This window comes from Frondihabitans sp. GW821-FHT04F02 (assembly GCF_059420045.1).
This window is the reverse complement of sequence record NZ_JBWKSZ010000005.1, coordinates 1-57,671: the sequence shown is the minus strand read 5'-3', so window position 1 is coordinate 57,671 and position 57,671 is coordinate 1. Positions and strand designations below refer to the sequence as shown.

Annotated in this window: 47 protein-coding genes and 1 pseudogene (1 of these 48 running past the window's edge); 26 read left to right on the top strand and 22 right to left on the bottom strand. The window is 71.0% G+C overall.

The annotated features are described in order from the left end of the window. The 6 genes from AC07TY_RS14525 to purE all read left to right on the top strand — a co-directional run. A protein-coding gene (locus AC07TY_RS14525) for a hypothetical protein (RefSeq protein ID WP_494785769.1) crosses the window boundary here: on the top strand, positions 1-504 show its 3' portion. Its footprint begins 1,305 nt before the window's first position; the window shows 504 of its 1,809 coding nt (coding positions 1,306-1,809); its start codon lies beyond the left edge, outside the window; its stop codon occupies positions 502-504. Then, a complete protein-coding gene (locus tag AC07TY_RS14520; protein WP_488624374.1) occupies positions 501-1,295 on the top strand; it encodes a biotin--[acetyl-CoA-carboxylase] ligase in 795 nt (264 codons plus the stop codon). Before AC07TY_RS14525 ends, AC07TY_RS14520 begins: the two co-directional genes overlap by 4 nt. A 3-nt stretch (positions 1,296-1,298) precedes the next feature. Further along, complete coding sequence (locus tag AC07TY_RS14515) at positions 1,299-1,895, top strand: PH domain-containing protein (protein ID WP_494785768.1); 597 nt, start codon at positions 1,299-1,301, stop codon at positions 1,893-1,895. 85 nt (positions 1,896-1,980) lie between these two features. Then, complete coding sequence (locus tag AC07TY_RS14510; protein ID WP_123507284.1) at positions 1,981-3,291, top strand: UDP-glucose dehydrogenase family protein; 1,311 nt, start codon at positions 1,981-1,983, stop codon at positions 3,289-3,291. A gap of 2 nt (positions 3,292-3,293) precedes the next feature. Then, positions 3,294-4,436: a 5-(carboxyamino)imidazole ribonucleotide synthase gene (locus AC07TY_RS14505; protein ID WP_494785767.1), complete on the top strand. Its 1,143-nt coding sequence runs from the start codon at positions 3,294-3,296 to the stop codon at positions 4,434-4,436. Positions 4,437-4,523: 87 nt separating this feature from the next. Further along, positions 4,524-5,024 (top strand): 5-(carboxyamino)imidazole ribonucleotide mutase, encoded by a 501-nt coding sequence (gene purE / locus AC07TY_RS14500; protein WP_123507283.1) that lies wholly within the window; start codon positions 4,524-4,526, stop codon positions 5,022-5,024. 22 nt (positions 5,025-5,046) lie between these two features. Here purE and AC07TY_RS14495 read toward each other — a convergent pair whose 3' ends face one another. The 4 genes from AC07TY_RS14495 to rfbB all read right to left on the bottom strand — a co-directional run bounded on the left by AC07TY_RS14495 (position 5,047) and on the right by rfbB (position 10,232). Then, positions 5,047-6,186 (bottom strand): glycosyltransferase family 4 protein, encoded by a 1,140-nt coding sequence (locus AC07TY_RS14495; protein ID WP_494785766.1) that lies wholly within the window; start codon positions 6,184-6,186, stop codon positions 5,047-5,049. 88 nt (positions 6,187-6,274) lie between these two features. After that, on the bottom strand, positions 6,275-8,365 hold the full coding sequence (locus AC07TY_RS14490) for an acyltransferase family protein (protein WP_494785765.1): 2,091 nt from the start codon (positions 8,363-8,365) through the stop codon (positions 6,275-6,277). A gap of 5 nt (positions 8,366-8,370) precedes the next feature. Then, positions 8,371-9,219, bottom strand: a complete 849-nt coding sequence (rfbD, locus tag AC07TY_RS14485) for a dTDP-4-dehydrorhamnose reductase (RefSeq protein WP_123507280.1) — start codon at positions 9,217-9,219, stop codon at positions 8,371-8,373. 26 nt (positions 9,220-9,245) lie between these two features. Beyond that, a complete protein-coding gene (rfbB, locus tag AC07TY_RS14480) occupies positions 9,246-10,232 on the bottom strand; it encodes a dTDP-glucose 4,6-dehydratase (protein WP_123507279.1) in 987 nt (328 codons plus the stop codon). A gap of 92 nt (positions 10,233-10,324) precedes the next feature. Between rfbB and AC07TY_RS14475 the strand changes: the two genes are divergently transcribed. The 6 genes from AC07TY_RS14475 to AC07TY_RS14450 all read left to right on the top strand — a co-directional run bounded on the left by AC07TY_RS14475 (position 10,325) and on the right by AC07TY_RS14450 (position 16,161). Continuing rightward, a complete protein-coding gene (locus tag AC07TY_RS14475) occupies positions 10,325-11,254 on the top strand; it encodes an aldo/keto reductase (RefSeq protein ID WP_488624368.1) in 930 nt (309 codons plus the stop codon). 62 nt (positions 11,255-11,316) lie between these two features. Further along, the gene (locus AC07TY_RS14470; RefSeq protein ID WP_494785764.1) at positions 11,317-11,949 is read left to right on the top strand and encodes a dTDP-4-dehydrorhamnose 3,5-epimerase family protein; all 633 of its coding nucleotides are present in this window, start codon (positions 11,317-11,319) and stop codon (positions 11,947-11,949) included. After that, positions 11,946-12,809, top strand: coding sequence for a glucose-1-phosphate thymidylyltransferase RfbA (rfbA, locus tag AC07TY_RS14465; protein WP_494785763.1), 864 nt, complete (start codon positions 11,946-11,948; stop codon positions 12,807-12,809). The genes AC07TY_RS14470 and rfbA overlap by 4 nt, the downstream gene beginning before the upstream one ends. 15 nt (positions 12,810-12,824) lie before the next feature. Beyond that, positions 12,825-13,913, top strand: a complete 1,089-nt coding sequence (locus AC07TY_RS14460; RefSeq protein ID WP_123507275.1) for a nitroreductase family protein — start codon at positions 12,825-12,827, stop codon at positions 13,911-13,913. Then, positions 13,910-14,926 (top strand): lysylphosphatidylglycerol synthase domain-containing protein, encoded by a 1,017-nt coding sequence (locus AC07TY_RS14455; protein WP_123507274.1) that lies wholly within the window; start codon positions 13,910-13,912, stop codon positions 14,924-14,926. The genes AC07TY_RS14460 and AC07TY_RS14455 overlap by 4 nt, the downstream gene beginning before the upstream one ends. Then, a complete protein-coding gene (locus tag AC07TY_RS14450; protein ID WP_488624366.1) occupies positions 14,923-16,161 on the top strand; it encodes a polysaccharide pyruvyl transferase family protein in 1,239 nt (412 codons plus the stop codon). Before AC07TY_RS14455 ends, AC07TY_RS14450 begins: the two co-directional genes overlap by 4 nt. A gap of 85 nt (positions 16,162-16,246) precedes the next feature. On the opposite strand, the gene AC07TY_RS14445 is transcribed toward AC07TY_RS14450, so the two are convergent. The 12 genes from AC07TY_RS14445 to AC07TY_RS14390 form a co-directional block, all read right to left on the bottom strand. Then, positions 16,247-16,429, bottom strand: a complete 183-nt coding sequence (locus tag AC07TY_RS14445; protein WP_494785762.1) for a hypothetical protein — start codon at positions 16,427-16,429, stop codon at positions 16,247-16,249. Between the two features lie 83 nt (positions 16,430-16,512). Then, the gene (locus AC07TY_RS14440; protein ID WP_494785761.1) at positions 16,513-18,051 is read right to left on the bottom strand and encodes a hypothetical protein; all 1,539 of its coding nucleotides are present in this window, start codon (positions 18,049-18,051) and stop codon (positions 16,513-16,515) included. A gap of 10 nt (positions 18,052-18,061) precedes the next feature. Beyond that, a complete protein-coding gene (locus tag AC07TY_RS14435; RefSeq protein ID WP_123507271.1) occupies positions 18,062-19,612 on the bottom strand; it encodes a hypothetical protein in 1,551 nt (516 codons plus the stop codon). After that, positions 19,605-21,173 carry a glycosyltransferase family 39 protein gene (locus AC07TY_RS14430; RefSeq protein WP_494785760.1) on the bottom strand — a complete coding sequence of 523 codons (1,569 nt, stop codon included), beginning with the start codon at positions 21,171-21,173 and terminating at the stop codon, positions 19,605-19,607. The genes AC07TY_RS14435 and AC07TY_RS14430 overlap by 8 nt, the downstream gene beginning before the upstream one ends. Continuing rightward, positions 21,170-22,702, bottom strand: coding sequence for a DUF2142 domain-containing protein (locus AC07TY_RS14425; protein WP_494785759.1), 1,533 nt, complete (start codon positions 22,700-22,702; stop codon positions 21,170-21,172). Before AC07TY_RS14425 ends, AC07TY_RS14430 begins: the two co-directional genes overlap by 4 nt. After that, the gene (locus tag AC07TY_RS14420; RefSeq protein WP_123507268.1) at positions 22,692-23,633 is read right to left on the bottom strand and encodes a glycosyltransferase family 2 protein; all 942 of its coding nucleotides are present in this window, start codon (positions 23,631-23,633) and stop codon (positions 22,692-22,694) included. Before AC07TY_RS14420 ends, AC07TY_RS14425 begins: the two co-directional genes overlap by 11 nt. Positions 23,634-23,738: 105 nt before the next feature. Beyond that, positions 23,739-24,866 carry a glycosyltransferase family 2 protein gene (locus AC07TY_RS14415; protein WP_494785758.1) on the bottom strand — a complete coding sequence of 376 codons (1,128 nt, stop codon included), beginning with the start codon at positions 24,864-24,866 and terminating at the stop codon, positions 23,739-23,741. Positions 24,867-24,986: 120 nt separating this feature from the next. Continuing rightward, the gene (locus AC07TY_RS14410) at positions 24,987-25,841 is read right to left on the bottom strand and encodes a glycosyltransferase family 2 protein (RefSeq protein WP_494785757.1); all 855 of its coding nucleotides are present in this window, start codon (positions 25,839-25,841) and stop codon (positions 24,987-24,989) included. Next, positions 25,838-27,022 carry a glycosyltransferase family 4 protein gene (locus AC07TY_RS14405; protein ID WP_494785756.1) on the bottom strand — a complete coding sequence of 395 codons (1,185 nt, stop codon included), beginning with the start codon at positions 27,020-27,022 and terminating at the stop codon, positions 25,838-25,840. Before AC07TY_RS14405 ends, AC07TY_RS14410 begins: the two co-directional genes overlap by 4 nt. A 4-nt stretch (positions 27,023-27,026) precedes the next feature. Next, entirely contained in the window at positions 27,027-28,277 is a 1,251-nt protein-coding gene (locus tag AC07TY_RS14400; RefSeq protein WP_123507265.1) for an ABC transporter ATP-binding protein, read from the bottom strand. 7 nt (positions 28,278-28,284) lie between these two features. Further along, entirely contained in the window at positions 28,285-29,247 is a 963-nt protein-coding gene (locus AC07TY_RS14395; RefSeq protein ID WP_233580070.1) for an ABC transporter permease, read from the bottom strand. Positions 29,248-29,332: 85 nt separating this feature from the next. Then, positions 29,333-31,906 (bottom strand): glycosyltransferase, encoded by a 2,574-nt coding sequence (locus AC07TY_RS14390; RefSeq protein WP_123507264.1) that lies wholly within the window; start codon positions 31,904-31,906, stop codon positions 29,333-29,335. 118 nt (positions 31,907-32,024) lie between these two features. On the opposite strand from AC07TY_RS14390, the gene AC07TY_RS14385 reads away from it, so the two are divergent. The 3 genes from AC07TY_RS14385 to AC07TY_RS14375 all read left to right on the top strand — a co-directional run bounded on the left by AC07TY_RS14385 (position 32,025) and on the right by AC07TY_RS14375 (position 37,487). Beyond that, positions 32,025-33,068: a glycosyltransferase family 2 protein gene (locus AC07TY_RS14385; protein WP_494785755.1), complete on the top strand. Its 1,044-nt coding sequence runs from the start codon at positions 32,025-32,027 to the stop codon at positions 33,066-33,068. A 268-nt stretch (positions 33,069-33,336) separates the two neighbouring features. Beyond that, the gene (locus AC07TY_RS14380; RefSeq protein WP_494785754.1) at positions 33,337-35,400 is read left to right on the top strand and encodes a GH25 family lysozyme; all 2,064 of its coding nucleotides are present in this window, start codon (positions 33,337-33,339) and stop codon (positions 35,398-35,400) included. After that, on the top strand, positions 35,400-37,487 hold the full coding sequence (locus AC07TY_RS14375) for a LasA N-terminal domain-containing protein (protein ID WP_494785753.1): 2,088 nt from the start codon (positions 35,400-35,402) through the stop codon (positions 37,485-37,487). The genes AC07TY_RS14380 and AC07TY_RS14375 overlap by 1 nt, the downstream gene beginning before the upstream one ends. 87 nt (positions 37,488-37,574) lie before the next feature. Here the strand turns inward: AC07TY_RS14375 and AC07TY_RS14370 are convergent, their stop codons facing one another. The 3 genes from AC07TY_RS14370 to AC07TY_RS14360 are packed head-to-tail and all read right to left on the bottom strand — an operon-like array spanning position 37,575 to position 41,462. Then, positions 37,575-38,897, bottom strand: coding sequence for an O-antigen ligase family protein (locus AC07TY_RS14370; protein ID WP_494785752.1), 1,323 nt, complete (start codon positions 38,895-38,897; stop codon positions 37,575-37,577). Beyond that, positions 38,867-40,210, bottom strand: a complete 1,344-nt coding sequence (locus tag AC07TY_RS14365) for an O-antigen ligase family protein (protein ID WP_123507259.1) — start codon at positions 40,208-40,210, stop codon at positions 38,867-38,869. The genes AC07TY_RS14370 and AC07TY_RS14365 overlap by 31 nt, the downstream gene beginning before the upstream one ends. Before the next feature lie 55 nt (positions 40,211-40,265). Further along, positions 40,266-41,462 (bottom strand): acyl-CoA dehydrogenase family protein, encoded by a 1,197-nt coding sequence (locus tag AC07TY_RS14360; RefSeq protein WP_123507258.1) that lies wholly within the window; start codon positions 41,460-41,462, stop codon positions 40,266-40,268. A gap of 187 nt (positions 41,463-41,649) precedes the next feature. Between AC07TY_RS14360 and manA the strand changes: the two genes are divergently transcribed. Further along, positions 41,650-42,834: a mannose-6-phosphate isomerase, class I gene (manA, locus tag AC07TY_RS14355; protein ID WP_494785751.1), complete on the top strand. Its 1,185-nt coding sequence runs from the start codon at positions 41,650-41,652 to the stop codon at positions 42,832-42,834. Between the two features lie 42 nt (positions 42,835-42,876). On the opposite strand, the gene AC07TY_RS14350 is transcribed toward manA, so the two are convergent. Next, positions 42,877-43,830, bottom strand: a complete 954-nt coding sequence (locus AC07TY_RS14350) for a helix-turn-helix domain-containing protein (protein WP_494785750.1) — start codon at positions 43,828-43,830, stop codon at positions 42,877-42,879. A gap of 89 nt (positions 43,831-43,919) precedes the next feature. On the opposite strand from AC07TY_RS14350, the gene galE reads away from it, so the two are divergent. The 4 genes and pseudogenes from galE (at position 43,920) to AC07TY_RS14330 (ending at position 49,934) form a co-directional block, all read left to right on the top strand. After that, entirely contained in the window at positions 43,920-44,882 is a 963-nt protein-coding gene (gene galE, locus AC07TY_RS14345) for a UDP-glucose 4-epimerase GalE (RefSeq protein WP_494785749.1), read from the top strand. A 397-nt stretch (positions 44,883-45,279) separates the two neighbouring features. Further along, positions 45,280-45,585: pseudogene (locus tag AC07TY_RS14340) on the top strand (WhiB family transcriptional regulator); the annotation flags it as partial. Positions 45,586-45,691: 106 nt separating this feature from the next. Next, positions 45,692-48,523: a glycosyltransferase gene (locus tag AC07TY_RS14335; protein WP_494785748.1), complete on the top strand. Its 2,832-nt coding sequence runs from the start codon at positions 45,692-45,694 to the stop codon at positions 48,521-48,523. Beyond that, positions 48,516-49,934, top strand: coding sequence for a DUF5719 family protein (locus tag AC07TY_RS14330; protein ID WP_494785747.1), 1,419 nt, complete (start codon positions 48,516-48,518; stop codon positions 49,932-49,934). Before AC07TY_RS14335 ends, AC07TY_RS14330 begins: the two co-directional genes overlap by 8 nt. Before the next feature lie 58 nt (positions 49,935-49,992). Here AC07TY_RS14330 and AC07TY_RS14325 read toward each other — a convergent pair whose 3' ends face one another. Next, positions 49,993-50,439: a metallopeptidase family protein gene (locus AC07TY_RS14325; protein ID WP_123507251.1), complete on the bottom strand. Its 447-nt coding sequence runs from the start codon at positions 50,437-50,439 to the stop codon at positions 49,993-49,995. A gap of 77 nt (positions 50,440-50,516) precedes the next feature. On the opposite strand from AC07TY_RS14325, the gene AC07TY_RS14320 reads away from it, so the two are divergent. The 5 genes from AC07TY_RS14320 (at position 50,517) to AC07TY_RS14300 (ending at position 55,402) form a co-directional block, all read left to right on the top strand. Beyond that, a complete protein-coding gene (locus tag AC07TY_RS14320) occupies positions 50,517-50,729 on the top strand; it encodes a DUF3499 family protein (RefSeq protein ID WP_123507250.1) in 213 nt (70 codons plus the stop codon). Next, positions 50,719-52,152 (top strand): phosphomannomutase/phosphoglucomutase, encoded by a 1,434-nt coding sequence (locus AC07TY_RS14315; RefSeq protein WP_494785746.1) that lies wholly within the window; start codon positions 50,719-50,721, stop codon positions 52,150-52,152. Before AC07TY_RS14320 ends, AC07TY_RS14315 begins: the two co-directional genes overlap by 11 nt. A gap of 243 nt (positions 52,153-52,395) precedes the next feature. Further along, positions 52,396-52,722 (top strand): metal-sensitive transcriptional regulator, encoded by a 327-nt coding sequence (locus AC07TY_RS14310; RefSeq protein WP_488624345.1) that lies wholly within the window; start codon positions 52,396-52,398, stop codon positions 52,720-52,722. A gap of 32 nt (positions 52,723-52,754) precedes the next feature. Further along, a complete protein-coding gene (locus tag AC07TY_RS14305) occupies positions 52,755-52,979 on the top strand; it encodes a heavy-metal-associated domain-containing protein (protein ID WP_123507540.1) in 225 nt (74 codons plus the stop codon). Next, on the top strand, positions 52,976-55,402 hold the full coding sequence (locus tag AC07TY_RS14300; protein WP_494785745.1) for a heavy metal translocating P-type ATPase: 2,427 nt from the start codon (positions 52,976-52,978) through the stop codon (positions 55,400-55,402). Before AC07TY_RS14305 ends, AC07TY_RS14300 begins: the two co-directional genes overlap by 4 nt. Before the next feature lie 124 nt (positions 55,403-55,526). On the opposite strand, the gene AC07TY_RS14295 is transcribed toward AC07TY_RS14300, so the two are convergent. Continuing rightward, the gene (locus AC07TY_RS14295; RefSeq protein WP_488624342.1) at positions 55,527-56,396 is read right to left on the bottom strand and encodes an RDD family protein; all 870 of its coding nucleotides are present in this window, start codon (positions 56,394-56,396) and stop codon (positions 55,527-55,529) included. 18 nt (positions 56,397-56,414) lie between these two features. On the opposite strand from AC07TY_RS14295, the gene AC07TY_RS14290 reads away from it, so the two are divergent. Continuing rightward, complete coding sequence (locus AC07TY_RS14290) at positions 56,415-57,410, top strand: stage II sporulation protein M (protein ID WP_494785744.1); 996 nt, start codon at positions 56,415-56,417, stop codon at positions 57,408-57,410. Positions 57,411-57,671 lie beyond the last annotated feature (261 nt).

The following is a 57,671-nucleotide window of genomic DNA, read 5'->3' as shown; positions in this document are numbered from 1 at the left end:
GGGGCCGGGGTGCTGGCGGCGGCCCTCGTCGCGACGGGAGCGGGCGCAGGAACTGCCGTGGCCCGCGCCGCCGCCGACCCGGCCGTGCCGGGGGCCTCGTGCCTCACGCAGTGGGCGACGGCCTCGGGGGCCGCGCGCGACGGAATCTCCGGTGCCGGCCAGTTCTGGACGGTCCGCGGGCTGCAGGCCTACGCCGGCGACGGGGTCGAGCTGGTGCAGGTCAACTCCGACCTGTCGGTGTACCCATGGCTGGCCAACCTGGCTCCCGCCGAGAGCGCCCGGGTAGGTTACGTGGTCGTGGCCGAGCAACCCGACGACAACGGCCACCTGGACTACTGGGGAGACACCGTGACCGATCTCGGCACGCCGAAGGAGATCGTCCGCTGCGGGCGGTTCGCGATCTACGACTACCGCGGCACCGCCGCCGAGCAGCGGCTGACCGAGGCGGTCACGCGGAGCGCGCGGGTGCAGGCCGCCCTGCGCGGGCTCGGGGTGACGTCGTGAGCGGGATCCTGCCGATCACCCGAGGCGTCGCCTCCGTCGTCGACCTGCGCGCGACGACGGGCTCGACCAACGCCGACCTCGTCGAGGCCGCGCCCGGGCTCCCCGACTTCGCCGTCATCGCATCGTTCGCCCAGACGTCGGGCCGAGGCCGCCTCGACCGCTCGTGGCAGGCGCCCGCCGGCCAGAGCCTCGCCGCCAGCGTCCTGCTGCGGCCGCGGACGCCATCGGGCGACGTGCTCCCCGTCGACGCGTGGGGCTGGTTCTCGCTGCTCGCCGGCGCCGCGCTCCGGACGGCCGTGGCCGACCTCCTGCCGGAGCGGTCGGTGACGCTGAAGTGGCCGAACGACGTGCAGGTGTCGGGGCGGAAGGTGTCGGGCCTGCTGGCGGACCTCGTCTGGGAGTCCGGAGTTCCTGCGGCAGTCGTCATGGGGTCGGGCATCAATCTGACGATCCCTCCCGACGCCCTGCCCACGCCGACCTCGACGTCGCTCGCGATCGAGGGCGCCGCCGGGAGCGCCGAGGAGATCGCCGACGCCGTCTTCGCCGCCTACCTGATCGAGCTGCGCCGGCTCGTCGACCTGCTCGCCGGAGGCGGCGACGTGCGCTCCGTCGTCGAGGCCCAGTGCGACACCGTCGGGCGGCGGGTGCGGGTCGAGCTGCCCGGCGGCGAGATGATGCACGGCACCGCGACCGGTCTCGACGAGACGGGGCGGATCGTCGTCCGCAAGGATGATTCCGGCGCCGAGGTGGCCGTGGCCGCCGGGGACGTCACGCACCTGAGGTATGAATGACCCATGTCGTCCGCTGAGCCGAACCCGTTCGCGGCGTTCGGCGCGCCCGCGGAGTCAGGCGAGCAGCCGCAGGGCGCCGGCGAGCCGGCCCGCGAGGAGGTCATCGCACGCCTGCGGCCGCACTCGCGCGTGCTGTTCTGGCCATCCGTCCTGCTGATCGCGATCTGCGCCGCGACGGGCTTCTTCGGGGGCACCCTGCCCGAGCCGTGGATGAACAGCGCCCTGCCGATCGCCGCGCTGGTGCTGATCGCGCTGGTCTGGCTGCTGCCGCTGCTCGCGTGGCTCGGCCGGCACTACACGATCACGACGCGGCGGATCGTGATCCGGCGCGGCCTGTTCGTGCGCACCCGGCAGGAGCTCATGCACACGCGCGGCTACGACCTCACCGTCCGCAAGAACGCGGTGCAGAGCCTGTTCGGCTCGGGCGACGTGCTCATCAACACCGGTCTCGACCGGCCCGTCGTGCTGTGGGACGTCCCCACCGCCGACCTCGTGCAGTCGACCCTGCACGACCTGATGGAGCAGAACCTCAGCGCCGTCGCGCGCATGCGCCAGCAGGAGCAGTCCGCGCAGCAGGGCGGTCCGCCTGTCTGGCAGTAGCGGAGGTCGGGCCGAGCGGGCGTCGGCCTAGCGCGTCGCAGGTGCCCTGACGCGATTGTCAGAGGACGTCCAGTACTGTCGTAGCGTGCGTATTTCAGTCATCGGATGTGGTTATCTCGGAGCCGTCCACGCTGCCTGCATGGCAGAGCTGGGCCACGACGTCGTCGGCATCGACGTCGACGAAGCCAAGATCGCCGAGCTCCAGGCCGGCCGGGCCCCGTTCTTCGAGCCGGGTCTGCCCGAGGTGCTCGAGCGCGCCATCGCCACGGGGCGCCTGCGCTTCACCACCGACATGGCGGCCGCCGACGACGCGACGGTGCACTTCGTCGCCGTCGGCACACCTCAGACGAAGGGCAGCTTCAACGCCGACCTGACGTACGTGAACGCGGCCGTCGACGGCCTCCTGCCGCACCTGGGCGAGGGCGACCTCGTCGTCGGCAAGTCCACCGTGCCGGTCGGCACGGCGGCGCGGCTCGCGGCAGTGGTCGAGGGGTCGGGGGCGGGGGCGTCGCTCGCCTGGAACCCCGAGTTCCTGCGCGAGGGCTTCGCGGTGCAAGACACCGTGGCGCCCGACCGCTTCGTCTACGGCGTGCCCTCGGGCGACGCCGGCGAGAAGGCGACCGAGGTGCTCGACGAGGTCTACGCGACGGCGCTCGCGACCGGCACCCCGCGCATCGTCACCGACTACGCCACCGCCGAGCTCGTCAAGGTGTCGGCCAACGCGTTCCTGGCGACCAAGATCTCGTTCATCAACGCCATGGCCGAGGTCGCCGAGGCCACCGGCGCCGACGTCACCCAGCTCGCCGACGCGATCGGCCACGACGCGCGCATCGGCCGCAAGTTCCTCAACGCCGGCCTCGGCTTCGGCGGCGGCTGCCTGCCCAAAGACATCCGCGCCTTCCGCGCCCGCGGCGACGAGCTCGGCCTGACCGACACGCTGTCGTTCCTCGGCCAGGTCGACGCCATCAACCTCCGCCGCCGGGAGCGCGTCGTCACTCTGACGCGCGAACTCGTCGGCGACCTTCAGGGCGTCAAGATCGGCGTGCTGGGCCTGGCCTTCAAGCCGAACTCCGACGACGTGCGCGACTCTCCGGCTCTCGACGTCGTCGAGAAGCTCGTCGCAGCGGGCGCCGACGTGCGCTCGTACGACCCCGAGGCCAAGCACACCGCCCTCCGCAGCCACCCCGACCTCACCGTCGTCGACTCGGTCGACGAGGCCATCGAGGGCGCCGAGGCCGTGCTGGTGCTCACCGAGTGGCAGCAGTTCCGCGACCTCGACCCCGCTGCCGTGGCGTCGGTCGTCGCGGGCAAGCGCGTCGTCGACGGCAGGAACTGCCTGGACGCCGTCGCCTGGCGCGCCGCCGGCTTCGAGGTCCGCGGGCTGGGACGCCCGTAGCCGTGGCTGCCTCCTTGCGCGTCGGCGTCATCGGCGGCGGCCAGCTCGCCCGGATGATGGTGCCCCCGGCCGTCCACCTGGGCCTCGACATCCGCGTCCTCGCCGAGACGGAGGGCTCGTCGGCCCGCCTGGCGGCGACCGCCGTCGGCGACTACCACGACGCCGAGACGGTGCTTGCGTTCGCGCGCGACGTCGACGTCATCACCTTCGACCACGAGCACGTGCCGCAGGACGTGCTCGCGGCCCTCGTCGAGGCCGGCGTCGCCGTCCACCCGAAGCCCGAGGCCCTGTTCGTCGCGCAAGACAAGCTGGTCATGCGCGAGCGCCTGGCCGGCCTCGGCCTGCCGGTGCCCGACTGGGCGCGGCTCGAGACGCCCGGCGATCTCAGCGCCTTCCTCGCCGACCACGGCGGCCGCGCCGTCGTGAAGACCGCGCGCGGCGGCTACGACGGCAAGGGCGTCCGCGTCGTGTCGTCGCCCGACGAGGTCGCCGACTGGTTCGCCAGCCTCGCCGACCCGTCGACCGGCGGCGCGCTGCTCGCCGAAGAGCTCGTCGAGTTCCGGCGCGAGCTCGCTCAGTCGGTGGCACGGCGCCCCAGCGGCCAGATCGTCGCGTGGCCCGTCGTCGAGTCGATCCAGCGCGACGGCGTCTGCGCCGAGGTCATCGCCCCGGCCCCGCGCTCGACCGGTCGCGTCGCCGAGACGGCCGCCGAGATCGCGACGACCGTCGCCGCCCAGCTCGACGTCACCGGCGTCCTCGCCGTCGAGCTCTTCGAGACCACCGACGACCGCCTGCTCATCAACGAGCTCGCGATGCGCCCGCACAACACCGGCCACTGGTCGATCGACGGCTCGATCACCAGCCAGTTCGAGCAGCACCTGCGCGCCGTGCTCGACCTGCCGCTCGGCGACACGACGCCGCACGCCGCGTGGTCGGTCATGGTCAACGTCCTCGGCGGCCCTGCCACGGGCAGCATGGCCGACCGCCTGCCGGCGCTCATGGCCGACGAGCCCGGCGCCAAAGTGCACGACTACGGCAAGGAGCCGCGGCCGGGCCGCAAGGTGGGTCACGTGACGGCGACCGGTGCGGAGCTCGACGACGTGGTGGTCGCGGCGCGGGCCGCCGCGGCGCACTTCGAGGGGTAGACGGGGCCGGGAGTTCCTGCGCCCGCGCTCTGTCTCGTCGAGCGAGTTCGAGGAGGGCCGGCTCGCTAGGCTGGAGGAGTGCCTGAGATGAACGCAGAAGCCCCCGTCGTCGCCCTCGTCATGGGGAGCGACTCCGACTGGGCGACCATGAAGTCCGCCGCCGACATCCTCACGGAGTTCGGCATCGCGTTCGAGGTCGAGGTCGTGTCGGCGCACCGCACCCCCGACAAGATGGTGTCGTTCGGGCGCGAGGCGGCCGGCCGCGGTATCCGTGTCATCATCGCCGGCGCCGGCGGTGCCGCCCACCTGCCGGGCATGCTGGCGTCGCTCACGACCCTTCCGGTGATCGGGGTGCCGGTCGCGCTGGCGAAGCTCGACGGGCTCGACTCGCTGCTCTCGATCGTGCAGATGCCGGCCGGGATCCCCGTCGCGACGGTGTCGATCGGCGGGGCGGCCAACGCGGGCATCCTGGCGGCGCGGATCCTCGGGGCGTTCGACCCCGCGATCTCGGCGCGGCTCGCCGACTACGCGACCGGGCTCGCGGAGCTCGTCGAGGAGAAGAACGCGCGGTTGAAGGCGTCGCTCTAGGCTGCGAAGCCCCGCGCCGCCCCTAGAGGTCGGCGTGCAGCTGCCACACCTTCTCGGCCGAGTCGCGCCAGCTGAAGGCGCGCGCCCGGTCGAGCCCTGCGACCCCGAGACGGGCGGCGAGGTCGGTGTCGATGACGACCTGGAAGAGCGCCTGCGCGAGCCGCTCGGGGTACCCTGCCGCGTCGTCGCGAGGCACGATGACGCCGGCGCCCGCGGCGACCTCGACGAGCGCGGGCGCGTCGGAGTGGACGACCGGCGTGCCGAAGCTGAACGCCTCGACGAGCGGGAGGCCGAAGCCCTCGGCGAGCGAGGGGAACACGAAGACGGAGGCGCGCTCCAGCAGCACGGCGAGCGACGCGTCGGGCACGCGGCCGAGAACGCGCACGCGGTCGGGTGCGAGGCCGAGTCGGGCGACGACGGAGTCGACGCTGACGTCGCCCCAGCCGGGAGGGCCGACGATGAGCAGCGGCACGTCGGGGGCGTCCGGGTGGGCGAGCGCCTCGAGGAGCGGCTCGATGCCCTTGCGCGGCTCGAGGGTTCCGACGCTCAGGATGTATCGCTCAGGCAGGTCGAGCTCGTCGGCGATCGCATCGGCGTCGGGCGGGGTGGCCAGGTCGGTCGACACGGCGCCGCCGATGACGCGCAGCCGGTCGCCGAAGGGGAAGAGCTCGGACAGCTCGCCGGCGACCGCGTGGGTCGGCACGACGACCGCGTCGGCGAACCGGTACGCGCGCTTCGCCATGGCCTTGTGCCAGCGGACGCCCTGCGCGGTGAGGGTGTCGGGGTTGGTCCACGGCACGGTGTCGTGGATCGTCACGGCCGTCTGGGTGGCCGGCGCCAGCTCGCGATCGTGCTTGTAGAGCGGCGTCATCAGGCTCGTGCCGTGCACCATGCCACGGCCGGGGAGGCCGATCACGCCGGTCTGCCAGGCGATCGACAGCTCGCGGCGGCCGAGCACGGAGCGGTACATGCCGGCGAGCCCGGGGAGCTTGTCGTCGAGCCGGTCGTAGGCCTCCTGCGGGTGCGCAGCGACGATCCCCTCGACGTCGCAGCCGCGCGGGGCGGTCGCGATGAGCTCGCGGGTCAGCTCTTCGGTGTAGCGGCCGATGCCGCCGGGCACCGGTGCCAGGATCTGGTCGACCACGACGCGGAGGGTCAGCATGGCGAACTCCTCAGGACGCTCGACGGGATGGGCGAGTCGACAGTATCAGCCCGCCGACCGCCAACCTGGGGGTTGCTGTGGCGCGGCGCTACCCGGTCGCGAGCCGGTCGAACGCACGGCCGAGGGCCGGCCCGAGAGTGCGCGCGTAGGTGGCCGTCAGGTGGTGCGTATCGCGGTAGACGACCACGCCGCCGATCGCCGTGAGACACGTGTCGCCGGGGCAGACCCGGTCGGTCAGATCGATGGCCTCTGCCCCGTCGGTCGACTCGACGGAGGCCAGCATGGCGTCCGGCGCGAGATACGCGTCCGCCTTCTTCAGAGAGCAGGAAGCCGGGTCGGTCGCGTGCGTCTCGAGGCACGCCTGCGCGTCGGCCGGAGCCCGTGAGGTGTCGGCGATCGCGATCACCCGGGTTCCTCGGCTCAGCAGGGGCTGCCACGCCTCCGAGTAACCGCGGACCTCGGCCGCCGCCGCGGCAGCGGAATCGGGCACGTGCTGCGAGTGCGAGACGAACACGATGTCGAAGGGCTCGTCGTCGGCGAGCGTCGCCGCGAGCGTCGTGTTCCAGGTGGTGCACGCCGCGACGTAGGTCGGGTTCGGGTTCGACTCGGTGATGGTCGTGAACGGGCAGCCCGAGTGCAGGTAGGTGGTCAGCGACCAGCCGCGCGTCGCGCCGGCCGCGCGGATCGTCGGCTCCCAGCTCGCGGCGTGCGAGTCGCCGACGAGGGCGACCCGGACGGACCCGGAGCCCGAGGTGCACGCCACGACGGCGGTCGACGACTCGGGCGGCAGGCAGCGGCGTCCCTGCTCGTAGGCCGGCGGGAGGTCGTCGGCGGCCAGCGCCGGGTCGGGGCTGAGCGTCGCCGGGGGCGCACCGCACGATGCGCCGGGGTCGAGGGCCGCCGCTCCGAAGCAGGGCCTCCCGGCGCCCGCCTGCGCCTGCGCGGCTGCGACGGCATCCGTCGCCTGCCGCTGCAGCACGGCGCCGCCGACGGCCACGGGGACGGCCACGACGGCGACGGCGACCGCGAGGGCGGCGAAGGTGCGCCGGGGTCGCGCAGTGGTCAGGAACCGCGCGCGGCGCGCCGGGTTCTCGACGAACCGGGCGCTCAGCCAGGCGAGGCCCAGCACTCCGACGAGGCAGATGAGCTTGAGCGGCCAGGTGAGGCCGTCGCCCAGCCGGAACCCCAGCACGACGAGGGCCGGCCAGTGCCAGAGGTACACCGAGTACGAGAGGTCGCCGAGCACGAGGACGGGTCGGCGAGCGAGGAGCGCGGACGGCGACCAGGGGGCGGAGCCGGCGGCGATGACGAGGAGCGTGCCGGCCACGGGCAGGGCGGCGGCGACGCCGGGGAACGGCGTCGCTCCGTCGATCAGCACGAGGGACGCCGCGAGGAGGGCCGCGCCCGCCCAGGCGGCGACGGTGCGGAGGGGGACGGCGGGGGCCGGAGTTCCTGAGACCGGTGGTTCGGCAGCTCGTGCTGCCGCCACGGCGAGGAGGCCTCCGGCGGCGAACTCCCACGCCCGGGTCGTCGTGGCGAAGTAGGCGAGGCCGGGGGAGCTGCGGGTCAGGACGACCGAGCAGGCGAAGGACGCGACCGCGACGGCTCCGAGCACGACGCCGGCGCGCCACACGACGCGGTGCTCGCGACCCGCCGCCCGCCGGCCCCGCCCCGCCCACACGGCGACGATCAGGAGGAGCACTGGCCAGACGAGGTAGAACTGCTCTTCGACCGAGAGCGACCAGAAGTGCTGCACGGGGGAGGCCGCGTTCGAGCTGGCGAGGTAGTCGATCGAGTCGCCGGCGAGTACCCAGTTCTGCACGTAGAGCGCCGACCCGACGATCTCGCGGAACGTCTGCTGCCAGTAGGCGCGCGGCACGAGGGCGAGCGTCGCCAGGGCCGTGACCGCGAGCACGAGCAGGGACGCCGGCAGCAGGCGCCTCGCCCGCCGCGCCCAGAACGACGCGAGCCGGACGTGACCGGTCGATGCGAGCTCACGAAGCAGATGCGACGTGATCAGGAAGCCCGAGATCACGAAGAACACGTCGACGCCGACGAAGCCGCCGGGAAGGCGCGCAGGCCAGAAGTGGTACACGACCACCGCCGCCACGGCGAACGCGCGGAGCACCTGGATCTCGGGCCGGAAGGCCGCCCGAGGGTGCTGCCGCGCGTCGACCACGGTCGTCAGGAGGCGAAGACGCCTTCGGCCGACGCCTGCGCCAGGGCCTCCTGCCAGGGCCGCATCGGCGTGAGGCCGGCGGCGGCCCAGGCGTCGTGGCCGAGCACGCTGAAGGCGGGGCGAGCGGCGGGGCGCACGAAGGCGGCGCTGTCGGTGGGCAGCACGCGCTCCGGATCGAGTCCGGCCTCGGAGAAGACGGCGCGGGCGAAGTCGAACCACGACGCGCGGCCCGAGTTGGTGCCGTGGTAGACCCCGGCCGGAGCATCGGCGTCGACCAGCGCGACCAGCTGAGCGGCCAGATCGGCCGTCCAGGTGGGCTGGCCGACCTGGTCGTCGACCACGGAGACCGTGTCGCGGCCGGCGGCGAGCTTCAGCATCGTGGCGGCGAAGTTCGGGCCGTGCTGGCCGTAGAGCCAGGCGGTCCGCACGATGTAGGTGCCCTCGGGGTTCGCGGCCAGGGCCGCGGTCTCGCCGACGGCCTTGGTGCGGCCGTAGGCGTTCAGCGGGTCGAGCGGGGTGTACTCGTCGTACGGCTCGGTGGCCGTGCCGTCGAACACGTAGTCGGTCGAGATGGTCACCAGCTTCGCGCCGTGCTCGGCGGTGGCCTCGGCGAGCAGCCGCACGCCGACGCCGTTGACCGCGAGAGCCTCGTACTCGTGCTCCTCCGCGTCGTCGACCTTGGTGTAGGCGGCGGCGTTGAAGACGACGTCATGGCCCTCGACAGCCGCGAAGACGGCGTCGCGGTCGGTCACGTCGAGGTCGGAGCGGCCGAGCACGGTCACGTCGCGGCCGAAGAGGGCCTCGACGAGATCGGTGCCGAGCATGCCTCGGGCGCCCGTGACCAGGTACTTCATCGGTCGAGCACTGAGGGGCCGGGTGCTCACGCGAGCGCCGCGCGCTCTTTGAGGGGCTCCCACCACGAGCGGTTGTCGCGGTACCACTGCACGACGTCTTTCAGGCCCTGCTCGAACGGCACCTGCGGCTCGTAGCCGAGCTCGCGCTGGATCTTCGAGATGTCGACCGAGTAGCGGAGGTCGTGGCCCAGTCTGTCTTGCACGCGGTCGACGTACGACCAGTCCTTGCCGGTGGCGTCGAGCAGCAGCTGCGTGAGCTCCTTGTTCGTCAGCTCGGTGCCGCCGCCGATGTTGTAGATCTCGCCGGCCTCGCCCGACACGAGCACCATCGCGATGCCGCGCGTGTGGTCGTCGACGTGCAGCCAGTCGCGGATGTTGTTGCCCTCGCCGTAGAGCGGCACGTGCTTGTCGTCGATCAGGTTCGTGACGAAGAGCGGGATGACCTTCTCGGGGAAGTGGTACGGCCCGTAGTTGTTCGAGCAGCGCGTGATCGACACGTTGAGGCCGTGCGTGCGGTGGTAGCTGCGCGCGAGCAGGTCGCTGCCGGCCTTCGATGCCGAGTAGGGCGAGTTCGGCTCGAGCGGGCGGTCTTCCGCCCACGAGCCCTCGGCGATCGAGCCGTAGACCTCGTCGGTCGACACGTGCACGAAGCGCTTGAGGTCGTTGCGGAGGGCCGCGTCGAGCAGCTGCTGGGTGCCGAGCACGTTGGTCTCGACGAAGATCGAGGCGTCGCGCACCGACCGGTCGACGTGCGACTCGGCCGCGAAGTGGACGACGGCGTCCACGGTCGGGAAGAGCGTGTCGAGCAGGGCGCCGTCGCGGATGTCGCCCTCGACGAAGGTGTAGCGGGGCGAGTCGGCCACGGGGGCGAGGTTCTCGAGGTTGCCCGAGTAGGTCAGTGCGTCGAGGACGACGACCTCGGCGCCCTCCAGGCCGGGGTAGGCGTCTTGCAGAGTGCGCCGGACGAAGTTGGAGCCGATGAAGCCGGCTCCGCCGGTGACGAGGATGCGCATGGTGAATACTTTCGGTTCGCGAGCGTCGATCCGTCCAATAATAGGGGGCAGGAACTGCGCCTTCCCCGAGCGGGGTGGGCCATGATGGCGACATGAAGACGACGACGTTTCCCGACCTGACCGCCCCCGCATCGAACATCATCCTCGGCCTGATGCGCATCACCGAGATGAGCGACGACGACATCCGCGCCCTCGTGGGCGCCGCGCGCGACTCCGGGATCACCTTCTTCGACCACGCCGACGTGTACGGCGGCGCCCCGCACGTCTGCGAGCAGCGTTTCGGCGACGCGATCACCCTGTCGCCGTCCGAGCGCGAGAGCGTCATCATCCAGTCGAAGGTGGGCATCCGCGACGGCTTCTGGGACTTCTCGCGCGAGCACATCGTCGAGTCGGCCGAGCAGTCGCTGACGGCGCTCGGCATCGAGACCCTCGACATCCTCCTGCTGCACCGCCCCGATGCCCTGGTCGAGCCCGACGAGGTCGCAGCCGCGTTCGACGAGCTCAAGGCCGCAGGGAAGGTGTCCGCGTTCGGCGTCTCGAACCACACGCCGATGCAGGTCGAGCTCTTGAAGAAGTCGGTGACGCAGCCCCTCCTCGTGAACCAGGTGCAGCTGAGCATCACGCATGCCAACCTGATCGCGGCCGGCGTCAGCGCCAACATGAACGGCCTCGACCAGTCGATCGACCGCGACAACGGCATCCTCGACTACTCACGGGTCAACGACATCACCCTGCAGGCGTGGTCGCCCTTCCAGAAGGGCTTCTTCGACGGCGTCTTCCTCGGCGACCGCGAGCACTACGCCGAGCTCAACGACGTCATCGACGAGCTCGCCGCGGCCTACTCGGTCGCGCCCGAGGCGATCGCCGTCGCCTGGATCACGCGTCATCCTGCGAACATGCAGGTCGTGCTCGGCACCACGAACCCGCAGCGCGTCCGCGACTCGGCCGCCGGGAGCGACCTGCCCCTGACGCGTCAGGAGTGGTACCGCCTGTTCACCGCCGCGGGGCACCTCCTGCCTTAGCGGTGCGGTGCGGCGGCTGTGGATAACCGCGTTCAGGAGGCGCGTCGGGGTAGGCTTCCGGGGTGCAGATCCGCGAATTGACGATCCCAGACAGCTACGAGATCACCCCCAAGCAGTTCGGCGACGACCGCGGCGTGTTCCTCGAGTGGTACCGCTTCGACAAGCTCGCCGAGGTGGTCGGTCACCCCATCGACCTCCGGCAGGCCAACACGTCCGTATCGAAGCGGGGCGTCGTGCGCGGCATCCACTTCGCCGACGTCCCGCTGGGCCAGGCCAAGTACGTGACCGCCACGCACGGTGCCGTGCTCGACTACGTCATCGACATCCGCGTCGGCTCGCCGACATTCGGCAAGTGGGACACCGTGCTCCTCGACGACAAGGACCGCAAGGCGATCTACATCTCCGAGGGCCTAGGCCACTGCTTCGTGGCGCTCACCGACGACGCCACGGTCAGCTACCTCGTGACCGACGTCTTCAACGCGCCCCGCGAGCACGGCATCAACCCGCTCGACGCCGACATCGCCCTGGTCTTCCCCGAGGAGGCCGGTGAGGCCCTGCTCTCGCCGAAAGACACCGACGCGCCGTCGCTTGCCGAGGCGGCGGCTTCCGGGCTCCTGCCGACGTGGGCTGACATGCGCGAGTACTACGCGTCGTTGAACACCGCCTTCACCACCCCGAAGGAGCAGACCCGATGAAGGGCATCATCCTCGCCGGGGGCACCGGCAGCCGGCTCTGGCCGATCACCAAGGGCGTCTCGAAGCAGCTGATGCCCATCTACGACAAGCCCATGGTCTACTACCCCCTCTCGACGCTGATGATGGCTGGCATCCGCGAGGTGCTGGTCATCACGACGCCCGAGTACGACGAGCAGTTCCGGTCGCTTTTCGGCGACGGCTCCAGCCTCGGCATGAGCATCGAGTACGCCGTGCAGCCCTCGCCCGACGGCCTCGCGCAGGCCTTCATCATCGGCGAGGACTTCATCGGCGACGACAGCGTCGCGCTGGTGCTCGGCGACAACATCTTCCACGGTGTCGGCCTCGGCACGAGCCTCACGAAGAACACCGACGTCTCGGGCGCCACGATCTTCGCGTACCACGTCTCCGACCCCACGGCGTACGGCGTGGTCGAGTTCGACGACGACTTCAAGGCCGTCTCGATCGAAGAGAAGCCGACCGCGCCGAAGAGCAACTACGCGGTGCCGGGCCTCTACTTCTACGACAACAAGATCGTGGAGATCGCGAAGACCATCGAGCCGAGCGCGCGTGGCGAGCTCGAGATCTCGACCGTCAACGAGCGCTACCTCGAGGCCGGCGAGCTGCAGGTGCAGGTTCTCGACCGCGGCACCGCCTGGCTCGACACCGGCACGTTCGAGTCGATGATGCAGGCGTCCGAGTACGTCCGCGTCATCGAGGACCGCCAGGGCCACAAGATCGGCTGCATCGAGGAGATCGCCTGGCGCAACGGCTGGATCGACGACGCGGCCCTCACCGCCCTCGCGACTCCGCTCGCCAAGAGCGGCTACGGCGTCTACCTGCAGAATCTCCTGCAGGCCTAGGTTTCAAGGAGACGAATGCTGAACAGACTGAAGAAGATCGCCAAGGATCTTCTGGCGATCCGCTCGATCCGCCGCATCTACGAGAACACCAACCGCGCGTTCCTCGAGACCTTCGGGTCGAGCCGCATCCTGACGCACTTCTTCTTCCTGGTGTCGTTCATCACCTTCAACCGCGAGCAGGCCGCGACCCTCCAGGGGCGTCGCGACTACTACCGCAACAAGAAGCGCGACCGCCTCACCCGCGTCGAGCTGCGCCGCAACGTCCACCGCATCGAGAAGGGCCTCATCATGCGGCCCCGCCGAGACGTGTTCGCTCGCGACTACATCGGCGAGACCATCGAGTTCTACGAGGCTGCGGCCAACCAGTGCAAGCTGTCGCCCGGCACCATGGAGATCGCCGAGATGGACTGGGCGCACAACGTGCTCGAAGAGTACTTCCGCGTCTCCGCCACCGGAAAAGACAAGGCCGTCGACGACGCCCGCGCCTCCTTCGAGGGCACCGACTACGTGCCCTCCACGACCGGCAACGTGCCGCGCCCGAAGCAGCTCTCGTCGAACGTCTCGTACGACGAGCTCGTCGACCTCGCGAACCAGCGCCGCTCGGTCCGGTTCTTCGACGACAAGCCGGTGCCCCGCGACCTCGTCGACAAGGCGCTCCTCGTCGCCCGCCAGGCGCCGACGGCGTGCAACCGCCTGCCCTACGAGTTCCGTGTCTTCGACGACCCGGCCATGGTCAAGAGGGTCTCGAACATCCCGTTCGGCACCGCGGGCTACGCCGACAACATCCAGACGGTCGTGGTCGTCGTCGGAAAGCTCGAGAGCTACTTCAGCCCGCGCGACCGCCACGCGATCTACGTCGACGCGTCGCTCGCGTCCATGTCGTTCATGTTCGGCCTCGAGACGCTCGGCCTCTCGTCGAGCGTCATCAACTGGCCCGACTTCGAGCCGCTCGAGCGCAAGATGCAGAAGACCCTCGGCCTGTCGGGCTCCGACCGCGTGATCATGCTGATCGCCGTGGGCTACGCGCACCCCGAGGGACTCGTCCCGTTCTCGCAGAAGAAAGAACTCGACACGTTCCGCAGCTACAACAACCTCGCGCGGTGACGGCCGACTCCACCGGCGCCGTCGTTCCCGAGATCGATCCGGCCAAGGCGGCCAAGAAGAAGCGGCGCAAGCTCCTCTCGCGGCTTCTGACGGTCGTGGTGGTCGCTGTGGTGGCCGTGCTGTTCGCGCGGTCGCTGTCGAAGAACTGGTCAGCTGTCCAAGCGGCCCACCTGCACCTGAGCTGGCTGCACGTCGCCGCGATCGTGCTCTTCGCCCTGGCGGTCCCGGTGTCGGGCGTGCTCTGGGGGTCCATCCTCAACCGGCTCTCCGACAAGGGCGCCCATGTCGGCCCCCTGCAGTCGATGGCCGTCCACGACCTGTCCTGGCTGCTTAAGTACGTGCCCGGGCAGATCGGCTCGGTGCTGAGCAAGGTCACGTGGGGGCAGCGCAACGGCTTCCCGCGCACGCTGATCCTGATCACGTTCATCTACGAGAACGTCTTCCTCCAGATCGCGTCGATCGTGCCGAGCGCGATCATCCTGATCCTGGCCATCGGGCCGACCCTCGTCGAGAACAACGCGCTCACGGTGGTCGGGGTCGTCGTGGTCCTGGTCCCGCTGATCGCGATCCTGGTGCCGCAGATCTTCCACCGCATCATGTCGATCGCGTCGAAGCGCTTCCTCAAGTCGCCGCTTCCCGAGCAGTATTTCCTGCGCCCCCTCCAGAGCCTCGGGTTCTCGGCGGCCTACATCGCACCGCGGGTCATCAACGGCATCGGGTTCATCCTGTGCGCCGCCAGCGTCACCGCCATCACGCCGGGACAGTGGCTTCCGCTCGCGGCGGCCTACGCCCTCGCCGGCGCCATCGGCATCCTGATCATCTTCGTGCCGTCGGGAATCGGCGTGCGCGAGGCCGTCCTCTACGTCTGCCTCGTCGGCCTGGGCATCGATGGCGGCCAGGCCGTCATCATCTCGGTGCTCAGCCGCCTCCTGTCGACGGTCGCCGACGCCGTCATCGCCCTCCAGTACGGCGCCCTGCGCCTCACGCTCCCGAAAGGCCCATCTGTCTCATGACCTCCACGACCCCTCACGTCACCGTCATCGGCTCCGCGCTCTCGGGCAACAAGGGCGCGGCCGCCATGCTCGAGTCGTCCATCGCGACCCTCGAGCAGCGCCTGCCCGGCGTGCAGTTCACCCTGCTGAGCATGTACCCGCGCGAAGACCGCGAGCAGAACACGTACCCGAACCTCGAGATCGTCGATGCGCGCCCGCGCACGCTCGGCGTCAACATCAACTCGGCCGCACTCGCCTACCGCCTCCTGCCGCCGCTGCGCGGTCTCATCACGTCCCGCTCGAAGGCCGTCAAGGCCCTCGCCGAGTCGCAGGTGCTCCTCGACCAGGGCGGCATCACGTTCACCGACGGGCGCGAGAAGTTCTTGATCTACAACGTGGCGTCGATCCTGCCCGCCCTGAATGTCGGCACGCCGGTGTTCAAGTGCGCGCAGGCCGTCGGCCCCTTCCGCAACCGCATCAACCGGCTGGTCGCCCGGACGTTCCTGCCCAAGGCGGCGACCGTCGTGACCCGCGGCCGTATCACGCAGAGCTACGCCGACAAGCTGCGCCTGACCAACACCTTCGCCGGCGCCGACTACGCGTTCTCGCTCGAGCTCGACGGCTCGGAAGAGGCGGCCGCCGTCTCCGCGGGCATCGACCTGTCGATCTTCGACGAGGCCGTCGTGGGCCTCAGCCCCAGCGTAGTGCTGCAGAAGAAGGTCGACGCGCGCGAGGGCGACTACGTCGGCCAGATGGTGACGTTCATCGACCAGGTCACCGCGTCGGGCAAGAAGCTGCTGCTCGTGCCGCACTCGGTCCGCACCGGCACCGACGCGACCCACAACAACGACCTCCCGCTCTGCCGCGAGATCTACTCGAAGGTCGCCGACAAGGCGAACGTGGTCTTCATCGACCGCGAGCTGCCCTCGCAGGTGCTGCGCTACCTCATCGGCCGCTGCTCGTTCTTCGTCGCCAGCCGCTTCCACGCCATGGTGTCGTCGCTCGCCATGGCGGTGCCGACGCTCGTCATCGGCTGGGGCCACAAGTACGAGGAGGTGCTCGAGATGTTCGAGCTGCAGGAGTGGGCGTTCGGCCACGACAAGCTGACGCCGACGCACCTCTGGGAGCGCTACGAGGCGCTGCTCGTCTCGCGGGACGACGTCGCCGCGAAGCTGTCCACGCACCTGCCCGAGGTGAAGGCGCGCTCGCTCAAGCAGGCCGACCTCATCGCCGACGTGGTGCGGGCGGGCCTCTAGCCTCGGCGCGCGTCCGGCGGCTGGGAACCCCGTCGCGCAATCCCGGACCCACGATCGCGACACGGCACCACGATTCGAAGTGGTGTCATGTCGCGATCGTGGGCCGGACTGTCGCGATCGTGGGCCACTGGCGCGCCGACTTCTCCGCGCGCCGCGGGATGAGCGCGGACGGCAGGAAGACGACGCCGACGACCGCGACGCCGACCCGCACCGCGGCAAGCGGAGCCGCTACGTCATGCCGCCGCCCATGATCGGGACTGGGCGCCACGATGTTCCTTGGCGCGGAGTCCCGATCGTGGTGCGGCGTCACGGCAGACTGGCGCGGAGCCCGATCGTGGTGCCGCGAGGGCGCTACGGGACGACTGAGGCGCGAACCGGCACGGTGGCCGGGTGCGGCGCGACGACGGACCGCCACAGCACGGCACCGACGCCCGAGATCGAGGCGGCGGCCAGGACGAGCAGCAGCCTCGGAAGCCAGCCGGGCAGGCCGTTCGCGAAGGCGGCTGCTCCGGCGTCGTGCAGGAAGCCGCGGCCGGTCGGAGCGACCTTATGGCCGCGCTCCTGCGCGTAGAGCACGAACGAGATGCAGCTCCCGGCCCACATCACCGCGACGAGCACGGGGACGACCACGGCCACGACGCGCCGCCCGAAGAGCGACGCCCCGGTGCCGAGCAGCAGCGCGACCGAGAGCGACGACGGCAGGAAGTAGCGCCAGTTGTAGGCGCCATAGCCCACCGAGTGGCTCAGCTGGAGCAGGTACGACCCGAGCAGGTGTCCCGCGAACATGATGATGAGCAGGAACTGGGCCGCCCCGAGTTCCGGCACCCTCTTTCTGCGCGCCACGACCGCCGCCACGGTCAGCCCCGCCCCCACGGCGAACACCGCCAGGGAGGCCGCGTCGGCGATGTCGCCGAAGGCCGCGGTGCCGTGTCCGATGAGCCCGCGCGGGATGATCAGGTAGTAGTCGGGGTCGGTCAGCACGTCGACGAGGCCCCGGCGGGTGCGGCCGCTCACCTGGCTCACCTCGGTGGAGCGGTACCAGGCGCCGCTGAGCCCCGCGTTGCGGACGTAGAACCAGCCGAATGCGGCTGCGGGGACGCCGCCCAGCACCAGGAGCCGCAGGACGACCGCGCGGGCCGTGAGGAGTGGGCTGCGCCGGTCGGCGTGCACGATGCAGGCGGCGACGAGGGCGACGGCGACAACACCGACGGTCAGGACGGCAGTCGCCTTCGTGCCCAGCGCCAGCGCGGCGGCGACCGCGAGCAGCACGGTGAATCGCCAGGACGGCCCCGCGACGACCAGCCGCACGGCGATCGCCAGAGCCGCCATCGACAGGGCCGCGACGAGGGTGTCGTTGTACACGTCGCTCGAGTAGCGGAGGTAGGCGAAGGGGGCCCCGGCCAGGGCTGGGAGCGCGATCGCGAGGTGCACCCGATGGCGGCGGCCGACCATCCAGCCGACCCAGGCGGCCGCGAGGAGGCCGCCGAGGCCGAAGAGCGTGTTGGCGCCGCGGATGATGGCCACGGCGACGTGCCAGTGGCTCGACTCGAGCAACGGGCCGGCGAGCACGGCCATGACCGCGTAGTAGACGGGCGGGTGCGCTGAGGCGAGCTGGCGGCCGTCGTTGCCCTCGCTCGCGTAGGCGCCCGGTGTCCACTCGTGGCCGAGCGGGCCGGGGAGGTGGCCGTGGAGGACCTGCCAGACGTAGTCGAGGTGCTCGTAGCTGTCCACGGTGCCGGTCCAGGCCAGGGTGGCGCTGGCGAAGCCGGTGATCGCGAGGTAGCCGATCGAGACCAGTGCCACGCCGACGAGGACCGCGCGGTGCTCACGCCGTCGGTCGCGCGCGGCGCGCGGACGCATCGCGGCGGCGGTCGGAGCGGCTGTGGTCACCGGGCTGCGGTCAGTCGGCCCGGGCGGCGGCCGGAGCGTCGGCGACGGCCTCGTCGGTCGGCAGGGGAGCCTCGCGGTAGCGCCAGAGGACGACTCCGACGCCGAGGATTCCGATCGCGGCGACGGCGAGGAGGGCCGCAGGGGTCCAACCCGGGAATCCGTTCGCGAAGGCGAGCGCACCGGCGTCCTTCACCAGGCCCTGACCGGTCTTGGGCACGTCGCCGCGCACGAGCGAGTAGGTGACGAACGAGATGCAGTTCGTCACCCAGAGCGCGATGACGAGGGCGGGTGCGGCGATCGCGCCGCTGCGGCGGCCGATCGCGATGACGCCGATGCCGAGCACGAGGCCGATCGAGATCGTCGACGGCAGGAAGTAGCGCCAGTTGTAGGCGCCGTAGCCGATCGAGTGGCTGAGCTGCAGGAGGTACGAGCCGGCGAGGTGGCCGAGCAGCATGATCACGATCAGCACGCGCACGGTGCTCCAGCGGAACGAGCGGCGCACCAGGGCGACGACCGTCACGATCAGGGTCACGGCGAAGGCGGCGAAGAAGATGACCATCGACCACGCCTGCGCCGTCTCGACGAACGCGGCCGGCCCACGGCCGACGAGGCCCTGCGGCACGATCAGGTAGAAGCTCGGGTCGGTGAGGTTGTCCATCAGCGTGCGGTTGGAGCGCTCGCCGATCGCGGTCTGCACGCTCGAGCGGTACCAGTCGCCGGAGCGCAGGTAGTTGGCGACGAAGTACCAGCCGAACGCGGCGATCGGAGCGGCGCCGATCACGGCGAGGTGGCCGATCATGCGGCCGATCGACCGACCGATGCTGCGGCCGGCGGGGTGGACGAGCGCCGCGGCGACGATGGCCACGGCGACGACGCCGAGCGTGAGGACATAGGTCGCCTTCGTGCCGATGGCCAGCGCGCCGACCACGGCCAGGAAGGGAGTGACCCGCCACGACGGCCCGCGCATCAGAGTGCGCGTGGCGAGCGTGAGCGCGATGAGCGAGAGCGCCGTGACGAGCAGGTCGTTGTAGACGTCGGACGAGAAACGCAGGTACGAGAAGGTCGCAGTGGCGACGGCGGGCAGGCCGATCGCCAGGCGGACGCGGAGACGGCCGCCGATCATCCAGCCGAAGAAGGCGGTCGTGACCAGGCCGACGAGGCCGAAGAAGGCGTTCGCGAGGCGGATCATCTCGACCGCGACGTGCCAGTGGCCGTCGACCAGCTGCTGGCCGGCAAGGAGCGACATCAGGAAGTAGTAGAAGGGCGGGTGCGCCGAGGCGTACTGGCGGCCGATCGCACCCTCGCCCGGGTAATTGCCGGGCGTCCACTGGTGGCCGTTGGGCTGGGGGAGGTGGCCGAGCGTCACCTGGTAGACGTAGTCGAGGTGGTCGTAGCTGTCGCCGGTGCCGATCCACGGGATGGTGATCGTCGCGAAGCCGGTGATCGCGAGGTAGCCGAGGGCGACGAAGGCGACGCCCAGAATAGCGACCCGGCGGTCGTGGCGGAGCAGTCGCAGGGCCAGGCGGCTGGTGGTGGGTCGGGTGTCGGTCAGGTCAGACAACAGCGGGCCGGGCCTCTCTCGGGAGATCGGGGCGCGGTCGTTCGAGTGCGGCGCGCGTCGTGCGGATGATGGTCAGGACGAGGGCGACGGCGACGAGGGCGAGCACGAGGACGATGCCCTCGGGGCCGACGGGGGTCGAGTAGGCCCACGTGTAGAGGCCGTCGTAGTCGACGGCGAGGTACGACTTCTCGAAAGCGCCGCGGTACTCGACCGACAGGCCGTAGAGGGTGAGGGCCGGGGCGCCGATGGTCACGACCCGCGCGGCGAGGCGCCGCATGCGCTCGCTCGTCACGGCCGCCGACCAGGCGATCACGCTCAGGGCGAGCAGCGCGACGATCGCGACGTAGAAGTAGCGGCCCTGGGTGCCGTAGATGCGCGCCGTGCGGTCGAAGATCCGCCAGATGTTGAACAGCAGGAGCGCGAGCGTGACGGTCGGCATGACGGCCAGGGCCAGCGCCGTCCGCCGGTTCACTCCCCGTCGGAACGCGAACGCTATGACGATGCCGACCGCCAGGACGGTGAGCGTATCGGTGACCACGTTCAGCATCGGGTACCGGAGCAGCCCGAACTTGCCCCAGAACGAGGCCGGCACTCCGTTCCAGACGTTGGTGAGGAAGACGCCCGGGTCGGGACCCTTGCCGGGAGGCCAGACGGCTGTCGGGTGCACGTCGGCCAGGCCCGAGGGCTGGAAGTCGTGGTACAGGTACAGGTTGCGGAGCCACCACCAGCCGCCCAGGACGAGGGCGACGGCCAGGGCGACGAAGGCGTGCAGGATCCTGCGTCCCCACCGGTCGACGATCGGAGCCGCGATCAGCATCCCCACTGCGACGAACGGGACGGCGGGCAGGCCCGTGCCCTTGGTGAGAAGCATCACGCCGAGGACGACGCCGATCGCGACGACGTCGCGCCAGCGCTGGGCGCCTGTCAGGTAGCGCGCGACGAGCCAGGTCAGGCCGCCTCCGAGGAGCATCATCGGCGCGTCGTTCGTCACCGAGGCGGCGATCTGCTGCAGCTGCGGAACGGCGAACAGGCCCATGGCGCCGAGGACGGCCAGCTTCGGCGACCGGGTCAGGCGGCGGACCGTGGCCCAGACGAGCAGCGGGAGGGGGAGCACGAGGAGCACGTCGAACAGGCGGAGCGCGGTGACGACGAGGTCCCAGCGCAGGCTCTCGAAGTGGATCGCCTTGAGCACCAGACCGGCCACCGCGTAGTACAGCGGCGGGTGCTGGGTCATCTGGTCGACGACCTTGCTGTAGCCGGGGTTCGCGGTGAGAAGCTCGCCGAACGTCGACCGGTCGGCCGCCGGCAGGGCGATCTCGTCGTTGATCGAGTGGCGCACTCCGGAGAGGTAGTGGGCGGAGCCGGGGGCCGGCCACGTGTGCTCGCCCTGGAGACGGATGGCCGAGTTGACGTGGGCGGGTTCGTCGGGAGCCCCGTACATCGGGGTGAGCACGGCCCACAGCACGAGCACGAGGCCCCAGCAGACGGTGATCACGGCGAGGGTGGAGCGGCGTTCGGCCAGCGTCCCCCCGGCGCGCGCGGCCCCCCTCCGCGCGCTCATGCGGCCGCGGCCGCCGCCCGGGCGAGGGGTGTGACGGCGCAGGTGCGCCAGACGCGGACGAGGGCGAGCACGCCGGCGACGAACAGCAGGACCAGGATCGCGGCGAGGCCGACCCGGCCGACCGGTGTCACGTAGAAGAGGTGCTTCAGACCGGTGGGCGTCACACCCAGGTTGGTCTGCTGATAGAAGGCGCGATACGCCACCGACAGGCCGTACAGTCCGATCGCCACGGAGCCCACGCTGACGATGCGCCCGACACGCTGGAGCGAGCGGGGTTCGGTGACCAGCGTCCGCCAGGCGATGGCGCTGAGAGCGATGCCGGCGACGATCGCGGGGAACAGGTAGCGGCCCTGCACGCCGTAGATGCCCTGCGTGTGGCCGTAGGTGCCCCACGACTTGGCGACGAGGGAGACGAGGTAGATGCCGGGCATCAGGGCGAGGAGGGTCGAGGTGAGCCAGTTCCTGCGCCGGAATCCGTAGGCCACGATACCGAAGAGCACGAGCACGGTGAGGATGTCGACGAGGATCGGCGTCATCGGGTAGCGCGCCTTGCCGAACTGGCCCCAGAACGTGCCCGAGAGGCCGTTCCAGAGGATGTTGAAGAAGGCGCCGAAGTTGCGTGTCTGGCCCTCGGGGAACGGCGAGCCGGGGCGCACCGCATCGAGCCCGGACGGCTGGAGCGAGTGGTAGACGAGCAGGTTGCGGAGCCACCACCAGGCGCCGATCAGCGCCGTGACCCCGCCGGTGACGACGACGCGCAGGAGGCGGCGGCCCCAGGTCAGCTCGGTGCGGCCCCCGAGCAGCACGACGAGGGCAGCGAAGGGGATGAGCGGCAGGGCGGTGCCCTTGACCAGGGCGGCGGCCCCGAGCACGACGCCCAGCCAGACGACGGTGCGCCAGCGCAGGTCGCCGGTGAGGATGCGCGAGCCGAGCCAGGCGACGACCGCGCCGGCGAGGATCAGCACGGAGTCGTTCGTGATCGACGAGCCGATGGAGGCCAGCTCGGGCACGGCGAACAGGGCCATCGCCGAGACCAGCGCCATCTTCGGCGACTTCGTCAGGCGGCGGACGGTGGCCCAGATGAGCAGGGGGAGAGGCGCGACCAGGAGGCAGTCCATCAGGCGCAGCGCGATCACGCTGATGTCCCACCGCAGGTCGCCGAAGTGGATGACCTTGAGCAGCACGGCGCCGACCGCGTAGTAGGTCGGCGGGTGCTGCGTCATCTGGTCGACGGTCTTGGTGAGGCCGGGGTGCTGGTCTTGCAGCTCGCTGAACGTCGGCCGGTCGGCGGGCGCGACGCTCGGCGCGGTCTGCTCCATGGCGCGGACGACCTGGGTGACGCGGGCGTCGCCGGGGGCCGGCCAGCCCTCACCGAGAGCCAGGCGGACGACCGAGTTGTAGTGCGTCGACTCGTCAGGAGCCTGGAACATCGGCGTCAGGGCGGCCCAGAGGGCGAGCAGGAGGGCGAAGGAGGCGGTGATGACCGCGATGGTGAGGCGTTCGGAGCGGGGCGACCTGTCAGTCGCCATAGCGCTGCAGCTTCTGGTAGTCGAGGCTCTCCTCGGCGAGGGTCCGGTTGATCCTCGTCAGATCGGCCACCACGCCTATGACGAGAGAGAGCAGGGCGCTCACTATGAGCAGGAGGCCGAGGAGCAGCGACTGGATGTTCTGGCCGGCGTCGTGCGTCGCGAGGAGCACGAGGTAGCGGATGAACGGGATGAGGCCGCAGACGGCCAGCACGGCGCTGATCCACATGAAGAGGGCGACCGGGCGGTACATGAGGTAGGCGCGGACGATCGCCGAGCCCGACTGGAACATGTGCTGGAAGATGTTGGAGAACAGCCGCGACTCGCGCGTCTTGGCGTTCGTCGTGATCGGGATGCTCGTGATCGCGAGGCGCTTGTAGCCGGCCTGCACGATCGTCTCCATGCAGTAGCTGAACTGCGTGACGATGTTGAGGCGGATCAGCGAGTACTTCGAGTACGCGCGGAAGCCGGAAGCGGCGTCCGGCAGGTCGAGGCCCGCCGCACGGCTGACGACCCAGCTGCCGAGCTGCTGCATCGCCTTCTTGAAGCCCGAGAAGTGCTCGATGGTCTTCGTCTGGCGGTCGCCGACGACGATCTCGGCCTCTTTGCGGAGGATCGGCTGAACCAGCTCGGGGATCATCGACTGCGGGTACTGGTTGTCGCCGTCGGTGTTGACGACGATGTCGGCCCCGTGCAGCAGGGCGTAGTCGACCCCGTCGCGGAAGGAGCGCGCGAGACCCATGTTGCGCGTGTGCGTCACGAAGTGGGTCACCCCGTACGACTTGGCGACCTCGACGGTGCGGTCGGTGCTGCCGTCGTCGATGATGAGGATCTCGATCTCGTCGATGCCGGGGATCTCGGTGGGCATCGACTCGAGGACGGCGGGAAGCGTCGTCTCCTCGTTGAGGCAGGGGATCTGAATGAAGAGTTTCACGCGGGTATGAGTCCTGATTCGGTGCGAGCCGGCGGCGCGGCCTCGATCGCGGGGCCGTGGACGGCCGATCGCTGCGGGGTAAACCTCAAGGAGTTTACATGGGGGTCAGCGACGGATGCGCCTCGCGGCATCCCCGAGCTGGTCGACGATGCGCACGACCTTTCTCGCGCGCTGGGCGGCGAGCTCGGCTCGGACCACCTCGAGCTCGTGCTCGAGGCCCCTGGCGTGCGCATCGAGCTCGGCGATCCGGGCCGATGACGTCTCGTAGGCGTGCTGCGCGCGGTCGCGATCGCGCGCGGCTGCGGCGTCGCGTGCCGTGAGGAGCACGCCCACGGCGCTCGCCCGGCCGGTCCGCTCATCGGAGGCCCCGACGTCGGCCGGGTAGGCGCTCCGATCGACGTCCAGCCCGGCGAGGAACTCGCCGAGGCTCTCGTCGCGGGTGAACGGACCCGTCACGGCCTCGGCCTCGGTGACCATCCGCGCGGCGTAGTAGTAGAAGAGCGAGCCCTCCTGGTAGCGGCGGTAGTCGAGCATGCCGTGGTGGTTCGGGCTGGGCATCAGCGTCGGGTTGGCCTCGTAGGCGCGGCCCGAGATCTCGACCTTGTTGCTCAGCTGCTTCCACGAGCGCCAGGGCAGGTGGACGACCTCGACGGCGAGCTCGGCCGGCGGCTGGCCGCCCGAGGCGATGCTGACGAAGTGGTTGCCCTGCACGACCGTGATGTCGGGGGCGCCGACGTGGATGGCGTTGTGCGTCGGCTGGGCGAGCACGCCGCGCTCCTTGAGCTCGTCGTTGGAGCGCTCGTCGCGCCAGACGAGTCGGTCGATGCCAGCGCCCGACTCCGCGATGGAGCCGACCATGTTCACGACGGGCGCGGTGAACGATCCGAGCCCGGTGTCGATGCGCTCGAACACGTCTCGGAGGGTCAGCGAGCGATCGACCGGGCGCAGGAACTCGTCGGCGTCGGCGTTCACGACCCAGTCCGCGGAGTGCTGCGTGTACGCGTCCCTCGCCATCTGCGTCACGACGGTGCCCTGCTGCTTGCGCTGCACCGGGTCGTGGCGGAGGTCGACGAGCCCCCTGTCGGCGTAGCCCTGGAGAATCTCGGCTGTGCCGTCGATCGAGCCGTTGTCGGTGACGATGATCGCGTCGGCCCCCTGGGCGACGTGGTAGTCGACCCACTGTCGGATTATGTCGGCCTCGTCGCGGACCATGGCGGTGACGACCAGTTTCATCGGAGCTCCCTGTATTCGCTCTAGGGCCTGTGCTGGCGCGAAGGCGTGGTGTCTTGCCGGCCTGCTGCCGCAGCGCGTGCTGCATGCGCCGCCGGCGCCGGCGGCATGCGAGACGCAGGCTCAGGCGCTGGGGCGTCCGTGCATCCTGGCACGGATTCCGAGCCCGGCCCGGAGGGCCAGCCGGAGTGGCAGGAGATACCAGCCGCGGTACTTCGACGCGAGGAAGCGGTACGCGCTCCGGTGGTGGGCTCGTCGCATCATGTCGGACGACTCGCGCGTCGAGTGGGCGCCGACGTGGGTGACGCGCGCGCGGGGCTCGTAGACGTTCGAGAACCCGGCGCGGCCGATGCGGTAGCCGAGGTCGACGTCTTCGAAGTACATGAAGAAGCCCTCGTCGAATCCGCCCAGGCGGTCGAAGAGCGGACGCCGGACCAGCAGGCAGGCGCCGGACAGCCAGCCGGTCGTGCGGCGCGACTCGTGGTCGCCGTCGCTGCGGTAGGAGCGGCTCCACGGGTTCGAGGTCCAGATGTTGGCGAAGAGCGCGTGGCCGAGGCCGGTGCGGAGCGATGGCACGCGCCGAGCCGACGGGTAGAACTCGCCGTCGGTCTCGAGGATTCCGGGGCCGACGGCTCCGATCTCGCCGTCGGCCGTCGCGACCTCGAGGAGCGCGTCGACGACGCCCTCGGACAGGATCACGTCGGGGTTCGAGACGAGCACCCACTCGATGTCGGCGGGCAGCGCCTCGACGGCGCGGTTCACGGCGGAGCCGTAGCCGTCGTTGCTTCCGAGCTCGAGGAAGGTGCCGCCGACGGCCTCGGTCGATCGGCGCGCCTCGTCGGGGTCGCGGGAGTCGTTGTCGGCGACGACGATCGGACAGGGCGTCCCGGTAGCGCGGGTCGCGGAGGCGAGGAAGTCGTCGAGGTACCGGCCCGAGTTGTAGCTCACGGTGACGATGGCGACGGAGGAGGTGTTCATCGCGCGACCCGCCGAGGGGTGGTCGTCAGATGAGGGTCTGCTCCGTAGGCCCGCACGTGAACCTCGGCGCATGCCTTCCATGTGAACAGTCTGGCACGCTCGGCTCCGGCGGCCGACAGGCTGCGCCGGAGGCCCGGGTCGCCCGCGAGGCGGAGGATGCCCGCCTCGATGCCGTCGCGGGTCGGCTCTGCGTACTCGACGGCTTCGCCGCCGACCTCGGGGATCGCCAGGCGGGGAGCGGTCAGGACGGCCGCGCCCGTCGACATGGCCTCGAGCACTGGGAGGCCGAAGCCCTCGGCGCTGGACGGGTAGACGACGAAGCTGGAGCCGCCGAGGAACGCCGCGAGGTCGTCCAGGTCGAGGTAGCCGACGTAGCGGACCGGCGCGGCGGCCTGGTTGCCTGCGGCGGTGAGGAGGGCCGCCGCGTCTTCGTCCCAGCCGAGGCCCCCGGCGACCAGCAGCGGCGGCACGCCGGGGTCGGCCTGCCGTGCGGCCTCGTGGGCGCGGATGAGCGCACCGACGTTCTTTCGCGGCTCGACGGTCCCGAGGAAGGCGATCCAGCCCTTGGCCGTGTCGAGCGAGAGCCCGCGCGCGAAGCGCGTGACCTCCTCGCGCGTCGGCGCGTGAAACACCTCGGGGTCGACGCCGTGCAGGGCGACCTCGACGCGGCGGGCCCTGCCGGCGAAGCGCTGCATCTCGTCGGCGGTCGCGCGGCTCGGCGTCACGACCACGTCGGCGAGGCGGCGGGCCAGCCGGATCCAGGTCGTGAAGAACACGCGCTTGAGGCGGCCGTGATCGTCGGGACGGCTGAAGAACGTCGCGTCGTGGATCGTCACCACCCGGCGCCCCCGGGCCGCGATCGGGAACGTGTAATGGGGGGAGTGGATCGTCGTCGCGCCCAAGCGGGCCGCGAGCCGCGGGAGGCCGGTCTGCTCCCAGGCCAGGCGGACCGGCCGAGCGCTCACGATGCCGGGCACCTCGACGTAGTGGTGCTCCGGCGCCTGCGGACGCAGCCACGCGACGTCCTCGCGCTTCACCGCCACGTGGATTCGCATGCCGGCGTCGGTGAGGCCCGAGAGCAGCCCGGCGAGGTAGCGCGCGACGCCGCCCTTGTTGGGCGGGATGGACGTGGCGTCGAGCAGGACCGGTGCCGTGTCGCGCGAAGGGTCGGGCGGCGTCACCGGATCAGCCGGCGATCTGCCGCATCGACGAACTCACGCGCACGGTGCCCTCGCCGTCGGGGTCGTCGGCCATCACGAAGCGCGCGGCCTCGCGCTTGATGGCAATGTGCGGACCCGCGGGCTCGGCGAAGAACGCGTGCAGGAAGAAGGCGCCCCCGCCGAACTGCACGTTCTCGAGGCGGAACTCGACCGTGGCCGTGCCGCGCATCGGCGGCATGGTGATCCCGAGGAACTTGCTCGACGTGCCGTAGACCGGCTGGCCGAGATTGTTCTCGATCTTGAAGCCGGCGTTCCAGCGGTCGAGCGGAGTCTCGTGGCTGTACTCCATCGTGACGATGAGGTTGTCGCCCGGGCGGAAGTCCTCGCCCTCGGCGCGGCCCTCGGCGCGGACGGTGCCCGAGAGCACCTTGCCCGGCGTGATCTCGGCCTTGGCCTCGCCCTGGGCCGTGGCCTCGGCGACGCGGCGGTCTTCGAGGATGTCGCGGAAGTTCTTGACGGCTTCGCGCGCGCTGCCCTCGAACTGCACCTCGCCCTTCGCGAGGACGACGGCGCGGTCGCACAGCTCCTGCACCTGGCCGAGCGAGTGGCTCACCAGGATGATCGTGCGGCCCTGCTCCTGGAACTCGTGGATCTTGTCCATGCACTTGCGCTGGAACGCCTCGTCGCCGACCGCGAGGACCTCGTCGACGAGGAGCACGTCGGGGTCGGTGTGGATGGCGACGGCGAAGGCGAGCCGCACGTACATGCCGGACGAGTAGAACTTCACCTGCGTCTCGATGAAGTCGCCGATGCCGGCGAAGTTCAGGATGTCGTCGAACTTCGCCTCGGTCTCCTCGCGCGACATGCCGAGGATAGCCGAGTTGAGAAAGACGTTCTCGCGACCGGTGAGGTCGGGGTGGAAGCCCGCGCCGAGCTCGAGCAGCGCCGCGAGGCGACCACGGCGCTTGATCGAGCCGGTCGTCGGCTCGATGATGCCGCCGATCGCCTTGAGCAGCGTCGACTTGCCGGAGCCGTTCGGGCCGAGGAGGCCGATCGTCGAACCGGCGGGGATCGTCAGGTTGACGTTCTTGAGCGCCCAGAACTCCTCGGAGTTGCGACGGCCGGTGCGGCCGAGCGTGACGATGCGCTCCTTGAGCGAGTTGTCCTTGCGGATCACGAACTTCTTGGAGACGTTCTCGATCGTGACGACGGTGGGGTGGTCGGCCGAGGCCGGGGTGCGCGAGGCCGGGCGGCTCGAAGTGGTGTCGATGCTCATGGGGTGCCTACAGTTCCTGCGCGAAGTTGCCCTGGAGCCGCGAGAAGACGCGGTGGAAGACGTACACGAGCACGAGCCCGATGACGCCCGCGACGCCCATCTTCAGGAGCATGTCGGCCGGGTAGTCGTTCTCGGCGCCGCCGAGCCAGAAGGCGCGGTGGAAGCCGAGCACGGCCAGGGTGATGGGGTTGTCGGTGTAGATGTGGAGGAGCCACTCGCGCGACCCGGTGAGGCGGGTGGCGACCGTCGACCACGCGTAGACGATGGGGGAGGCCCACATGAGCAGCATGAGCACGATCTCGACGAGATAGCCCATGTCGCGGAGGAAGACGTTGGCCGCCGAGAGCAGGAGGCCGAGGGCGAGGCCGTAGATCAGGATCAGCAGCGCCGAGGGGAAGAAGTAGAGCAGGTCGAGGTGCGCCGGGAACTCGCCGAAGACGACGGTCGCGATCAGCAGCACGACGAGCTGGATGCCGAAGTTGAACAGCGCTGATCCGACGCTCGCAAGCGGGTAGATCTCGCGTGGGACGTACACCTTCTTGATCAGGCCGGCATTGGCGACGATGGACCCGGTGGAGCCGGCGACGATGTCGCTGAACAGGTTGTAGACCGTCAGGCCGCAGAAGACGTAGACGGCGAAGTTGTCGATGCCGCGAGCGGCGCCGAGGATGTTGCCGAGGATCACGTAGTAGATGGCGAGCTGCGTGATCGGGCGGATCAGGGTCCAGAGGAATCCGAGCGCGGAGTCTTTGTACCGCGACTTGAGGTCGCGGCGGATCAGAAGGTCGAGCAGGCGCCCGTGCGCGATCACGTCGCGGATCGTGCCGAAGAAGCCGGTGAAGGCTCCCGTCGGCTGCCCGGCGACCTCCATCGGCTCGGCCTTGAGCTTCTCGTAGCGGCTGGCCGCCTGGGCAGCCGCCGAGAGGGTCACCTCGGACACCCTCGGGGGGCGGGGCGTGATGGTGGTCATGGGTCGTACCTCATCCTTGGAAAACCTGGAAACTCTACCCCGGCCCCCTGTGCCGGGGAACCGGGAGCGCCTCAGGCGGTCGCAGCTACTTTCCGTACTTGCTGGCCCGGGTCGTGGCGAGCCGGGTCTGGACCTTCGTCCGCAGGCCGCTGATGCCGCCGTCGGTGAGGTAGAAGCGAGCGAGCGCGATGTCGCGGCCGAGGCCGTGGCGCCCGTTGGCGATGCGGTGGAACTTCTCTTCGCTGGTCATCGGCGAGCGGCCCTTGACGGGCCGGACCACGCTGCCTCGCGACGGGGCCGACAGCGGCTCGCCCACGAGGGCGGCGCGGTCGGGCGCGACGTGCGGGTCGCGGCAGAACTCGACGAGGGGCGCGAGGGCGCGCTCCCAGGTGAACTCCTCGCGGATGCGGCTGACGTTCTTGCGCGCCTCGGCGATCGCCGCGTCGTCGTACAGCATCGACTCGAGGGCCGCGGCCAGGGCGTCGACGTCGCGCTCGGGCACGGAGACTCCCATGCCCTCGGAGCCGACGAGGTCGCCGAAGCTGTCGCCGCGCGTCGTGACGATGGGCAGGTTGGCCCACATGTAGTCGAGGATGCGCGTGCGGAACGAGAAGGTCGTCTCGATGTGGTCGTAGTGCGTCGAGACGCCGGCGTCGGCCTCGAGCAGGTAGTTCTGGCGGTCGTCGAGGGCCACCCACTGCTCGTTGAAGAACACGTTCTTGCCGCTCACTCCGAGCTGCGAGGCCAGCTCGCGGGTCTTCGAGACGATCGCCATCTCGGGCACGTCGGGGTTCGGGTGCGCGACGCCGAGGAAGAACAGCTTGACGTTCGGTCGGCGCTCGGCGAGCTGGGCGATGGCGCGGACGAGCGTCATCGTGTCGAACCAGTTGTAGATGCCGCCGCCCCAGATGACGACCTTGTCGTCCTCGCCGATGCCGGGCACGACGCCGCGGATCGCCTTGCGGGTCTTCTGCGGGGGAGTGGAGTCCATGCCGAAGGGCGCGATCGCGATGAGATTCTCGAGGTTCTCGTCGGCCGCGTAGTTCTCGGGGTTGATTCGGCCCAGGCCGGCGAGCTGGCCGAGCCAGAACAGGCGCTGGCGCTCACTGGCGCAGAGGAAGAAGTCGCCGCGGAGGAGCTGCTCGTTGAGCACGTCGGTCGACGACTGCACCTGGTTCTTCCACTGGGCGAGACCCCACTCGCGACCCTGCTCGAGCTGCTCGAGGTGCATCGGGTCGTAGAGGTCGGCGATCATGATCTTGTTCGAGTGCTTGAGCGTCGTGAAGTGGTGCAGCGCGTGGCCCTGGAAGAAGATCACGTCGGCCCACTCCTCGTGGACCTTCATCTCGCGCTCGTTCTGCAGGCGGACGCGCTCGACCTCGAACTTGTCGGACTGCCGGTTCGCGACGTTCCAGGTCAGCAGGCGCACATCGCTGTGCTGCGACAGCGCCTCGGAGATCTTCCACGCGCGCATGGCCGGGCCGGCCATCTTCTCGCCGATCGCGTCGCCGGTGATGACGAGGATGTGGCGGCGCTGGGTGTGCTCGACGATGCCGAACGCGTCGACGATCGAGTGCAGGCCGTCGAGGAAGTAGTTGTCGGCGAACAGCGGCCGGAAGATGTCGCCGAAGAGGCGGAACAGGTCGCCGTCGGTGCGCTGGCGCTGCGACTGGAGCTCGTCGCGCGTCTCCTGCAGCGACGGGAGCTCGGTCACGAACTGGTCGAGGGCGAACAGGCCCGCGACAGTGTCCTTGTTGACCGGGGTGTCGCGCTCGAATTCGTCGGCCGCGCCGGTGAAGCGACGGATGTCGAACATCTCGGAGTCGAGACCGCTCTTGGCGACGGCGCGGCGCGCGAGCAGCGCCAGGGCGCCGGGCAGGAACTTCGCGAGGCTGTTGTCGTCGAGGTTCTTGAACAGCAGGATCAGGGCGTTGCGCTCGAGAAGGTACATCTCGCGGTACTCGCCGAACGACTTCATCGAGCCGTGGTGCTTGTGGTAGACGACCGACTCCGGGGCGAAGCGCACGCGGTAGCCGAGCAGGTTCAGGCGCCAGCCGAGGTCGACGTCGTCGTAGAACATGAAGAGGCGCTCGTCGAAGCCGCCGACCTCGAGGAAGATCGCCTTGCGGACGAACAGCGCACTGCCGGTGCCGAAGAGGATGTCGCGCGGGGTGTCGTACTCGCCGGTGTCGACCTCGGTGACCTTGTCTTTGTAGCCCATGCCGAACCAGGTGAGGCTGCCCTGGACGAAGTCGATGGCCTTGCCCTCCCAGTCGAGCACCTTCGAGCCGACGGCGGCGACCTTGGGGCTGACGCCGAACTGGCCGAGGGCCGCGCGGATCCAGTCGACGCTGGGCTTGGCGTCGTTGTTGAGGAAGGCGACGAACTCGCCGCGCGCCTTCTGGGCGCCGAGGTTCGAGCCGCCGGTGAAGCCGAGGTTCTCCTTCGAGACGATCAGCGTGACGTTCTTCTGCGCCCCCAGAGCGGCGCGGAGTCGCTCCTCGCTGTCGTCGCCCGACCCGTTCTCGACGATGACGATCTCGAGCTGCGACTCGGGCCAGTCGACCTCGTTGAGGCGCGCGACGCACTCCAGCGTGTCGTCGGTGCCGCGGAAGTTGATGATGACGACGGAGACGACACTCGAAGTGGATACTGACAAGGAGATGCCCCAAACACGTTGACAACAAGACGGATCGGCCCCGAGAGGCGGTCTCACTATAGTCAAGCGCCCCCGTGAGTCGTCCGCCCGCCGCACGGGGCTCGGGCACACTGGGGGGATGCGAGCCTCCGTCGTCGTCGTCAACTGGAAGCAGCCGGAGCTCACCCTGCGGGCGCTCGACGCCCTCGCGGCGCAAGAGATCGACGAGCCGTACGAGGTGGTCCTCGTCGAGAACGAGGCGGTGCCGGGTGCCGTCGACGTCTTCCGCGCGGCGCACCCCGACGTCGTGCTCGTCGAGGAGGCCTCCAACTCGGGCTTCGCCGGCGGCGTCACGCGCGGGATCGCCGCCGCCTCGGGTGAGGTCGTCGTGCTGGTCAACAACGACGCCGTGCCCGACCCCGCCTTCCTGCGCGAGGGGCTGGCGGCGCTCGATGCGGGCGGGCCCGAGGTCGCCGCCGTCAGCGCCGCCGTCGTGCTCGAGGGCCTCTTCGTCCGCACCTCCGGCCGCGGCGACGACGTGCTGGTCGGCCTCGACGGCACCGCCTGGAGACGGGCCGGGGCGCAGGAACTGCCCTCCGGCCTCAGCCTCATGAACGGCACCGGCGTCGAGCTCACCCGCGATGGCAACGGCTACGACCGCGACTGGCTTCGCCCCGTGGCCGACGTCTCCGCCGCCGACGGCTCTCCGGACGCCGACCCGTTCGGGTTCAGCGGGGGTGCCGCCTTCATCCGCCGGGCCGCCCTCGCCGAGGTCGGCGGCTTCGACGAGACCCTGTTCATGTATTACGAAGACCTGGATCTTTCGTGGCGCCTGCGGCTCGCCGGATACCGCATCGGCTTCGCCCCGAAGGCTCGGATCGTGCACCTCCACGCCGGCTCGTCGTCGAGCGGCTCGGAGCTGATCCGCCGGCAGAGCATGCGCAACCGGCTGGCCGTCGTGCTGCGCAACGGGAGCCTCGGGATGGTCGGACGGGTCGCGGTGCGCACTCTCGTCCGGATGCTGAAAGACCTGGTCGGGCCGGGGGGCGCCTATCTGCCGCGGGCTTCGTGGGGGAGGATCGCGCGGGAGGTGCCCTCCCTCGTGTCGAGGTCGGTGCGGGGGCGTGAGCGCCCCGAGTTCCTGCGAGCTTCCCGTCGAGAGGTGGAGAGCCGACTGCGCTGAGCCTTGGCGCGAGCTGAGCGGGCGTCCCCCGATTCGCCCCCTATCGGGGGACGCCGCGGCCCTGGCGGTTGTGACTGATGTGACTTACGGTGGAGAAGTCAAGTGCTCGGAAGAGCCCCTCGCAGGTCGACGTTCGGGCGTCGAACACTGGGATCACCAGGGGTTCTTCCGGGCCTGACCCATATGCCAGATGCCATTCGGGAGGCACCACCGTGTTCACGTACCCCACCGCCACGCCCATCGGGGCGCCGACGCTCGGGCACCGCCGGTGAGGTCGAGGCTCCGCCCCGCGCTCGGCATCGTCGCCGCGCTGACCGTGGCCGCGTCGACCCTCGTCGGGTTCGACGTCGCGCTCGCCGACACTCCGACGCCGACCAGCGCGGCCACCGCGACGGCCGCGCCCGCCGCCACCGCGTCGCCCTCGGTCACGCCGACCGACACCGCCTTGGCGCCGGCGAGCGACTCGCCGTCGGCGGCGCCGTCCGCGTCGGCCTCGGCCGAGCCGACGGATGACGCGTCGGCCACCGCGGACGCCCCGGCCGACTCCTCGCTCGCGGCCGACCCGTCGCTCTCGGTCCAGGACGCCGAGGGCAACCACACCATGGGCTCGACGATCGCCGAGAACGAGCCGAGCGAGCCGAACGCACCGGGCGCGTCGACGTCGCCGACCTCGTCGCTGCGGGTGCAGTCGAAGGCGGTCACCACGTCGTCCGTCTCGGGCGCGTCGAAGACGAGCATCATGGGCCTCGACGTGAGCGCGTACCAGCCGACCGTCAACTTCGCGACGCAGTACAAGAACGGCGCGCGCTTCGCGTACATCAAGGCGACCGAGAACACGACCTACAAGAGCGACACCTTCGCCAAGCAGTACGCCGGCGCGGCCACCGCCGGCCTGCTCCGCGGTGCCTACCACTTCGCCCACCCCGACGCCTCGGCAGCGGCGCAGGCCAGGTACTTCGTCGCCAACGGCGGCGGCTGGTCGGCCGACGGCAAGACGCTCCCGCCCCTGCTCGACATCGAGTACGGCGGCGCGAAGGGCGAGTGCTGGGGCCTCAGCCAGGCGGCGATGGTCTCGTGGATCTCGACCTTCTCGTCGACCATGAAGTCGCTCACGGGCCGCGCGCCCGCGATCTACGCCGGCTACTACTGGTGGAAGGACTGCACCGGCAACAGCAAGGCCTTCGGCGCCAACGCCCTGATGGTTCCGAGCTACGACCGCGACCTCTCGCAGGGCCCCGTCGGCATCGGTGCGAGCTGGTCGGACTGGACCATCTGGCAGTACTCCTCGACCGGCCCGTTCGCCGGCGACTCGGACGTCTTCAACGGCACCATGAACGAGCTCAAGGGCCTGGCGCTCCCGTCGTCCCTGGCCACGCTGCTGTCGTCGCCGAACGGCTATGTCGACTCGGTCACCACGGTGCCCGGCGGCATCAGGGTCCGCGGCTGGGCGATCGACCCCGACACCTACAAGTCGATCAAGGTGCACGTCTACACCGGGTCGAAGGTCACCGTCGTGACCGCGAACAAGTCGCGGCCCGACGTCGCCACGCAGATGCCCAAGTGGGGCGCCGCGCACGGCTACGACGTGACGATCGGCACCGCAAAGGGCTCGTACAAGACCTGCGTCTACGGCATCAATGCCGGCGCGAAGGGCGCCAACGCGCTCCTCACCTCCTGCTCCACCGCGAAGTCGCTCGGCACCAACCCGGTCGGCTCGTTCGACAAGGCCGTGGCCACGACGACGACCAGCGTCACTGCCAGCGGCTGGGCCATCGACGGCTCCACCGCCGCCTCGATCAAGGTCGCCGTGTACGTCGACGGCGCGCACAAGACCGCCGTCGCATCCACCACCCGCACCGATGTGGGCACGACCTACGGCGCCTACGGCTCGGCCCACGGCTATTCCGTGACCGTGCCCGCCGCTCAGGGCACGCACAAGGTCTGCGTCTACGGCATCAACGTCGGCACCGGGCCCAACTCGCGCATCGGCTCGTGCAAGACCGTCGTCGTGAACTACAAGCCCGTCGGCGTCGTCGACAGGATCACGCCGTCGAAAGGCGCCGTGACGGTCTCGGGCTGGGCGTACGACCCCGACGTCAAGACCAAGTCGATCCCGGTCGCGGTCTACCTCGACGGCCGCGGTGTGCGCACCACGGCGAGCACGTCGCGCGCCGATGTCGCCAAGGCGCATCCCGGCATCGGAACGAAGCACGGCTTCACGAAGAAGCTCTCGGCGTCGAAGGGCTCGCACAAGGTCTGCGTGTACGCGATCGACCCGTCGGGCCACGGCTCCAACCCGACGTTGAAGTGCTCCACCGTCACCGTGCCGTAGTGAGGCCGCCGAACCGCCTGATCGCGCTCGCCGTCGCAGCGAGCGCAGTGGCCGCCCTGCTCACCGGGCAGCTCCTGACCGCGCAGCCCGCGACGGCCGACATCCCGGTGGCCTCGCGGTTCGACTCGGGCAACATCATCAGCGACCAGGTGTTCTTCGACTCCGACGCCATGACGGCGGCGCAGATCCAGAGCTTCCTGACCGGCAAGACCGGCACCTGCGCCAACTCGCGCTGCCTGACCGTGCTGACGGCGACGACCACGTCGCGCGCCGCCGACGCGATGTGCTCGGCCTACACGGGGGCCCCGAACGAGAAGGTCTCGACGATCATCGCGAAGGTGTCGATCGCCTGCGGCATCAACCCCGAGGTGCTGCTGGTGAGCCTGCAGAAGGAGCAGGGCCTCGTCGGAGCGACGGCGCCCTCGTCGTACGCGATCGAGCGGGCGATGGGCTACGCGTGCCCCGACACGGGCAACGGCTGCGACCCGACCTACGCCGGCATCTACAACCAGATCTACCGGGCAGCCTGGCAGTTCAAGCGCTACGCCAACCCGGCGGGCACCTCGGCGGCCTTCACGACCTACACGCCCGGCAAGACGGTCGCCGTCCGCTACAGCCCGTCGTCGCCGTGCGGCACCAAGCAGGTCAGGATCGCCAACCAGGCGACGGCCAACCTGTACTACTACACGCCGTACACGCCCAACGCGGCCGCCCTCGCGAACCTGTACGGCACCGGCGACAGCTGCTCGGCCTACGGCAACCGCAACTTCTGGACCTACTTCACGAAGTGGTTCGGCTCGCCGACCGCGACCGGCCCCGTCGCCACGACAGCCGGCCACCTCGACTCGGCCGCCGGCGGCCTCGGCACGGTGAGCGTTCGCGGCTGGGCGCTCGACACCTCGACCACCGCCCCCATCAAGGTCGCCCTCTCGTTCGGCACCGCTGCGAAGACCGTCACCGCCGGCGCCACCCGCGCCGACGTGGCATCCGCCTATCCGGGCTCGGGCTCGAAGCACGGCTTCTCGGCCACCCTCGACGCGGATCCCGGCACCTACGACCTGTGCGCCACGGCGATCGGGGCCAACGCCGCCACCAGCCTCATCTCGTGCTCCCCGGTGACTGTCGCCGACCCCTCGCCCATGGGCTCTGTCGACTCCGTCCGGTCCGCCCCGGGCGGCATCGCCGTGCGCGGCTGGGCCGCCGACCCTGAGATCTCCGGGGCGATCCCTGTCCGAGTGACCATCGACGGCACGGCCGCGAAGACGCTCACCGCGTCGGCCGCCCGACCCGACGTCGCCAAGGCGTTCCCGGCCGTCGGCTCCGACCACGGCTTCGCGGCCACCCTCGCCGCCGCCGCCGGGACGCACACGGTCTGCCTCACTGCCGTGAACACCGGCCGGGGCGCCGACCGGCAGCTCGGCGCCTGCACCACGGTCACCGTGCTGCCGTCCGTCCCGACCGGGCGCCTCGACAGCGTCTCCTTCACGCCGAAGAGCCTGACGGTCAGCGGCTGGGCCGCGGACGGCGACACGATCGACCCGGTCCGAGTCGCCGTCTCCGTCGACAAGAAGCGCGTCACCGCCGCCGTCGCCGACCGCACCCGAGCCGACATCGGCCGCGCCTACCCGGCCTACGGGGCGTCGCACGGCTACTCGGTGACTGTCCCGACGACGCAGGGCACCCACTCGGTCTGCGTCTACGCGCTCAACGCCCCCGGCTCGACGGGCAAGAACGCCCTGATCCGGTGCGCCACCGTCACGACCGACAAGAAGCCCGTCGGGCGATTCGACTCCGCCACCGCGGTGAAGGGCGGCATCCGCGTCTCCGGCTGGGCGTTCGACCCCGACGACACCGCGGCGTCGATCCAGGTCGCGGTCTACGTCGACGGCACGTCCCGGCCGCGCCTCACGGCCTCCGGCTCCCGCCCCGACGTCAAGCGCGCGCACTCGCTCCCCACCTCCCTCCACGGCTTCGCAGGAACTCTCACGGCCGCCGCCGGCAAGCACTCCGTGTGCGCCTACGCCATCGACACCACCGGCGGCACCAACCCGCGGCTCGGCGTGTGCCGCGCTGTCACCGTCCGCTAGGCGCGGCCCACCCGCATCGGCGGCAGAAGATCCCCGCCGCGGCGGCGATCACCCGCCGCCGATGCGGGTCGGCGGCGTCGGCGCCGGCTACGACGGGGTGAGGTGCCGTCGCCACGAGCGCTTGCGCGCCGAGATCGTGGCGATGGCGACGAACAGCAGCAGAGTGCCCTCGAACAGCGGGTAGCTCTCGGCGGAGGCGGTCACGGCGATGAGCAGCAGCACGAGCGCCGGCCACGTGTAGGCGACGATCGGGTGCGTCGAGGCGGTCAGCCACGAGCGGGTGAACGCGAGGGCACCGGCGGCGAGCAGCATGACGACGCCGACGAGCCCCACCTGCAGCCAGGTGTCGAAGAAGGCGCCGAGCCCGGTCTCGGATGCCCGGCCGGTCGGCCCGGTGAGCAGGAAGAACGGGAACACGTCGGTCGGCCACTGCCCCGCGAAGCCCCAGCCGACGAGGCTGTGGAAGGGGATGAGCTCGCGGATCCTCGTCCACAGGGCCAGCCGCACCTCGAGGTCGCTGGTGGCGCCGAGCGCGGCGATAAGCCGGTGCCGCCCCACGTAGGCCAGCACCACGCCGAGCACCACCAGGAAGGCGAGGATGCCCTGCATCAGGGCGCGCCGCTCGGGCGGGCTCTGCCGGAGGAAGCGCAGCGCGATCGCCGCGACGACGAGCACGAGCACGGCGATCGACGTCACGGGCGAGCTCGCGAAGAACAGGGTGAGCAGCGCCAGGACCCCGGATGCCACGCCGACGCCGAGCGTGATCGAGCGGGTGAACCACTCCACCGCGAAGGTGATGAGCGCCAGAGCGGCGAGGAAGCCGAGGTAGTTGCGAGTTCCGGCGACACCCTGGATCGGCCCGCCGTTCGCGAGGTTGCCCTGGATGCCGAGGAACGAGATCGGCTGGTCGATCAGGATGCCCGACAGCACCTCGAGCGACAGCGACACTGTCAGCAGGATCCGCAGCGTGTCGCCGGTGGCGCGGATCACCTGCACCAGGTCGCGGCCGAGCGCCAGGTACATGCCGAGGCTGCCGAACGCGAGCGCGTAGAAGACGCCGCCGATCGAGACCCAGGTGTACTGGCTCCAGAAGATGGAGACGACGAAGTAGGCGAACAGCGCGAGCACCGACACCGGCAGGATCCCGTGCCACTCGATACGGTTGCGCGCCCCGAAGAGCGAGAGACCCGCCAGAACGACGAGCGTCGCGAGCACGGCGATCGATCCCGGCCAGCCGATCAGCGCGCGGACCGTGTGGATGCCGAGCGCATAGAGCAGGATCGTGACGGTCAGCGCCTGGCTGAACGTGCCGCCGGCCGAGAAGCCGATCCACGCTGACAGGTAGCGGCGCAGCGGGTCGCGGACGGGTGCGGCCTGGCTCATCGAGCGTCGGGGGCGGGAGTCGACCACCAGCGGTAGTTGTCGCGGCGCGTGGCGAAGCAGACGACGACCAGCAGGGCCCAGCCCCATTCGACGTTGAGGCGCGACTCGGCGAGGCCGTGCACGAGCATGATCGACATCAGCAGCATCGGCAGCAGGTCGAGCGTGTTCCACGGGGCGGGGCGGCCCGGGCCGAGCATCCGCCGGTCGGTGGCCCACCACCACGAACGGGCCGTCGTCGTGACGATGACGGCGAGGAAGAGCGCGAGCCCGATCCAGCCGATCTGAAACCACACGTCGAGGTAGGCGTTATGCGCCTGCAGGTAGACGACCCCGTTGCGCACGGCGAGCCCCTTGAACGGCTCGAGGTACGGCTGCCACCAGCCGGTCCAGCCCCAGCCGACGACCGGCCGCTGGATCGCGAGCTCGTAGACCGACTTCCAGATCGTGCCGCGGCCGGTGAGGTCGGGGCTCTTCTCCAGCACGCGCAGGATCAGCCCCCAGCCGACCGACACGGCCGCCGCGAGCGCTCCCGCCACCAGCGCCGCCAGCACCGCGACCATCCACCGCCGGCCGAGCCGCACCCGGCGCGCCAGCACCGCGAAGCCGAACACGAGCGCGGCGACGGCGAGGCACGCGAACACCGTCGACGAGCGGGTCAGGCCGAGCGCGAGCACCGAGGCGGCGATGCCGACCCAGGCCTGGCGCCGCTCGATGGAGCGAGCGTGCCACTGCACGGCCGTGACGGCCAGGGCGAGCAGGGCGTAGATCGCGAGCAGGTTGCTGTTGCCGGGCAGCCCCTGGATCTGGCCGCCGGTGAAGAGGGCGTCGCGGGTCCAGTAGAACGCGGCCGGGTGCGATCCCGAGCAGTCGACGTAGATCGGGCAGAACGGCTGCCGGACGAAGAGCGCGACGACGAGCTCGAAGAGAAGGGAGAGTACGACGATCGCGCGGAGCGCGCGGCCGAGCGCCTTCACGATGCCCTCCCACGACACGGTGACCGCGACCGCCACGGCGCCAGCGGTCGTCATCAGCTGCGTGCCGATGCCGAGCAGGGACCCCGCCCGGTAGTCGGACCAGATCAGCGACGCGATCATCCACAGCAGCAGCAGCCCGAGCAGGGCGGGGGAGCGGCTGGGACGCGGGGGGTTGCGGACCAGGAGGGCGACCGCCCACACGACCACGGCCAGGCAGACGACCGCCCACCCGGCCCAGTTGACCGAGTTGCGCAGCGCGTCGCCGAAGAACAGCACGCCGAAGACGACGGTGGCGAAGCCGGTGTGCTCGGCCGAGGGCCCGCGGGGCGCGACGTCGGCGCGCGGCAGGGGCTGGGTGACGGCCATGCGCCTCAGGTTACCGGGTCGGCCCATGGCGCCGACGCCCTGCGAGCCGAGCCGGCTAGACGAAGGCCGCCTGGCCGGTGATGCTGCGCCCGACGATGAGCGTGTTCATCTCGCGGGTGCCCTCGTAGCTGTACAGGGCCTCGGCATCGGCGAAGTAGCGGGCGACGTCGTAGTCGAGCACGATGCCGTTGCCTCCGAGGATCTCGCGCGCGTAGCCGACCGTCTCGCGCATGCGCGACGTCGTGAACGACTTCGCGAGCGAGGCGTGCTCGTCGCGCTGCGTGCCCTCGTCGAGAAGCTGCGAGACGCGCACGACCATGCCGAGCGAGGCCGTGATGTTGCCGAGCGACTTGACGAGCAGGTCTTGCACGAGCTGGTGGCTCGCGATCGTCTTGCCGAACTGGACGCGCTCGGACGCGTACTTCAGGGCGGCCTCGTAGGCGCCGATCGAGTTGCCGACGGCCGCCCAGGCGACCTCGGCGCGAGTGAGGCGCAGGACCTTGGCCGTGTCGCGGAACGAGTTGCCGTTCTGGAGGCGGTTCGACTCGGGCACGCGCACGTTCTCGAGGGTGATGTCGGCGTTCTGCACGATCCTGAGCGCCTGCTTGTTCTCGATCTTCGCCGCGGTGTAGCCCGGCGTCGAGGTCGGGACGACGAAGCCCTTGACCTGGCCGTCTTCGGTGCTCTTCGCCCAGATGACGGTGATGTCGCTGAACGTGGCGTTGCCGATCCAGCGCTTCGAGCCGTTGAGGATCCAGTCGTCGCCGTCACGGGTCGCGACGGTGCGGAGGCCCTGCGCCGAGTCGGAGCCCGAGAGGGGCTCGGTGAGGCCGAACGCGCCGATCAGCTCGCCGCTCGCGAGCCGCGGCAGCCACTCGGCCCGCTGCTCGGGGGAGCCGCAGACGGCGATCGAGCCCATCGTCAGGCCGTTCTGCACGCCGACGAACGTCGCGACGCTCGCATCCACGCGAGCGAGCTCGAGGGCGACCCAGCCGCGGAAGACGGCCGAGTTCTCGAACGGCTTCGTCTCGTCCCACGGCATGCCGAACAGCTTCAGGTCGGCGAGCTTCTGGATGATCTGCGTCGGGAACTCCGCGCGGGCCCAGTAGTCGTTCACCAGCGGCCGCACCTCGGCCTCGAGGTACTGGCGCAGCTCGGCCAGCACCGACTTCTCCTGGTCGCTGAGGAGGCTCTCGTAGCCGTAGAAATCGCTGGCGAGCGGCGCCAGCTGGGTCAGGGTCGTGTCGGACATCCGTGCTCCGTTGCTCTCGTGTCGGCGGCCGGCCCTCGTCGGCCGATCCGGAGGCGACGATAGGCCGATGCAGGACGACTGCCAACGGCCTTGGTAGTTTTGTCCAACGCCCAGGTGGGCGCGGTCGCGCCCGTTTGTAGAGGGGGGCCAAGCGATGGCCCACCACCCCGTCTCGATGAGGTCAGACATGTTCCTAGCCATCACCAACGTCCCGCGCGACTACGCGTGGGGCTCGACGACGGCGATCTCCGACCTGCTCGGCCGCAAGCCGACGGGCAAGCCCGAGGCCGAGCTCTGGCTCGGAGCCCACCCCGGGTCGCCGAGCATCGTCGTGAACCCCGCGGTGGTCGACGGCGCTGACACTCTGGCCGACTGGATCGCGGCACAGCCCGAGCGGGCGCTCGGCGCCGGTGGCCGCCATCTGCCCTTCCTGATGAAGATCCTGGCGGCCGCCAAGCCGCTGTCGATTCAGGCCCACCCGACTCCGCAGCAGGCGCGCGAGGGCTTCGACCGAGAGAACCGCGCCGGCGTGCCCCTGATCGCGACGGAGCGCAACTACAAGGACCCGTTTCCGAAGCCCGAGATCATCTACGCGCTCAGCGACGAGTTCGACGCGCTCTGCGGGTTCCGCACCGTCGCCGAGACCCTCGCCGACGTCGACGCCCTCGACGACTCGTCGGGGGCGTTCGAGCCGCTCCGCGCCCACCTCGCCGACTCGCTCGAGGCCACCGTGGCGTGGCTGTTCGAAGGCGACGACGCCCCGGCCCTGATCGAGGCCGTCAGCGCCGCGGCGACGGCGGCCGTCTCGAACGCCGGCGCGCACGCCGCCATCTCGCCCACCGTGGCGACCCTGGCCGACCTCGCAGCCGACTACCCGGGCGACCCCGGCATCGTCGTGGCGCTCCTGCTCAACCGGGTCACGCTGAAGCGCGGCCAGGCGCTCTTCCTGCCCGCGGGCAACATCCACGCCTACCTCGGCGGCCTCGGCGTCGAGCTGATGGCGCCCTCCGACAACGTCCTCCGCGGCGGACTCACGCCCAAGCACGTCGACGTTCCCGAGCTGATGCGCGTGCTCGACTTCGAGCCGCTCCCGGCGCCCTCCCTCGAGCCCGTCGAGGTCGGTCCCGGCGTCGAGCGCTTCGACCCCACCGAGGTCGGCTTCGCCCTGCTGCACGTGACCCCCGGCGACGCCGGAGCGGTCGTGCAGCTCGGCGGCCCGTCGATCGTCTTCGTCACGAGCGGCGAGCTGCATCTCAAGGGCCAGGACGGCAACATCAAGCTCGGCGCGGGCGAGTCGGTGTACGTCACCCCCGACGAATGGCGGCTCGCCGTCACGGGCACGGGCGAGGCGTTCGTGGCGACGGCGGCGTAGCCCGGTCAGGCGAGCTGGCGCTCACCACTGTGCTGGTTTCGTTCAGGCGAGCTGGCGCTCGCCGAAGGCCCGCCGGTAGGCCGTGGGCGTCGTCTGCAGCACCCGCGCGAAGTGGTGCCGCAGCACGGCGGCCGAGCCGAAGCCGGTAGCGCCGGCGATCGCCTCGAGGGTGTCGTCGGTGGCCTCCAGCAGATGCTGGGCGCGCAGCAGCCGCTGCCGGTTGAGCCAGGCGCCGGGCGTGGTGCCGACGTCGGCGCGGAACCGCCGGGCGAAGGTGCGGGGCGACATCAGCGCGCGGCGGGCGAGCTCGTCGATGGTGAGCTCCCGGTCGAGGTTCTCGAGCATCCAGTCCATCACGGCGGCGAGCGAGTCGGAGCAGCGCTCGGCGATCGGCGCGCCGATGAACTGCGCCTGCCCGCCGTCGCGCTGAGCGGGGATCACCATGCGACGCGCGATGGCGTTGGCGGCGCCGACGCCGAGCTCGCGCCGCACGATGTGCAGGCACGCGTCGATGCCCGCCGAGGTGCCGGCGCTCGTGACGATCGACCCCTCGTCGACGTAGAGCACGTCGGGGTCGACGCTGACGAGCGGATAGCGCTCGTGCAGGGTGTCGGCGTGCATCCAGTGGGTGGCGGCCCGGCGGCCGTCGAGCAGGCCGGTCGCCGCGAGCGTGAAGGCGCCGCTGCAGATGCTGAGGATGATCGCGCCTTCGGCGTGCACCCGGCGCAGGAACTCGAGGTACTCCGGCTCCACAGCGTCCACCCCGTGCGCGGGTACGACCACGAGGTCCATTCCGCGCGCCTCGTCGAGCCCGCGCTCGATCACCATCTCGAACCCGAGGCTGGTCTTCACACGACCGGGCCGCGCCGTGACGACGCGGAAGTCGAACGCGGGCCCGCCGGTGTCGCGCCGGTCGATGCCGAACACCTCGCAGGCGACGCCGAACTCGAACGGCGGAAGGCCCTCGACGGCGAGGACGGCGACGGAGCGGAGCACGGGGCCTCCAGGGGAACGTGGCGGATATTCGTCGGGAGTTCACATCCTGCCACACGCATCGCGCGCGGCGGTACCGATAGGTTTGGCCCATGGCTTGGTTGGTTACCGGGGGATCCGGATACATCGGTTCGCATGTCGTTCGAGCGCTCGCGAAGGAGGGGCTGTCGCCCGTCGTCATCGACGACCTGTCGAGCGGCATCGAGTCGTTCGTGCCGGAGGGCGTTCCGTTCGTCCGGGGCACGATCCTGGACCAGTCGCTGGTCGAGCGCACCATCGACGAGCACGGCGTCACCGGCGTGGTGCACGTGGCCGGCTACAAGTACGCCGGGGTGTCGGTGCAGCGCCCGCTCCACACCTACGAGCAGAACGTGACGGGCACGGCCGTCCTGCTGGCCGCCATGGCGGCCAAGGGCGTCGACCGGATCGTCTTCTCGTCGAGCGCGGCCGTCTACGGCGTGCCGCCGACCGACGTGGTGACCGAAGGCACGCCCAAGTCGCCGGAGTCGCCGTACGGCGAGTCGAAGCTGATCGGCGAGTGGCTGCTGCGCGACCAGGGCGTCGCGACGGGCCTCCGCCACACCAGCCTCCGCTACTTCAACGTCGTCGGCTCGGGCGAGCCCGACCTGTACGACGCGAGCCCGCACAACCTGTTCCCGCTGGTGTTCCAGGCGCTGCTGGAGGGCCGCGCGCCGAAGATCTTCGGCGACGACTACGGCACTCCCGACGGCACCTGCGTGCGCGACTACGTGCACGTGGCCGACCTCGCCGTGTCGCACGCGGCGGCGGCGCGGAGGCTCGACGCCGGCGAGACTCTCGAGGCGGCGTACAACCTCGGCTCGGGCGACGGCTCGAGCGTGAAGCAGATCATGGACGCCATGGCGGAGGGTACGGGCATCGCCTTCACCCCGGAGATCGCGACGCGCCGTCCGGGCGATCCCGACCGCATCGTGGCCGAGGGCGTGCTCGCCGGGCGCGACCTCGACTGGAAGATGCGGCACACCCTTCTCGAGATGGTGCAGAGCGCGTGGGCGGCGAGGCAGGCGGCGGCCTGAGCCGACGGCGCGGGCAGTTCCTGCGATCGAATCGCGCGCCGCGCCCGAACAGGCTGTACCCCGTTCGACACGCCCGAGGTTCGTGACTCGCGACACGCCCGGGAGTCAAATCACCCTCATTCGGGGGTCGAGGGTTTTATGATGCTCGACTTGACGTACCCCTAGTTACACGAGTGTAATTACAGGTGTCACCCCAGCGGGGGAGTGACAGCACGAGGGGAGATGAGCAATGGCCATCCACGACCACAGGGCAGACAGCCAGGGCTCAGACGACCAGGGCTTGCATGACCAGGGGTCGCACGACCAGGGCTTGAACGCCCAGGGTGCTCGTCTCTCGGCCGTCCCGTCGCTCGAGGCTCAGGCCGACGCCCTCCTCTCAGGCGGCCGCACGACCGGCTCGACCGTTCCCGACAACTGGCACGTCGATCCGGTCTCGCTCGGCGTCCCCGGAGTCCGTCGCGCCTCGGTCGTCGACGAAGAGGCCAACCCGCTCGGCTGGCAGGCCGACTCGCTCTGCGCACAGACCGACCCCGAGGCGTTCTTCCCCGAGAAGGGCGGCTCGACGCGCGACGCCAAGAAGATCTGCACGTCGTGCGACGTCAAGGCCCAGTGCCTCGAGTACGCCCTGCAGAACGACGAGCGCTTCGGAATCTGGGGCGGGCTGTCGGAGCGCGAGCGCAGGAAGCTTCGTCGGCGCGCCTAGGTCGGCCGGCACTCGGCTGACCGGGCTGATCCCCACCTATGAATCGCTGCGGCGCGCCCACCGGGTGCGCCGTCCGGCGTTGCGGGGCACCTAGAGTCTCACCGTCATGCAGCCGAGAGTCACAGCGATCCTCGTCGCGCCGAGCGGTGCGGCCTCCCTCGACAGAACCCTCGATGGGCTGTCGCAACAGACGCGACCGCCCGAGGCGCTCGTCGTGGTCGATGCATCGCCCGCCGACTCCGACGCCGGCCGCCTCGCTCTGAGCGGCGCCGCCCAGATGGTCTCCGCGCCGGGCGTCACCTCGATCGGCGCCGCCGTGGCCCACGCCGTCCGCGTGCTCGGACCGGCTCCCGAGAGCGACGACGAGTGGCTCTGGATCCTCGGCGACGACAACGCCCCCGAGGCCGTGGCGCTCGCCGAGCTGCTCGCCACCGTCGAGGTCGCGCCGTCCGTCGCCGTGGCAGGCCCGAAGCTCATGCGGCAGTCCGAGCCGGGCGTCATCTCGGAGTTCGGCGAGACCGTCACCGTGCTCGGCCGCTCGATGCCGCTCGTTGCGGGCGAGCTCGACCAGGGGCAGCACGACTCGCACGCCGACGTGCTGGGCGTCGCCGCGGGCGGAATGCTCGTGCGCCGGAGCGTCTGGACTGCCCTGGGCGGCTTCGATCCCGGCCTCCCGCACATCGACGCCTCGCTCGACTTCTCGACGCGCGCCCGCCTCGCCGGGCACCGCGTCGTGCTCGTGCCGTCCGCCCGCGTCGAGTCGGCGGGGCCACCGGAGGACTTCGGTCGCGAACCCGGCGGCCACGCCCGACAGGCGCGACTGACCCGTGCCGCTCAGCTGCACCGCCGCCTCGTCTACGCGCCGCTCGCCGCTCTGCCGCTCCACTGGCTGAGCCTGGTGCCGCTGGCCTTCGTCCGCTCGCTCTGGCACCTCCTGGTGAAGAACCCGGGTGCTGCGATCGGGGAGTTTCGCACCGCGTTCGCGACGGCGTTCGGTGGGTCGCACATCACCCGGGCGCGCGCGAACCTCCGGCGCACGAAGACCGCCTCCTGGGGGGCGATCCGGCCGCTCCGGGCAACCGTCACGCAGGTACGCGAGCGACGCGTCAACGAGCGCGACGCGCAGCTCGCCGGCATCGAGGACTCCGCGACGCCCCGCGCCAGCTTCGTCGGCTCGGGCGGCCTCTGGATCACGCTGCTGGCCGCCGTCGTCGGCATCGTCGCCTTCTTCCCCTTCCTGAGCGCGCAGGCGATCACCGGAGGCGGGCTGCTCCCGGTCAGCACCACGGTCGCATCGCTGTGGAACTCGGTCGGCTACGGCTGGCACGAGATCGGCACCGGCTACGTGGGCCCCTCCGACCCGTTCGCCGGGCTCGTGGCGATCCTCGGAACGATCACGTTCTGGGCGCCGTCGTTCGGCATCGTGCTGTTCTACTTCGTCGCGCTGCCCCTCTCGGCACTCGGCGCCTGGTTCGCGGCCCGTCTGATCACGCGCCGCACCTGGGTGCCGACCATCGCCGCGCTCGTCTACTCGATGTCGCCGCCCGTGCTCTCGGCCATGCAGACCGGTCACCTCGGAGCCCTCGTCGCGCACGCGCTCCTGCCGTTCCTGGTGGTCACGATGGTGGCGTCGCACCGCTCGTGGTCGGCGGGCGCGGCGGCGTCGATCCTGTTCGCCCTGATCGCGGCAGGATCCCCCTCTCTGCTGCCCGCCCTCGTCATCGGGTGGCTCGGCGCCATCGCGACCCGCCCCCGCGGCACGCACCGCATGCTCGGGATCCCGCTGCCGGCCCTCGCCCTGTTCGTGCCGCTGGCCATCGCGCAGGTCTCGCGCGGAACCTGGTGGGCGCTCTTCGCCGACCCCGGCGCGCCGTCGCGGGCCGATGCCGCGTCGCCACTGCAGCTCCTGCTTGGCTCGCCCGAGACCGGCCTCAACGGCTGGACGGCTCTCGTCGCCGGCGCTGGCATCAGCGGTGCAACGATGGCCTTCCTCGTCGCGCTCGCGCTCCTGCCTCTGGGCATCCTCGCCGTCGTCTCGGTCTTCCTGCCCACCCGCGGCCGTGCCATCGCGTGCCTCGCCGTCGCGCTCCTCGGCTACGCCACCGCGGTCGCCGCGACGCACCTCGAGATCACCGGTGTCGGCAGCTCGACGACCGGCGTCTGGGCCGGCAGCGGCCTCAGCCTGTACTTCCTCGGCATGATCGGCGCCGCCGTTGTCAGCCTCGACCGCATCCCGCGGTTCACGCCGCCGCTCGGCTTCCTGTTCGCCGTGCTCGGAGTCGCCGCCTCGGTGCCGGTCCTGATCGCGACGCTCGGCGGCACGGCCCTGATCCATCCCTCGGACGGCAGGATCCTCTCGGCCTACGTGACAGCCGAGGCCGTGGCGAAGCCCGACGTCGGCACGCTCGTGCTCACCCCGCAGCCCGACGGCACGCTCGCCGTGTCGCTCGAGCGCGGACAGGGCGAGACCCTCGACCAGCAGTCGACGCTCGACTCGACGCAGCAGCAGCTCTCGTCGACCAGTCGCGACCTGACCATCCTCGCCGGCAACCTGGTCAGCCGCAGCGGCTACGACCCGGCCCCGGTGCTGAAGGAGCTCGGCGTCGGCTTCGTCCTGCTCGACGACACCAACAAGCAGGATCCAGCCGCCGCACTGAACCAGCGCGCAGCCCAGGTGCTCGGCAGCAACGCCCTGCTGCTGAAGGCCGCCGACACGTCGTCCGGCCAGCTCTGGCGGTACGTGGATGCGACCGAGCGGACGACCCGGCACCCGACCGGCGGGCCGCTGCGCCCGATCGTGCTCGCGTCGTGGGCGCTGATCTTCGGCTCGGCGCTGCTGCTGGCCATCCCGACCGCGCCGCGCCGCCGGCGGGTGCGCCCCGGCGCCCCCGAGGCCGAGCAGCCGGCGACCACCTTCGACGAGGAGCGAGATGAGTAGGCGAACCGCCAAGTCGACCGGACTCCGCCTGGGCCTCGGCGTCGTGGCGCTCGCCGTCGGCGGCGCCGTCGTCGCGGCGGCGGTCCTGGTGCCGCTGCCGACGCTGAGCGAGACCCCCGCCGGGCGCATCGTGACGCCGGTCGCGCTCGACCAGCAGCGGGTGTGCGGAGGGTCGCTCCTGCGTCTCTCGGGCGACTCCGGCGCGTCGGCGACGTCCGTGTCGGCCGTGGGCACCGCGGCGACCGTGACGGCGGCCGGCAGCGGCGACGCCCCGACCACGAAGACGCTCGCGGGCGCCGACGGCACCGGCTCCGACCCTCTGCTCGTCACGGCCGCCTCCGGCGGCTCCACGACGGTGCCCCTGGTCGCCGCCGCTCAGAGCGCGTCCTCCGCGACCTCCGACCTCACCGGCTTCGCGGCCTCGTCGTGCGCCGAGCCCACCAGCTCGACCTGGCTCGTCGGCGGTTCGACGGACACCGGCCGCACGACCCTGATCTCGCTTATCAATCCCACCGACGTGAACTCCACCGTCGATCTGTCGGTCTTCGGCGAGTCGGGCACGGTCGACGGTCCGGGCCTCACCGGCATCGTCGTCGCCCCCAACAGCCAGAAGGTCGTGCCGCTCTCGGGCTTCGCGACCGGGCTCACCTCGCCCGTCGTCCACGTGACCTCGACCGGCGGCCAGATCGTCGCCGACCTCCAGGTCAGCGTCGTCCGCACCCTGCGGGCCGGCGGCCTCGACACCGTCAGCGCCTCGGCGGCTCCCGCGTCGACCGTGACGGTGCCCGGCATCGTCGTGCGCGGTGGCGACGCCCTCCAGGCCAAGGCGGCCGAGGACGGCTACGGCGACCTCGTCACCGCCCTGCGCGTCTTCGTGCCCGGCGACGCGAACGCCGACCTCTCGATCCAGCTCCGCACGGCCGACGGCACGGGCGCGACCTTCACCGAGACGGCCGAGGCCGGCCAGGTCGACGACATCCCGCTCGACGGTCTGAAGACCGGCACCTACACGGCCACGGTCCAGTCGTCGCAGCCGATCGTGGCCGGAGTCCGCTCGTCGACCATCGGCGCCGGGGGAGTCACCGACCTCTCGTGGGCGGCGGCAGCCCCGGCCCTCGACGGCGAGACGCTGTTCACCGTTCCGGCGGGCCCGGCGGCCACGCTGACGCTCGCCAACCCCACCTCGCGGGCCGTGACGACGTCGCTGGCAGTGCGGGGCAAGGCGACCGTGACGGTCTCAGTGCCGGCCGGAGGATCGGTGACCCGCGCCGTGAACGCGCGAGCCGTCGGCGCGATCCGCGACGGAGACGGGCTCCGGGCGTCGATCAGCTTCAACTCGTCGACGCAGATCGCGTCGTACGCGCTCGAGTCTCCGACGGCGGTGTCGCGGCCGGTCACGGTCTACCCCTGATCGGATCGGCTGGTTCCTGCGCTGCCTGCGCCCGCTGCCTGCGATCGCAGCGACAGGCTCAGCGGTCGCGGTAGCGGTCGGGCGCGAGGTCCCAGGGGTCTCTGCCGATCAGCTCGCCGACGGCGCGGAAGACGTAGCCCTCGATCGTCATGCGGTGGTCCCATGCGGCGTCCTGCGTGCCCCGCGGCTCGCGCGGCTTGGCGAGGCGCTCGATCGGCAGGCGGTACAGCACGATGCTGCGGCGGCGGGCATCGACGCGGTAGCGCACGAGGCCGTCGGACCCCTCGCCCGGCAGGCCCGCGACCTCGAAGGTCACGTCGGCGAGGTCGTCGGGCCAGAGCTCCCGGAGGTACTGCGCGGCCGCGCCGACGATGTCGTCGAAGAGGTCGATGCGCGTCTGCAGGAAGGGCAGGTGCGGACCCGCCGCCGATGACCGCAGGCCCCGCCCGTGGCGGTCGCGGAACGTGGAGCGTCCCGTGACGCGGACGCTTCGGGATCGAGCCATTCGCTCATGGTAGTCGCCGCCTTCGTCGCGAGACATCCGTCGGCGAGTGTCGGCGGCGGCAAGTACCCTGGATCTCGATGAACGGGCGACCCTGCAGCAAGGTCACGTGCCAGAACGAGGCCGTGGCCACCCTGACCTACGATTACGCCGACTCCATGGCGGTGGTGGGCCCCTTGTCGGGCACCGTCGAGCCGCACGGCTACGACCTGTGCGCCGTGCACGCCGAGAGATTGTCGGCCCCGCAAGGGTGGCAGGTCGTGCGGCATGTAGTTTTGGGGCATGACATCTGACGCCTCCGTAGACCTCTCCGCCTTCGTGAAGACGTACGACGTGAGAGGGCTCGTCGGCAGCCAGCTCACGCCCGAGATCGTCGAGGCGTTCGGTGCCGCATTCGCCGACGAGATCGGCCCGTCGACGCTCGGCGACGCCGGCATCGTGGTCGGCCACGACATGCGCGACTCGTCGCCCGAGTTCGCCGCCGCCTTCGCCCGCGGCGCCACCGCCCGCGGGGCGAACGTGACCCTGCTCGGCCTCTGCTCGACCGACGAGACGTACTTCGCGTCGGGCTCGATGAACGCCCCCGCCGCAATGTTCACGGCGAGCCACAACCCGGCCACCTACAACGGCATCAAGTTCTCGCGGGCGGGCGCCCAGGGCATCAGCCTCGACACCGGCCTGGCCTCGATCCGCGATCGAGCGTCGGCCTACCTGGGCGCGGGAGCCATCGAGCCAGTCGCCGAGCCCGGCGCCGTCACCCCCTTCGACGCCCTCGAGTCGTACGCCGCCTACCTCCGCTCGCTGGTCGACCTGTCGACGATCCGCCCGATCACGATCGTCGTCGACGCCGGCAACGGCATGGGCGGCCTCACCGTCCCGGCCGTGCTCGAGACCGCCGCCGGCCTCCCCGCGCTGCCGATCACGATCGTGCCGCTCTACTTCGAGCTCGACGGGACCTTCCCGAACCATGAGGCGAACCCCCTCGAGCCGAAGAACCTCGTCGACCTGCAGAAGGCCGTCGTCGAGCACGGCGCCGACCTCGGCCTCGCCTTTGACGGCGATGCCGACCGCTGCTTCGTCGTCGACGAGAACGGCGACGCCGTCACCCCGTCGGCGGTCGCAGCCATCGTGGCCGTCCGCGAGATCGCGCGCGTCCGCGCGGCGTCGCCGACCGAGAGCATCAACGTCATCCACAACCTGATCACCTCGCGCGCAGTGCCGGAGGCCATCGAGGCCGCCGGGGCCACGCCCGTGCGCACCCGCGTCGGCCACTCGCTCATCAAGGACGAGATGAAGTCGACCGGCGCCATCTTCGGCGGCGAGCACTCGGCGCACTACTACTTCCGCGACTTCTGGGGTGCCGACAACGGAATGCTGGCGGCGCTGCACGTGCTCGCCGAATTCGGCGGCGGCGACGCCCCCCTCTCCGAGCTGACGAACCGGTACACGCCCTACGCCGCGTCGGGCGAGATCAACTCGGTCGTCGACGACGTACCCGCGGCCTACGCGCGCATCGTCGATGCCTACACGGGTGTCGGCGACTTCGATGAGCTCGACGGGCTGACCGTCTCGGGCTCGTTCGACGACGGCGAGTTCTGGTGGTTCAACGTGCGCCCGTCGAACACGGAGCCTCTGCTGCGCCTGAACGCCGAGGCGGCGACGCCGGCGGGCATGGAGCGCGTGCGCGACGCCGTGCTGGCGCTCATCCGGGCGTAGGCGCGGTCCGCGTCGTTCCGAAGCCCCCGCCGTCGGCAGGGGCTTCGTCGTCGGGCCCGCGTCTCCGCCGAAATTCAAGGAGATATCTGCGGCGGAGGCCGCCGATCCGTCTCGCATCGGCGCCGCGCGCACATTTCTCCTTGAATTTCGGAGGGCGGGCGGTGGCAGGTACCCCCGGGGGGTACCGTTCGGAGGTGCGGAGGCGTAGGGTGGCGGTACCCCTAGGGGGTATGGAGGAACGATATGGACAGCACCACGCACGACAGCACCGCTCACGACCACAGCGCGCACGTCGGCTACAGCGGCGACAAGCAGCTCATCATCAAGCGCCTCAAACGCGCCGAGGGGCAGGTCCGCGGCCTGCAGCGAATGGTCGAGGAAGACACCTACTGCATCGACGTCCTGACCCAGGTGTCGGCGGCGACCAGGGCCCTCGAGACCGTCGCGCTCCAGCTGCTCGACGACCACCTCGCCCACTGCGTCGCCGAGGCCGCGCGCCAGGGCGGTGACATCGCCGACCAGAAGGTCAAGGAGGCGTCCGCCGCCATCGCCCGCCTCGTGCGCTCGTGACGCGCGACCCCATCACTTCGGAGGAGACCCGAATGACCACCACCACCACGTACCTCGTCGACGGCATGACCTGCGCCCACTGCGTGCACTCCGTCTCGTCCGAGCTCGGCGCCCTCGACGGCGTCGCCTCGGTCGACGTCGACCTGAAGCCCGGCGCTTCGAGCGCCGTGACCGTGACCAGCGCCGCCCCTCTCCCGGGTGACGACGTCCGTGCCGCCCTCGACGAGGCCGGCTACGCCCTGGCGGCCCGGTCGTGACGCCCGGAGTCGACGGCACCACGCCGAGCACCCCTGACCTCGACCGCCGCCACGTCGACCTGAGCATCGAGGGGATGACCTGCGCCAGCTGCGCGGCTCGCGTCGAGAAGAAGCTCAACCGCATCCCGGGAGCCACCGCATCCGTGAACCTCGCGACCGAGCGCGCCCGCGTCGAGCTGCCATCCGGGGCGCCGGATGACGTCGCACTCGCCGCTGTCGCCGCCGCCGGCTACGGCGCGCGGGTGCTGCGGGCTCCGTCGCGGCCGACCCGAGAAGGCCGGGCGCAGGATCGCGGGGCCACCGCGACCCACGGTGACCGCGGCGCCTCGACGCCCGTCGAGCCCGGCCGCGCCGCGTCCGGCGACCGAGCGCCCGCCGCGCCTGAGCACGCTGCGCCCGAACACACCGCGCCCGAACACACCGCGCCCGAACACGCCGCGTCTGAGCACGCCTCCGGCGAGCACGACCACGGCTCCGCCGACGACCTGCGGCAGCGCGTCGTGGTGTCGGCGATCCTGGCCTTGCCCGTCCTGGTGCTGTCGATGGTCCCGCCGCTCCAGTTCGCCGACTGGCAGTGGCTCGCGTTCGCCCTCGCGAGCCCGGTCGCGATCTGGGGCGCCTGGCCGTTCCACTCGATGGCCGTCCGCCAGGCTCGGCACGGCGGCGTCGGAATGGACACCCTCATCTCGCTCGGCGTCACGGCGGCCTACGGCTGGTCGGTCTACGCCCTGTTCTTCGGCAACGCGGGGATGACCGGCATGCACATGGAGCTGCGCCTGTTCGGGCGGTCCGGGTCGGCCAGCGGAGACGTCTACCTCGAGGTCGCCTCGGTCGTGACGGTCTTCCTGCTCGCCGGACGGTACTTCGAGGCCAAGGCGCGCGTCACCAGCGGCCGCGCCCTGCACGCCCTGCTCGACCTCGCTCCGCGTACGGCGACTCTCGTGCGCGATGAAGTCGAGACCACTGTCGACGCCGCGGCCCTGCAGGTCGGCGACGTGGTCGCCGTCCGCCCGGGGGAGAGGATCCCGGTCGACGGCGTGGTCGTCTCAGGAACCTCGGCGGTCGACGCGAGCATGCTCACCGGAGAATCCGTTCCTGTCGAAGTGGCCCCCGGCGCTGTCGTGGCGGGCGGAACCCTCAACGCCGGCGGCCACCTCACGGTCCGCGCCGAGCGCGTCGGCAGCGACACGCAGCTCGCCCGCATCGCGAGCCTCGTCGAGAGCGCCCAGACCGGCAAGGCGCAGGTTCAGCGCCTCGCCGACCGCATCTCAGGAGTCTTCGTCCCCGTCGTCATCGGGCTCTCCCTCCTGACGCTGGTGCTCTGGCTGCTCACCGGCTCCGCGCCGTCCGTCGCCGTGGCCGCGGCGGTCGCGACGATCATCATCGCCTGCCCGTGCGCGCTCGGACTGGCGACTCCGACCGCCCTGCTCGTCGGCACCGGTCTCGGCGCCACGCGCGGCATCCTGATCCGCGGACCCGAGGTCATCGAGCGCGCCGGCGCAGTCGACACCGTCCTGATCGACAAGACCGGAACCCTGACGACGGGACTGATGAGCGTCACCAACGAGGTCGACCCCGAGGTGCTCGCCCGTGCGGCGGCGGTCGAGCGGTTCTCGGAGCACCCGGTGGCGCGCGCGATCGTGGAGGCCGGCGAGGCCGGGCAGTTCCTGCGTCCGCAATCAGAGGAGTTCCGGTCGACGCCGGGCCAGGGAGCCCACGCTCTGGTCGACGGCACCCTCGTGGCGGTCGGCCGGCCCGGCTGGATCGCCGACGCGTGGAGCGTCACGCTCGACGCGTCGATTCAGGATGCCGTCGACACCGCCGAGCAGAGCGGCGCGACCGCGGTCGTCGTCGCCTGGGACGGCCTCGCCCGCGGCGTGATCGTGGTGTCGGACACCGTGCGCCCCACCAGCCGCCAGGCGATCGCCGACCTCCGCGCTCTCGGCCTGACTCCGGTGCTGGTCACCGGCGACAACGAGGGCGCTGCGCGGCGAGTGGCGCAGGAACTCGGGATCGAGCGCGTCGTCGCCGGGGTCCTGCCCGGCGGAAAGCTCGACACCGTGCGGTCCTTTCAGTCGAAGGGCCACGTGGTGGCCATGGTCGGCGACGGCGTCAACGACTCGGCCGCTCTGGCCGGGGCCGACGTCGGGATCGCGCTCGGGGGCGGCTCGGACGCCGCGATCGAGGCCGGCGACATCACGCTCATGCGCGACGACCCGCGCCTGATCGCGGAGTCGCTCGTCGTCGCGCGCAAGACGCTGCGCACGATCAAAGTCAACCTGTTCTGGGCGTTCGCGTACAACGTCGCGGCGCTGCCGATCGCGATGCTCGGCCTGCTCAATCCCGTCGTCTCCGGGCTGGCGATGGCGCTGTCGTCGCTCGTCGTCGTCGGGAACAGCCTGCGGCTGCGGCGCGCTCTCTAGCCGCGCGGCGGCGTCGATGGGCCCGGACCCCCGGGCACCGCACCACGATCGGGACTCCACACCACCGCATTGCGTGGTGCCGAGTCCTGATCGTGGTGTCGCGCCCGGACGGGCAAGGCCGGGATCAGCGCCTCGGAAACCCCGCCGGCAGCCCCGTCAGCGCCGGCGACAGGCGCTCGAGGTTCGCGGCCTCGGCCGCCAGCGCCCGCGACTCGCGCTCGCGGCGCACGGCCGACACGGCCACGACGAACAGCTCGGGCGCGACCTCCGGCAGCGGCGACACGAACGCCGAGGCCTCTGCGGCGAGACCCGAGGCGACGCGGATTCGGCTGTCGGGCGTCATCGCGCCGGACTGCTGCAGAAACGACGACATGCGCCGAGCCAGCGAATCAGGAAGCCTCGCCACGTCGGCGAGCCGCGACCACGCCTCGAGCTCGGGCGGGACGGCGTAGACCACGCGCCCGGCCTTCGGAGGCCGCTCGTTGAGGGCGTACGTTCCTGCGAGCAGATCGCCCAGGCGGCGGGACCTCGAATTCAGGAGCCCCACCACGACGGCCACTCCGCCGGTGGTCGCGACGATCTCGAGGATGCCGACGAGGGCGCGGATGAACGCGTGGCGCAGCCCGATGGCGCCACCATCGAGTCGGACGACCCGGGCGCCCACCGCGAGCTTGCCGAGCGACTTGCCCTGCGTGGCCGTCTCGACGACCGTCGGCGCGACGATGAGTGCCAGCACGAGCGACACGATCACGAGCGCCTGGGCGGTCGAGTCGTCGACGAGGCTGTTCTCGGCGGCGAGCGACAGCAGGATCAGGAGGCCGATGAGCCCCAGGAAGTACACGGCGTAGTCGATGGCCACACCCGCCAGCCGCAGCACGAACGACGCCGGTCGCACGTCGAGCCCGACGGCCTCGCCCGTGACCAGCTCGTCGTCGTCGGGCGCGAATGCGTCGAACGCGACGGGGGAGTCCTTGCGGACGCGACGACCAGCCATGCCTAGTATCTAATCAGAATGGATCTCGACGCCTACGCAAGCGCCCACTCCGCCGACTGGGCGGAGCTCGACGCGCTGTCCCGGCGCCGCAGCTTCGAGGGCGACGACGCCGACCGGCTCATCGAGCTGTACCAGTCGGGCGCCGCCCAGCTCTCGGCCATGAAATCGAGCGCAGGAACGTCAGGCACCGCCGACCGCCTCTCGTTGACCCTGAGCCGCTCCCGCCTCCGCTTCACGGGGGCCGGCCGCAACCTCGCCGCCCAGATCCCCGCGTTCTTCGTCGCCCAGCTGCCCGCCGCGCTCTACCGGGTGCGCTGGCTGTCGCTCGTGACCGCCGGGGTCACCGTCGTCGTCGCCGTGCTGTTCGCGACCTGGGCCGCGTCGAACCCGGCCGTGCTCGCGACCTTCGGCACACCGGAGTTCCGCAGGCAGTTCGCCACCGGCGATTTCGTGGACTACTACTCCGACAACCCGCCGTCGTCGTTCACGGGTCAGGTGTGGACCAACAACGCGTTCATCGCCGCCCAGAGTATCGCGTTCGGCATAACCGGCCTGTTCGTGCCGTACATCCTCCTGACCAACGCGCAGAACGTCGGGCTGACCGCCGGCATCATGGCCGACCAGGGGCGTCTCGACTACTTCTTCCTGTACATCGCCCCGCACGGCCAGCTCGAGCTGTACAGCCTGTTCGTGTCGATGGCCGCCGGGCTCATGATCTTCTGGTCGTGGATCGCGCCCGGCGCCCGGACCCGCGGGCAGGCGCTCGCCGAGGACGGCCGCGCCCTGTTCACCATCGCGATCGGCCTGATGCTGTCTCTGCTGGTCTCCGGCGTGATCGAGGGGTTCGTCACCCGCCAGCCGTGGCCGTGGGCCATCAAGATCGGGATCGGGACCGTCGCGCTCGCGGCCTTCGTCGTCTACCAGTGGGTCGTCGGAGGGCGCGCCCACCGTGCCGGCCAGACCGGCGACCTGGACGAGTTCGAGGCGGGGGCGCGGCGGCTGGTCTCCGGCTGACGTCGGGGCGAGATCCATCCCTCCTGCTGTGAGGCGTGCCATCGTGCCACGCGTCTGCGCGCTGGGTTGACGGGCGCTCTGCGCCCGCCCGCGGCGGCGAGGTGGCCCTGGGCGTCGGGTGGGGTGGGCGTGGGCGACGGCGCCGGCCATCTCGGCGGCGGCAGCGGCGGGCGCGGCAGCGGCGCGGCGTGAGGTGGCCCTGGGCGTCGGGTGGGTCGGGCGTGGGCGACGGCGCCGGCCATCTCGGCGGCGGCGTGGCGC

Coding starts and splice junctions, on each gene's coding strand:
- AC07TY_RS14515 (WP_494785768.1), top strand. CDS start 1,299: ATGTCGTCCGCTGAGCCGAACCCGTTCGCGGCGTTCGGCGCGCCCGCG.
- purE (WP_123507283.1), top strand. CDS start 4,524: ATGAACGCAGAAGCCCCCGTCGTCGCCCTCGTCATGGGGAGCGACTCC.
- AC07TY_RS14495 (WP_494785766.1), bottom strand. CDS start 6,186: ATGCTGACCCTCCGCGTCGTGGTCGACCAGATCCTGGCACCGGTGCCC.
- rfbD (WP_123507280.1), bottom strand. CDS start 9,219: ATGAAGTACCTGGTCACGGGCGCCCGAGGCATGCTCGGCACCGATCTC.
- rfbB (WP_123507279.1), bottom strand. CDS start 10,232: ATGCGCATCCTCGTCACCGGCGGAGCCGGCTTCATCGGCTCCAACTTC.
- AC07TY_RS14475 (WP_488624368.1), top strand. CDS start 10,325: ATGAAGACGACGACGTTTCCCGACCTGACCGCCCCCGCATCGAACATC.
- rfbA (WP_494785763.1), top strand. CDS start 11,946: ATGAAGGGCATCATCCTCGCCGGGGGCACCGGCAGCCGGCTCTGGCCG.
- AC07TY_RS14460 (WP_123507275.1), top strand. CDS start 12,825: ATGCTGAACAGACTGAAGAAGATCGCCAAGGATCTTCTGGCGATCCGC.
- AC07TY_RS14450 (WP_488624366.1), top strand. CDS start 14,923: ATGACCTCCACGACCCCTCACGTCACCGTCATCGGCTCCGCGCTCTCG.
- AC07TY_RS14430 (WP_494785760.1), bottom strand. CDS start 21,173: ATGAGCGCGCGGAGGGGGGCCGCGCGCGCCGGGGGGACGCTGGCCGAA.
- AC07TY_RS14425 (WP_494785759.1), bottom strand. CDS start 22,702: ATGGCGACTGACAGGTCGCCCCGCTCCGAACGCCTCACCATCGCGGTC.
- AC07TY_RS14415 (WP_494785758.1), bottom strand. CDS start 24,866: ATGAAACTGGTCGTCACCGCCATGGTCCGCGACGAGGCCGACATAATC.
- AC07TY_RS14410 (WP_494785757.1), bottom strand. CDS start 25,841: ATGAACACCTCCTCCGTCGCCATCGTCACCGTGAGCTACAACTCGGGC.
- AC07TY_RS14400 (WP_123507265.1), bottom strand. CDS start 28,277: ATGAGCATCGACACCACTTCGAGCCGCCCGGCCTCGCGCACCCCGGCC.
- AC07TY_RS14395 (WP_233580070.1), bottom strand. CDS start 29,247: ATGACCACCATCACGCCCCGCCCCCCGAGGGTGTCCGAGGTGACCCTC.
- AC07TY_RS14385 (WP_494785755.1), top strand. CDS start 32,025: ATGCGAGCCTCCGTCGTCGTCGTCAACTGGAAGCAGCCGGAGCTCACC.
- AC07TY_RS14365 (WP_123507259.1), bottom strand. CDS start 40,210: ATGGCCGTCACCCAGCCCCTGCCGCGCGCCGACGTCGCGCCCCGCGGG.
- AC07TY_RS14360 (WP_123507258.1), bottom strand. CDS start 41,462: ATGTCCGACACGACCCTGACCCAGCTGGCGCCGCTCGCCAGCGATTTC.
- manA (WP_494785751.1), top strand. CDS start 41,650: ATGTTCCTAGCCATCACCAACGTCCCGCGCGACTACGCGTGGGGCTCG.
- galE (WP_494785749.1), top strand. CDS start 43,920: ATGGCTTGGTTGGTTACCGGGGGATCCGGATACATCGGTTCGCATGTC.
- AC07TY_RS14335 (WP_494785748.1), top strand. CDS start 45,692: ATGCAGCCGAGAGTCACAGCGATCCTCGTCGCGCCGAGCGGTGCGGCC.
- AC07TY_RS14330 (WP_494785747.1), top strand. CDS start 48,516: ATGAGTAGGCGAACCGCCAAGTCGACCGGACTCCGCCTGGGCCTCGGC.
- AC07TY_RS14325 (WP_123507251.1), bottom strand. CDS start 50,439: ATGGCTCGATCCCGAAGCGTCCGCGTCACGGGACGCTCCACGTTCCGC.
- AC07TY_RS14320 (WP_123507250.1), top strand. CDS start 50,517: ATGAACGGGCGACCCTGCAGCAAGGTCACGTGCCAGAACGAGGCCGTG.
- AC07TY_RS14315 (WP_494785746.1), top strand. CDS start 50,719: ATGACATCTGACGCCTCCGTAGACCTCTCCGCCTTCGTGAAGACGTAC.
- AC07TY_RS14310 (WP_488624345.1), top strand. CDS start 52,396: ATGGACAGCACCACGCACGACAGCACCGCTCACGACCACAGCGCGCAC.
- AC07TY_RS14305 (WP_123507540.1), top strand. CDS start 52,755: ATGACCACCACCACCACGTACCTCGTCGACGGCATGACCTGCGCCCAC.
- AC07TY_RS14295 (WP_488624342.1), bottom strand. CDS start 56,396: ATGGCTGGTCGTCGCGTCCGCAAGGACTCCCCCGTCGCGTTCGACGCA.
- AC07TY_RS14290 (WP_494785744.1), top strand. CDS start 56,415: ATGGATCTCGACGCCTACGCAAGCGCCCACTCCGCCGACTGGGCGGAG.